The sequence below is a fragment of the Streptomyces africanus genome (assembly GCF_002150735.1).
In the GTDB taxonomy this organism is placed as follows: Bacteria; Actinomycetota; Actinomycetes; order Streptomycetales; family Streptomycetaceae; genus Streptomyces; species Streptomyces africanus.
The window spans coordinates 1-43,632 of sequence record NZ_MUKA01000199.1; the positions used below are offsets into that span (position 1 = coordinate 1).

Below are 43,632 nucleotides of genomic sequence, written 5' to 3' on the forward strand. Positions count from 1 at the left end.
GCCGGTGACGTCCCCACCGTCCGGGACGCCGTGGCCGCCGCGACCGGCAGCGGATACACCCTCGTCATCGCCCCGGGCGTCTACCGGCAGACCGTCGCCGTCGACCCCGGCCGTACCGAGATGACCTGGATCGGGGCGAGCGAGAACCCCCGTGACGTCGTCGTCGTGTACGACAACGCGGCCGGGACGCCCAAGCCCGGCGGCGGCACCTACGGCACGACCGGGTCCGCCACCACCACCGTGCAGGCCGACGGATTCACCGCCCGCTGGATCACCTTCGCCAACGACTGGCTGCGCGCCGACCACCCCGGCATCACCGGCACCCAGGCCGTCGCCCTCAAGGTCCAGGGCGACCGGTCGGCCTTCCACCACTGCCGGTTCCTCGGCCACCAGGACACCCTGTACGCCGACTCGATGGCGCTGGGCACCTTCGCCCGCCAGTACTTCACCCACTGCTACGCCGAGGGCGACGTCGACTTCGTCTTCGGGCGGGCGACCGCCGTCTTCGAGCAGTGCCGCTTCCGGACCCTGAACCGGACCGACCTGCCGGGTGCCCCGTACGGCTTCGTCTTCGCCCCGTCGACGGCCGCCGCCAACCCGCTCGGGTACCTGGTGACCGGGAGCCGCGTCGACAGCGAGGCCCCCGACGGCTCCTACAAGCTCGCCCGTCCCTGGGTGCCCAGCTCCGACACCACCGCCCGTCCCATGCTCACCGTCCGGGACACCTGGCTCGGCCCGGGCATCGACGCGGTCGCGCCCTACACCAACATGTCGAACGCCTATCCGTGGCAGTCGATGCGGTTCGCCGAGTACCGCAACACCGGACCGGGCGCCGCCGTCTCCGTGCCGGAGAACCGGCCCCAGCTCACCTCCCGGCAGGCCCGGTCGGCGACCCGCGCCGGCTACCTGGGCGACTGGGAGCCGTGGAAGGAGGCCTGCTGAATGCACCGGCGCACCCTGCTCACCGGAATAGCCGGCGGCCTCGTCGCCACCGGCGCAGCACCCGCCTTCGCCGCGGCCGGCCAGCCCCGCGTCCACCATGTCCGCCCCGGTGACTCCGTGCAGGCCGCCGTGGACGCCGTGGACGGTCCTGGCTGGACCGTCGTCGTGCACCCGGGGACGTACCGCGAGGTCGTCAGCGTCCCGGCTGACAAGACCGGGCTGACCCTCAGGGGCGCCACCCGGGACCCGCGTGACGTCGTCATCGTGTACGACAACGCCAACGGCACGCCCAAGCCGGACGGCTCGGGCACCTACGGCACGGCCGGCTCGGCCACCTTCACCTCGGCGGCCCCCGGGCTGACCGTCCGCGACCTGACGCTGGCCAACGACTGGCTGCGCGCCGACCACCCCGACATCACCGGCACACAGGCGGTCGCGGCGTACACGTACGGCGACCGCACCCGCTTCGAGAACGTCCGGCTCCTGGCCCACCAGGACACCCTCTTCGTCGACACGACCGCGCTCGGCGCCTTCGACCGGCAGTACTTCCGGCACTGCTACATCGAGGGCGACGTGGATTTCGTCTTCGGGCGGGCGACCGCCGTGTTCGAGCAGTGCCATTTCCGCACGCTGGCACGGGACGTGGACTTCACCCCCAAAGGCATGGTCTTCGCGCCCTCCACGGCCCGGGCGAACCCGTACGGCATCCTCGCCGTCCGCTGCCGCATCACCTCCGGCGCCGAGGACGGTGCCTACAAGCTGGCCCGCCCGTGGGTGCCGTCGTACGAGACCACGGCCTGGCCGTCGCTGGTGGTGCGGGAGACCCGGATCGGGCCGGGCATCGACGCGGTGGCCCCGTACACCAACATGCGGGAGGCCTATCCGTGGCAGTCGATGCGGTTCGCCGAGTACCGCAACACCGGGCCGGGCGCCGCCGTCTCCGTGCCGGAGAACCGGCCCCGGCTCAGTCGCGCGCAGGTCGGGCTGCACACCAAGGAGACGTACCTCGGCGACTGGCGGCCCGGTGCGTAGGGCCGCGGCGCTCCTCCTCGGTGTGTGCCTGCTCTGGCCGGCCCCTGCGGCCTCCGCCGCCGAACGCGCCCCCGTCGGCTGGGCCTCGGCCGGCTCCGGCACCACCGGCGGGGCGGGCGGCACGACCTGGACGGTGCACACCCGCGCGGAACTCAAGGAGGCGCTGGCCAATGACGGCGAGCCCACCGCGCCCAAGGTGATCCGGGTCGTCGGCGACGTCAACGGGCACGAGAGCGACGACGGTTCCCCGCTCGGCGAGCAGGACTACGCGCCCGGATACGACCTCGGCAGGTACATGTCCTGCTTCGGCGAGGACGGCGCCGTCTGGTCCGACACCCGCTTCGACTACTGCAAGCAGCAGCGGCAACTGCGCCAGACCGGCTCGAACAAGGAGAAGGCGCAGATCCAGCTCACCGTGCCGAGCAACACGACCCTCGTCGGCGTGGGCAGGGACGCCCGGCTGCTCGGGGTGTTCCTGACGGTCAACACCGGCAGCAACATCGTCGTGCGCAACCTGCGCCTGGAGGCGCCCGTCGACCACTTCACCAGCTGGTCCCCGGACGACGGCACGCGGGGCAGCTGGAACGCCCGCTTCGACGCGCTCACCGTCATCACGGGCAGAAACATCTGGATCGACCACTGCACCTTCACCGACGGCCGGTTCCCCGACCGCGAGGCACCCCTCGGATTCCACGGCGAGCGCGTGCAGCGGCACGACGGGCTGCTGGACATCGAGGACGGCTCCGACTTCGTCACGGTCTCCGACAGCCGGTTCGAGGACCACGACAAGGCGATCCTGATCGGCTCGGGCGACGGCCGCGGCGACCGGGACCGGGGGCACCTGAAAGCGACCTTCGTCCGCAACCTCTTCAGCGGCATCGTGCAGCGCGCCCCACGGGTCCGCTTCGGGCAGGTGCACGTCCTCAACAACGTCTACCGCGGCCGGGCTCCCCTGTACGCCCTGGGCGTGGGCGTGGAGTCCGCGATCTTCTCCGAGCGCAATGTGTTCCGCTTCCCGCAGCGGTCCCAGGCCGTCGCCGCCTACGGGGGCGAGCACTTCCACGACACCGGCTCCTGGTTCGACGGCCGGCCCGCCGGCCTCGACGCGGTGGCGAGCCGGCTGGGACTCACCGACGACGTCGGCTGGGACCCCGCCGACGTCTACCACTACCGCCCCCTGACGTCCCCGTCGGCCGTCGAGGGGTACGTCCTGAGCCACGCTGGAACCGGGAGGTCGTATGGGCACCCATGAGCCGCTCGGGCGGCGGACGTTCGTGGTCGGGGCCGGCACGGCGCTGCTGGCCGGGGGAGCGGTGAGCGGGGCGGAGGCAGCGGTCGTGGAGGGCCCGCTGCCCGACTTCCACCCGGCGCTGAAGGACGCCCTGACCTTCCCGCAAGCCTGGGGGAGATCCCCGGTCCGCGACTTCCGCGCCTGGCGGCGCGCCGCCCGGGCCACGGTCGAGGAGCACCTGCTCGTCGACCGGCAGGACGGGACGCCGTACGCGCCGCAGGTCAGTGGCCGTGCCCAGGGGGACGGATACACAAGGGAGTTGGTCACCGTCTCCCTCACCCGCCACGAACGCGTGCGCGGCGCCCTGCTCACCCCGCACGGCAAGGGACCCTTCCCCGCCGTGCTGCTCCTGCACGACCACGGCGCCAGGTTCGACATCGGGAAGGAGAAACTGGTCCGGCCCTGGTACGACGACACGCGTCTCGCCTCCGCCCGGGCCTGGGCGGACAAGTACTTCAGCGGGCGGTTCGTCGGCGACGAACTGGCCCGGCGCGGCTATGTGGTGCTGTGCCTGGACGCGCTCGGCTGGGGCGACCGCGGGCCGCTCGCCTACGAGCAGCAGCAGGCCCTCGCCGCCAACTTCTACAACCTCGGCTCCTCGCTCGCCGGGCTCATGGCCCGGGAGGACCAGCGGGCCGCCGCCTTCCTGGCGGGACTCGACCGGGTGGACGCCCGGCGGGTCGCGGCCGTCGGCTTCTCCATGGGCGCCTACCGCGCCTGGCAGACCGCCGCCCTCAGCGACCACATCGCGGCCGCCGCGAGTGTGTGCTGGATGACCGGCCTGAAGGAGATGATGGTGCCCGGCAACAACACGCTGCGCGGGCAGTCGGCGTACTACATGCTCCACCCGGGGCTCGCCCGGCACCTCGACATCCCCGACGTGGCGAGCATCGCCGCGCCCCGGCCGATGCTGTTCTTCAACGGCGGGCTCGACACGCTGTTCCCGGCCGAGGGCGTGCGGGTCGCGTACGACAAGCTGCGGGCCGTGTGGCGGTCGCGCCACGCCGAGGACCGGATACGGACGAAGACGTGGCCGGAGCTCGGCCACGTCTTCACCCAGGACATGCAGGACGAGGTCTTCAGCTGGCTCGACGACGTCCTGTGAGGCTCATCGCCGTACCGGCTTGACGCCCTCCAGGGTCGGCACCACCGGCTTGATGCTGCCGTCGGCCGCGAACTCCATGCGGTCGATGGTGGTCTCGCGGTGCATGCCGTCGCCGCCCGGCCTGCCGGGGCCGTTGAGGGCGAAGCGGTGGTAGACGATGTACCAGTCGTCGGTGCCGGGGGTGTTCACCACCGAGTGGTGGCCGGTGCCGAGGATGCCGTACTCGGGCCGCTTCTGGAGGATCGTCCCGCGCTTGGTCCACGGGCCGAGCGGGGACGGTCCCGTCGCGTACGCCACGTGGTAGTTCTCGCTGCGGGTGTCGTCCTCCGACCACATGAAGTAGTACGTGCCCTTCCGCTTGATCACGAAGGAGCCCTCGCGGAAGTTGTCCGGGGTGATGTCCTGCACCTTCGACGCGTCGAACGACACCATGTCGTCGTTCAGCGGCACGACGTATCCGTGGCCATTGCCCCAGTACAGGTACGCCTGGCCGTCGTCGTCCGTGAAGACCGCCGGGTCGATCATCTGGCCCTTGAGCGCCCCGCCCTTGGCGACCAGCGGCTTGCCGAGCGCGTCCTTGAAGGGGCCGGCGGGGGAGTCGGCCACTGCCACGCCGATCTGCTGCTCCGCGCAGAAGTAGAAGTAGTACTTGCCGTTCCGCTCGGCGATCGCGGGCGCCCAGGCGTTCTTGTCGGCCCAGGTCACATCGGGCCCGAGGTCGACGATGACGCCGTGGTCCTTCCAGTGGACCAGGTCCTTCGACGAGTACGCCTTGAACTTGGTGCCGCTCCAGCCCTGGAAGCCGTCCGTCGTCGGGTAGATCCAGTATCTGCCGTCGAGGTAGTGGACGTCCGGGTCGGCGTTCAGGCCGGGCAGCAGGGGGCTGCGGGTGCGGACCGCCTCGACCGTCCAGGTGCGTTTGGTGCCGTCGGCCGCCGTCACGGTGTACTTCTGCGGTGTGCGGAAGTCGCGCCGGGTCCCGGACTTCGGGCTCAGCGTGGCGCCCTCGCCGACCCACAGCTTCGGGGCGAGGCCCCGCAGTTCGGCGTTCGGCTCCATGGGGAGGACGACCTTCGAGGCGCTGTCCGTGACGATCGAGTACCCCTTCTGGTGCTGGGCCGTCGCGTCCATCACGGAGGTGGAGGTGGACGGGTAGGCCGCCAGCAGCCGGTCGTACTCCTTCTGCGTCACCGGCAGCACCGTGCCGTGCCTCGGGCTCGCCGGGAGCTGGTAGTTCGTGGACGGGGTCCACTTGCCGGAGGCGAGGTCGGTGGTCTCGAACGGGACGTAGCCGCGGCCGCCGTACTCGTCGATGAACAGGTACCACTTCTTCTCGGTGTTCGACTTGAACACCGTCGGGCCCTCACCGCGGTCCATCGCGCCCTTGCCGATGCAGTCGGCCACGAAGTCGTACTTCGTCGAGGTCAGGGACGTCGACTTCTCACCGGTGATGAACTTGGAGCAGGGGCTGGAGGAGCTGGGGTCCCGCTCGTCCTTGGTGTAGCGGTAGTACTCGTCCTTGTACTTGACGACCGTGGAGTCGATCACCGAGTAGCCCGGGTCGTTCCAGATCTTCGGCGCGCTGAAGGTGCGGAAGTCCTTGGTGGTCGCGTACATCATCTTGTTGTACGTGTTGCCCTTGTGGTCCGGGTCGTCGTCGGCGTAGAGCTTCGACGCCCAGAAGACGACGTACTCACCGAGCTCGTCGTCCCAGTAGGCCTCCGGCGCCCAGGTGTTGCCCGCGTTGTCCGGGGAGACCTTCACCAGGCGCTGGTCGGTCCAGTGGACCAGGTCGGTGGACTCCCAGACCATGATCGACTTGCTGCCGTGCCGCTGCACCTGGTCCCAGCTGCCGCTGGAGTTCTGGTACATCCGCAGGTCGGTGGCGATCAGATAGAACTTGTCGCCCTTGGGGGAGCGGATCACGAACGGGTCGCGCAGGCCCTTCTCGCCGATCGTCGACGTCAGGACCGGCTTCCCGGCGTTCAGTTCACGCCAGTGCAGCGCGTCGTTGCCCCGGCTGAGGGCGTAACGGATCTGCTCGCCGTCGGCGGTGCCCTCGCCCGTGAAGTAGGCGAAGAGATAGCCGGCGTACTGGGAGTGCTTCACGGGTGGTGCTCCGGAGTCTGCGGTGCTGGGCGGCGCCGTGAGGAGGGTCAGGAGGAGGCCGGTCAGGGCCAGGAACGGAAGCAGGAGCGTGCGGGGGCGCATGACACTTCCTGTCGGAGTCTGGGGGATTCTGTTGGATAGCGGCCTTCGGAGTTTCACCGGCCGGGAACAGTGCGTCAACGGGTGTGCGTGAGGCCGGTGGTTCCGAAACTTTCGGAGACTCGGGCCCGCCCGTGCACGTGACAGCGGCAACGGCGGCAACCCTTTGGCGGCGCGGCGGCGACTGCTGGTCGGAAACGGGTCGGAGCGGGCCCCTCCGGACCGTTTCCGTCCCCATCGCCTAGGAAAGGAACGCTCCGTGCTGCTCAGCACCGGACGCCACCGCAGGACCCGTACGCTCACCATCGCCGCCGCGGTGGTCTGTGCCTCTGGGGCGGGCGGCGTCTATCTCGGGCTCTCCGGCGGCGGCGCGCAGGCCGCCTCGTCGACGGTCACCGTCTCCAGCACGGCCCAGCTCGAAGCGGCCGTGAAGAACGCCACAGCCGGTACGGTCATCCAGGTCCGCGGCGGCACCTACTACCCGTCCGCGACCCTCAAGTCAACGGCGAACGGCACGAGTTCGGCACGCATCACCCTGCGCGCGTACGGCGCCGAGAAGGTCCGGATCGACGGCTCCGAACTGCCCGACGGCTCCTGGCTGGCCGGCATCTACGGCGACCACTGGACCGTCGAGAACCTCGCCTTCGTCAACTCCCCGGCCCAGGGCTTCGTCGCCACGTCCTCCGCCGGCGGCGTCTTCAGGAACCTCGTCACCGCGGACAACGGCGACTCCGGCTTCACTCTGCGCGGCGACGGCACCACCGGCAACCTCGTGCAGAACCTGGACAGCCACGGCAACTACGACCCGGCCGGCCACGGCCAGAACGCCGACGGCATCGCCGTCAAGTTCGGCTCGGGGACGGGCAACAGGATCACCGGCGCCCGGCTGTTCGACAACTCCGACGACGGCCTCGACCTGTGGCAGTTCTCCTCGCCGGTCACCATCGAGCACTCCTGGGCCTTCGGCAACGGCGAGAACCGCTGGAGCGACCCGGCCTTCGAGGGCAACGGCAACGGCTTCAAACTGGGCGGCGGGGGAGCGTCCGTCGCCCACGTCGTCAACAACAACGCCGCCTGGGACAACACGCTGCACGGCTTCACCGAGAACTCCAACACCGGCGCCATCACCCTGAACCGCAACACCGCCTACGCCAACGCCCAGAACGGCTTCTACTTCGCCACCGGCAAGGCCCGCCTCGGCAAGAACCTCGCCGCGAGCGACAAGGGCGGCCCCGCGAAGCTGGGCTCCGCGGCCGTCTCCGCCGGCAACAACTGGGACAGCGGCGTCGCCACCCCGCCCTTCAGGTCGACGGACGCGAACAGCGCGTACGCCGCGCGCGGGGCGGACGGCTCCCTCCCCGCGACGACGTTCCTGACGACCGGTTCCACGACCATCGGCTCGACGATGGACTAGGGCGTGTCCCTCCGACGGGTCACCGGCAGGTGTCCATCCAGCGGGTGACCAGGGCGGTGTCGTTCTTGTCGGCGTCACGAGCCGGACCGCACAGGAACGGGCCGAAGCGGGTGTCGGCACGCAGCCAGAGGCTGAAGAACGACACGATCCACTTGCCCTGCTTGGCCTTGTCGCCGTAGCCCGTCATCGGGCACAGATGGTCGCCGGGTACCTCGATGTAGAGCTTCTCGGCCCGGGACATGGAGGTGTACCAGGGCACCGCGAAGGTGTCGCCGTGGGCGACGGGGTCGCTCTGACAGGTCAGGAAGAAGGTGGGCTCGGTGACCGAGGAGAAGTTCCCGTTCGGGTGGTACGGGGCGGTCGGCACACCCGCCCGGAAGCGCGGGTCGTCCCGCAGGGCCGCCATGACGCCCCCGCCGCCCATCGAGTGACCGGCAGCGCCCAGGGTGCCGTTGAGCTTCCCCGACAGCGGGTTGCGGGGGGCCTTGCCGAGCGCGAGCAACTGGGTGCCGGCGGCGCTGATCTGGCGGCCGCGCGATTCGGGATCGTCGGTGAGTGTCTTCGTCCCGACGTTGATGACGACGAAGCCCCAGGAAGCGAGGCGGGGTGCCAGCCACTTCAGGTTCTCCTGGGTGCCCTGATAGCCCGGCATCAGCACCACGCCCGGGTAGGAGCCCCTGGCGGTCGGATACGTGACCGTGCCCGAGCCGTATCCGCTCGGGCGGGGAACGGTGTAGGTGGCGGTGGTCAGCGGCCCGGCGGCGGCCTCCAGGGAGGCGGTCGTCGGGCCCGGGATGCCGGCGGCGGTTGCCGGCGCGGCGGTGGCCGTCAGCAGGGTCAGTGCCAAGCCGATGCTGGTCGCCAGTGCGATCAGCGCCGTCAGGGGACGGGACCGGGTCGATAACGGCGCGCTGGTGCGGGTGGAACGACTGCGCGGACGCATGCTCTACCTCCAAAAGGCGCTAGCGGGACTGTGCGAAGAGCCAGTCGATGACCACGTCGTTCTCGTACGTCTGGGCCCATGACAGATGGGGGCTCACCGGTGTCGTTCCGGCCGTGTAGCTCGTGAACAGGACGTGGCTGCGCGTGGCCCGGGCCTGCCGCAGGAGGGCCCGTGACCGGGCCTCGAACTGTTCCTTCGGCAGGTCGTTGGCCCACTCCCCACGAGTGACCCGTGCACCGGCGGTCTCCAGCGCGTTCATCAGGGTCCAGGTGCCGGGGTTGCCGAACCGGCCCTCCCGGTAGGGGACGACCGGGTCGTCGACCGAGTGGTCGGCCCAGATCGGGATGTGCGTGATCCTGTCCATGGTGGCCGCGTCGCCCCAGCCGGCCGTGGGCAGGGCAGCCGCGAACATGTCGGGTCGCTCGGCCAGCAGGCTGTAGATGCCGCGACCGCCCGAGGACAGGCCGACCAGATAGAGCCGGTCGGTGTCCACGTGGCCCGCGTGCTCGCGCACGAAGGTGTCGATGAGTTCGATCAGCGCGGCCTGGACCTTCGCGTCGGTCCAGTCCGTGCCGTCGGGCCCGTCCATGGGACGGGGCAGGGGGATCTGCGGCGAGAGGACGAACGCGGGGTCGCGGTGCTGTCGTTCGGGTTTGGCGAACGTGACCGCGACCCGGTTGGACGTCAGCTGGGTCATGTTGTTGTCCGCGACTTCGCCACCGCCGTGCAGGGTGACGACGAGCGGGTACCGGGTGCGGCTCCGCGGGTTCCGCAGGAATCCCGCAGGCCGGTACAGCCGGAAGTCCAGTTCGAATCCCGCGGAGTCGGTGAAGGAACCGGCGGCGAAGTCGTCGACCACGGGAGTGATGACGTCGTCGTTCCGGTGCGCGAACGGACCGGCCTCGAGGACCGGTTCACCCGCCGGGGTGCGCACGTCCGCCACCTGTCTGACGGAATAGGCACGGTCGAGCGGAAGGGGATCGGTGGTGCCGACCGCCCGTGCGTTGGAGTCGTTCGGATCGAGCTCGATGATCAGACGGTCGGAGGTGTGGGTGTAGACCCGGGTCACCGTACGAGCCGCTGTCTGTCCGCCCACCGTGGCCCGCACCTGGAAGGCGGTGGGCGGGACCGTGGCGCCGCGTAAGTCGATGCGGTGCGCGTACTGGAGGGCGACGGCTGTCACCAGCCAGTTGTTCCTGGGCGTCACCTGCGTGAGGAGGTCCGTCCGCAGGACCGGGTTGGGTCCTGAGGCGGCTTGCTGCACTTCGGGCGGCGCTGCCGTGGCCGGTGTGCTCACGGCCGGCGCCGCGACCGCGCCCGCGGTGACGGCGAGCACCGTACGTCTGGGGATCGCTCTCATGAGTCCTCGTCTCGGTCATCGAGCTGGGGGGCGGGCCGAGGTGTTACGCGAGAGTTTCGGAGCACCACGGGATCCGTGTCCAGCATCAAACCGAGATCTGTCCATGCGATAGGCGCATCAATTCAAGAGGGTGCCCGGGCAGGTACGACGACGCCCCCGCCGATTCGCGCCGGCGGGGGCGACTGTCGGCCGTCCGGAGGGGGGCTCCGGAGGGCCGGGGCGCCGGGACGTCCGGCTGGGGGCCCGGACACCCGGCAGCCGGCCGGCCCAAGGGGGGATTCGGGCCGGCCGGAGTTCACACGTGCCGTGGCGTCACTGGTAGCTGATGTCCGAGGCCGTGAACTTGCAGGTCTTGCCGTCCGGGCCGGGCGGGGTCAGCTCCTTGGGCTCCTTGCCCGTGTTGTTGCCCTCGAAGCGCACACACGTCTTGATCTTCTTCTTGCTGTCGCCGTGGATGCGGATCTTCGACAGCGTCGCCGTGTCGCCGTAGTTGGCGTTCACGCCGACGATCGCCGTCATCGGCGCCGTCACGTCGATGTCGTTCAGCACGACCGTGCGCTTGTACTGCGTCTTGCAGTTGCCGCAGGAGCGCACCAGCTTCCCGGCGTTCTGCACCTGGAAGCCCGACACGTTCAGCGTCCCGGCGCCGTTGAACTGGAGCACCTTGTCGTCGGCGTTCTTCGCGCCGCCGCCGATCACCTTGTACACGGCCGACGACGACTTGCCCTTGAAGCTGGCCGCGTCCTCACCGACGTCCGTCCACCACACGTTCTGCAGCGTGCAGCTGCCCTTGCAGTGCACGCCGTCCGCGGCCGGGGTGCCGATGATGACGTTCTTGAGGACAGCGCCGTCGGCCAGCTCGAAGATGGGGTCCTGGCCCTCGTCCTGGCTGTCGCCGCCGAGCGCGCCGGTGCCGTAGAACATCTTCATGCCGCCGTCGCGGACACCGGAGACCGCGATGGTCTCCGACACGGGCGTCTTGCCCTTGTCCGTGGGCCAGGGGGTCGCGGCGCCCGCGGTGGACAGCATCGACGTGGTGACGATCGCCGCTCCCGTGATGCCGAACGCGGCTAACCCGGTGATCACGGCACGCCGCCTGGTGACCCGGCGGCGGTGGCGGACGCGCTGTTCTGCTGGTGCAGTCATGTACCGATTCCTCAATGGGGGGTGACTCTTGCGCCTGGTGGTCGCCACCCGCGAGGGAAGGGTTGCCGCGTCTTCAGAAATTTTTCACGAGTCGTCGTCGGTGTCGTCCACGGCCGCGAAACCGCCGCCCACGGACAGTCGCTCCGAGCCGGCGGCGGCCGTCACCGCGTAGCGGTCGGCGCCGGCGTCACGGCCGCCGCGCTCGTGGTCGAACTGGCCCGCGAACACCCACTCGCCCGCCGGGACCTCACGGCCCTCCTTCAGCGTCCAGGTGTAGACGAGGAAGCCGTCCCGCTCCGCGACCGTGAGCGTGAAGTCCTGCTCGGGCAGCGACCGCCAGGCGCCCGCGTCGGAGACCCCGCCGGTCTGGGCGACGCTCAACCGCACGGTCAGCGCGGTCAGTTCCGTGCGCGTCTTGATCGTGACGTTGCTCTGCGCCCAGAAGTCGTTGCTGTGCGGGTCGACCGAGCCGTCCGACCACAGCGGCCCGTCCTCGGTGGCGGCCGGCGGGCGCCCGGTGACGGAGGTGCTCGGCGTCCGCGAGGGCGGCGGAGCGGACTCGCGGCGCTCCGGCGTAGCGGACGGCGTGGGATCCACCGGCGGCGCGGGGGCCCGGCTCGTCGCCTCCGGCGACGGCGTGGACGTGGGCGTCGGCGAGGTCACCACGTCCCGCTGCTGCGGGGTGGCGGTCTCCTCCTTCACCGCGGACGCGACCGCGTAACCGCCCACCGCCAGCACACCCGCCACCGCGGCCGTCGCACCGGCCACCCGCATCCACCCGAACACCGGCGGACGCGTCGCCCGGTGGCCGGAGCCGGCCGGACCGGCCATACCGCGCTCGACCCGGGCCAGGATGTGCTCCCGGTCGGGCTCGTGCGTCCCGGCCGCCTCGTGCAGCCGGGCGCGCAGCTCCTCGTGCACGTCCCGCCGCATGGTCATCGGTCCCTTCCTCCGCCCTCACCGGTGCGCGCCCGCAAGCTTTCCACGGCCGGCGAGCAACGGGGAACGCCCACCGCCGCGTGCATCCGCTGCGGCACTCCCTGTGTGCCCAGCAACCGCTGGAGTTCGGCCATTCCCTTGGAGGTCTGGCTCTTCACCGTACCCACCGAGACGCCGAGGGCCAGCGCGGTGTCCTTCTCCGACAGGTCGAAGGCGTGCCGCAGCACCACACAGGCCCGCTTGCGGAACGGCAGCCTGCGCAACGCCTCCTGGACGTCGACGACGCCCGCGACGTCCGGGTTCTCGGTGTTCTCCTCGCGCTGCGACCAGAACAGGGCGATGCGCCGCCGCTCCCGCACGGCGCTGCGGATCCGGGTGCGGGCCAGGTTGGCGACCACACCGCGCGCGTACGCCGCCGGATGGTCGGCCGCGCGCACCCGGTCCCAGCGGTGCCACAGCGCCAGCAACGCGTCCGCCGCCAGATCGTCGGCGGTGTCCGACTCGCCCGTCAGCAGATAGGCCAGGCGGGACAGTTCGGCGTAGTGACGCTCGAAGAAGGCGTGGAACTCCACGGAGGCGGCGTCGTCGACGACTGTGCCCACGGGCGACCTCTCCTCGCAGCGGCTTCGGGCACCCCCGGGCTGGGGCGCCTGTGCGTGTCATGTAGATGACATGTGATCATCCGGGGGAGGCCCGGACGAGATCGGGAAGCGTAGCAGCGTTCTCAGGACGGTTCGTACGGAGCTTCGAACGGCGTATGGCGGGCCGGACTCTGATTCCGTAACACGAAGAAAACCTGAATGTGGTTCAACGCGGGAACAATCCAGCCAGCATCCGCACACCGATCACCCAGGCACCGAGGAGCACTCGCCATGTCCGAATCGCAGAAGGTGGCCGACCGGTCCGACGCCGCACCACCGGCGGTGAACAGCGTCGACCGGTTCTTCAAGATCTCCGAGCGGGGGTCCACCTTCGGCCGTGAGATACGCGGCGGCTTCGCCACGTTCTTCACGATGGCCTACATCCTTGTCCTGAATCCCATCATCCTGGGCAGCGCCAAGGACAAGTTCGGGCACCAGCTGGACGCCGTCCAGCTCACCACCGCCACCGCCCTGGTGGCCGCGGTCATGACGATCATCATGGGCGTGGGCGGCAATCTGCCCCTCGCCCTCGCCGCCGGACTCGGCCTGAACGCCGTGGTCGCCTTCCAGATCGCCCCGCTGATGAGCTGGGACGACGCGATGGGCCTCATCGTCCTCGAAGGCCTGCTGATCTGCGTGCTGGTGGTGACCGGTCTGCGCGAGGCCGTCATGCACGCCATACCCCAGCCGCTCAAGCAGGCGATCAGCGTCGGCATCGGCCTGTTCATCGCCTTCATCGGCTTCGTCGACGCCGGGTTCGTCAGCCGCATCCCGGACGCCGCCAACACCACCGTGCCGGTTCAGCTGGGCGGCACGGGAACCCTCACCGGCTGGCCGATTCTCGTCTTCTGCCTCGGCGTCCTGCTGACGATCGGCCTGCTCGCCCGCAAGGTCAAGGGCGCCATCCTGATCAGCATCGTCACCATGACGGCACTGGCGATAGTGATCAACTCCATAGCCGACATCAAGTCCTGGGGCCTGACCACACCGTCCTGGCCCGACAAGCTCGTCGACGCCCCCGACTTCGGACTCATCGGCCACTTCGACCTGTTCGGGGCCTTCAGCGCCCCCGGTGTCGGGGTCATCACCGTCGTCCTGCTGGTCTTCACCCTGATCCTGTCCGACTTCTTCGACACCATGGGCACGGTCGTCGGCATCAGCGCCGAGGCGGGCCTGCTCGACGAGGAGGGCAAGGTCCCGAACCTCGGCCGGGTGCTGCTGATCGACGGTGCCGCGGCGGTCGCGGGCGGCGCGGCCTCGGCCTCCTCGGCGACCTCCTACATCGAGTCGGCGGCCGGCGTCGGCGAGGGCTCGCGCACCGGCTTCTCGAACCTCGTCACCGGCGGCCTGTTCGGCCTCGCGCTGTTCCTGACCCCGCTGCTGACCATCGTCCCGCTCCAGGCCGCCGCCCCGGCCCTGGTCGCCGTCGGCTTCCTGATGATGACCCAGGTCAAGCACATCGACTGGGACCGCTACGACATCGCCATCCCGGCGTTCCTCACCATCGCGGTGATGCCGTTCACCTACTCCATCACCAACGGCATCGGCGCCGGATTCCTCGCCTACGTCGTGATCAAGACCGTGCTCGGCAAGGCCAGGGAGATCCACTGGCTGCTGTGGGGGACCTCGGTGCTGTTCCTCGTGTACTTCGCGATCGACCCGGTCGAGCAGCTCCTGGGAGCCAAGTAGCGCGAAGGGCCGCCCCCGGGGGGAAGGGGGCGGCCCGTCTGTCTGTAGAGACGGCTTTCACGCGGCCGGGGTTCAGTCCTTCAGCGCCGCTTCCATCATCGCCCTGGCGACCGGCGCCGCCAGGCCGTTGCCGCTGACCTCCGAGCGGGCCGCGTTCGACTGCTCGACGACGACCGCCACGGCGACCTCCTTGCCCGACGAGCCGGACTTCCCGTACGAGGTGAACCAGGCGTACGGCACCTGGCTGTTGTTCTCGCCGTGCTGCGCCGTACCCGTCTTGCCGCCCACCGTCGCGCCCGGGACCTGGGCGTTCGTGCCCGTGCCCTTCTCCACGACCGTCTGCATCGCCGACTGCAACTGCTCGGCCGTCGAGGAGGAGACGATCTCCTCCGAGCCCGCCTCGTCGTCGTAGTCCTGCAACACATCACCACCGCTGTTGGTGATCTGCGACACCATATGCGGCGATACCAGCTTGCCGCCGTTGGCTATGGTCGCCGACACCATGGCCATCTGCAGCGGCGTCGCGGTGACGTCGAACTGGCCGATGCCCGTCAGGGCCGTCTGCGACGGGTACATGTCCGAGGGGTACACGCTCGGGTAGGCCCGGACCGGCACGTCCAGCTTGTCGTCGTTGAAGCCGAACTTCTCGGCCATCGCCTTCACCTTGTCCTGGCCCAGCTGGACGGCCATCTTCGCGAAGACGTTGTTGCACGAGTACTCCAGCGCCGTACGGATCGTGGCGTTCGTACAGGGCGCGTTCGGGTTCTCGTTCGACAGGTCCCGGGTCGTGTCCGGCAGCCGGTACGGGTCGGGGCTGGCGGTCTTCTCGTCCACCGACGAGTACAGCCCGTCCTCCAGTGCGGCCGCCGCCACGACCAGCTTGAACGTCGAACCCGGCGGCAGCGGCTGCCGCAACGCACGGTTGACCAGCGGCTTCTCCGGGTCGGCCGTGAGTTTCTTCCAGGCCGCCCCCGCGGTGTTGGCGTCGGTCAGCGACGAGGGGTCGTACGACGGGGTCGACACGACCGCGAGGATCTTCCCGGTCTTCGGGTCGATGGCGACGGCCCCGCCCTTCTTGTCGCCGAGCGCGTCGTACGCCGCCTGCTGCACGTCCGGGTCGATCGTCGTCACCACGTTGCCCGGGTCGGCCCGTTGATTGGTGATGGTGTCCATCACGGACTTCAGACGGCTGTCCGTGCCGTTGAGGAGGTCGGTGTAGATGCCCTCCAGCTGGGTCGGGGCGTACGCCTGCGAGGCGAAGCCCGTCACCGCCGCGTACAGCTCGCCGTCCCTGTACGTGCGCTTGTACTTGAGGTCGCTGCCCTTCGTCGAGGCCGAGCCGGTGACCGACCGGCCGCCCACGATGATGTTCCCGAGCGGCGCCGAGTACGTCGCGATCGCGGTCCGCCGGTTGTCCTTGTCGTCTGCGAGCGCCCGGCCCTCGTAGAACTGCACCCAGGTCGCCCTGACCAGCAGAGCGAACACCAGCAGCAGCGTGAAGACCGAGGCGCGCCTGATCGTCTTGTTCATCCCGAACATGAGGACGAGCCAGGCGGGGTGGATCGTTCCCACCCGTCCGGTTTTCTCATCCGGCGTTCAGAAATGCCGCCTCGTACGCGGCGATGACCGCCTGCGTACGGTCCCGGGTGCCCGTCTTGGCCAGGACCGCCGCCACGTGCGACTTCACCGTGGCGGGGCCGACCTCCATCCGCCGGGCGATCTCCGCGTTGGTCAGCCCCTCCGCCATGTGCCGCAGCACCTCCCGCTCGCGTCCCGTGAGCTTCGCCGCCCACTCCGGCGGCGCCGGGTGCGCGCGTGCGTGCTCGGTCGCGAGGGTGCGGACGGCCGCCGGGAACAGCAGGCTGTCGCTGCGCGCCACCAGCCGGACCGCCTGCACGAGCGCGTCGGCGTCCGCCCGCTTCAGCAGGAACCCGGCGGCTCCCGCGCGCAGCGCGTCGTACACGTAGGAGTCGTTCTCGAACGTCGTCACGACGACGATCCGGGGCGGCTCGTCCACAGTGGCCAGGATCTGCTCGGTGGCGCGGATGCCGTCGACCTCCGGCATGCGGACGTCCATGAGGACGACGTCCGGCCGCAGGTCCCGGACGACCGACACGGCCTCGGCACCGGTGGCCGCCTCACCCACCACCTCCAGGTCCGGCTCGGCGGAGAGGATGGCGCGCAGCGCGGTGCGCACCATGCGCTCGTCGTCGGCGAGGACGACACGGATGGGGGCGGGGCGGGTCATGCGGGTCCTTTCATCGGCAGACGTACGTGCAACCGCCAGCTCTCACCGGCCGGTCCGGACGAACCGGCGACCGGTCCGGCCGTCATGGTCCCGCCCAGCAGCCTGACCCGGTCAGCGATGCCGCGCAGCCCGTGGCCGCCGCCGGGGCGGGAGGACGCGGGAGCGGTGACCGTGGCGGGGCCGGTCACCGGATTCTCCACGGTGATCTCCAGCTCCCCGCCCGCCCCCTCGATCCGCACGTCCACGGCGACCCGCTCGCCGGCGTGCCTGAGGGCGTTGCTCAGCCCCTCCTGCACGATCCGGTAGCCCTCCCGGGACAGCAGCGCAGGCAGCACCTCCAGATCGGTGCCGACCGTGGCGGTCACGCGCTGCCCGCCCGCCCGGGTGCGGCGCAGCAGCCCGTCGAGGTCGGCCCCGAGGGTCGGCGCCGGAGCCGTGCCCGGGGCATCGCCCTCGCGCAACACGCCCAGCACGGCGTCGAGTTCGCCGACGGTGCGCCGGGTGGTGTCCTCGATCGCGGCGAGGGCCTCGCGGACGAACTGCGGGTCGGAGTCGAGGACGCGGCGCGCCGCGCTCGCCTGGAGACCGACCGCGCTCAGCGCGTGGCCGACGGAGTCGTGCAGCTCCCGCGCCAGCCGGTTGCGTACGGCCAGGTCGGCGGCGCGTGCCTCGGCGGCCGCGAGCCGGCCCTCGGGAGACGGGCCGAGCAGCGCGGGCGCCCAGCGGGCCAGCAGCGCGCCGCCGCCGGCCGCGCAACCCGCCAGGGCGACGAGCATCGCCGCGCCCGCGACCGGCGCGAGCGCCAACACCCAGGCGTGGTCGAGGACTTCGGGCAGCCCGAGCCGGGTGCCGCCCAGTCCCGCGACGACCGGCAGCGCGATCAGCACGGCGGCGAACGGCGGCACGGCCAGCGACATCCCGGCGATGATCCCGCCGAACCCGAGATGCAGGGTGAACCAGCCCGCCGTACGGCCCTTCTCGCCCCGCGTCCGCGCCGGCCCGAAGGCGAGCCGGTCCGTGTCGACACCGCACAGCCAGCGCACGGCGGCGGCCTCCAGCGGCCGGGTCAGCGGGAACAGGGACGTGACGGCGGCGAGCGGCAACCCCACGCCGAAGGAGGCGAGCTGGAGGGGAAAGGACCCGAAGACGTCCGTGCCGCCGGTGGCCGGAGCGATGATCACCGAACCGACCAGGACGTACGGCATGGCGAGCGCGCCGCCGAGGATCAGATGCACCCAGCGCAGCCGGGCCCGCCGGCCGAACAGGGCCCGGGCGGCCTGTCTCACGCTGTCCGCCGCGCGGCCCTGGCCGAGCGCTCGGCGAAGGAGTAGACGCCGATGGCGGCGACGAGGAAGCCGACGAGCATCTGCCCAGCGTAGGCGAGGCTCATCAGCGGCGTCGGACGGTCGGCGATGTCCTCGACGCCACCGAGGGAGGCGAGCGACAGCCAGCCGCCCCAGCAGGCCACGGCGCCCGAACCGGCCCAGGCCAGGCCGAGCGGCACGGCCACGGGCAGCACCCGGCCCCGCCGGAAGGCCAGCAGGAAGCCGCCGGCGACGGCCGCGAGGAGGAACACCACGAACACCGCTTCCAGGACGTGGAAGTCACCGCCCCGGTCCGCCGCCCGGCCCTCGCTCAGCCCCGCCGTGCCGCCGCAGGCCCACAGCACGTGCAGGGCGAGCGGCAGCAGGGCGAGCACGCCGGCCGCGACGGCGAGGGCACGGTGGGCCGGCCCCACGAGACCCACGGGCAGCTCCCACACCCGCCCGCGCCACAGGTGCCCCCAGCGATCGCGGGCGTAGAGCGCGAACAGGGCGCCCAGGGCGAGCCCTTGGAGGATGAACCCCGCGTACACGACGGTGAACACCCACTCGTCCAGGAAGGCGTCCCGCCCCGCAGACTCCGCGCCCCCTCCGCCGAACGCCCTCACGACCAGCTGCGCCGGGAACCCGGCCATGATCGGCGCGAGCAGCCCGGTGGCGACCCACACGGGGAACGCGAGCAGCCACGCGGGCACCCGCAGCCCCCACGGCCGGGTCAGCACCAGCGCCAGCACGATCACCGCGCTGTCCAGCAGCACGGAGACGCCGTTGACCACGGCCATGCCCACCCGGTCGTCGAGCAGCCCGCTCCCCTCCGGGATACCGACGTGGCTCCCGGCGATCCAGGCGGCCTTGAGCCCGAGGTACGGCAGGCAGGAGAGGACGGCGACGGCACGCAGGACGCGCCGGGGGCGGCTGAGAGGGACGGCGGGGCCGTCGACGGCGGCGGGAGCGAGGGACCGCGCCATACGAGGTGACTGCGTCATGCGCTCAGGCTCCCGCGCGGCGTGCCGGCGGCACCTCCTGCACGACGACGATCCGCCTCCGCCGGACGGGGGAGGACGGCTCAGCCCTCCAGGATCAGTACCGTCTCCTCGATCTCCGCACCCCGCGCGCTCGCGTACCCGCTGGCCGTGGCGACGGCACGGAAGCCGCACTTGTCCAGGACGCGCAGCGAGCCCGCGTTGTCCGACGCCGCCCGTGCGTACAGGGGACGCTCGGGCACTTCCGTCAGCAGCGCCCGCAGGGCCGCCGTGGCGATGCCCTTCCCCCAGTACGCGCGGTCGACCCAGTACGTCACCTCGCGTTCGCCCACCACGCCGTACACCGCCGCACTGCCGACCACGTCACCGTCGGCCAGGACGGTCCGCACCACGTCGGACGAGGAGCGGATCCTGGCCCAGTGGGCGTCGAAGGCGTCCCGGTCGGCCGGGTCCTTGGGGACGAAGGCCGCCATGTGCAGAGCCTCGGGGTCGTTCATCTGCCGGAAGAAGACCGGCAGATCGCTGTCGTGGACCTCGCGCAGCTCGACGTTCATGCCTAGAGCCTACGGGTGGCCAGGGTCAGCCGGTCCCGCGCGTCGAACAGCGCGTCCTTCACCAGCTGTTCGTGCGCCGGCGTGAGCCGCGCCACCGGCACCGAGCAGCTGATCGCGTCCCGCGCCGGCGTGCGGTACGGGATGGCCACGCCGAAGCAGCGCAGCCCCAGCGTGTTCTCCTCGCGGTCCACGGCGAAGCCCTGCTCCCGGACCTGGGCCAGCTCCTCGATCAGCTTCTCGCGGTCGGTGATCGTGTTCTCGGTCAGCGCGGGCAGGGTCTCCGGGAGCATCTTGCGGACCTGCTCGTCCGAGTAGGTGCTCAGCAGCGCCTTGCCGAGGGACGTGGAGTGCGCGGGCAGGCGGCGGCCGACCCGAGTGAAGGGACGCAGGTAGTGCTGCGACTGGCGGGTCGCGAGGTAGACGACGTTCGTGCCGTCGAGGCGGGCCAGGTGGATCGTCTCGGTCGTGTCGTCCGAGAGCCGGTCCAGGGTCGGGCGGGCCGCCGCCACGACCTCGTCGCCGTCGATGTAGGAGGTGCCGACCAGCAGGGCCCGCACCCCGATGCCGTACCGCGTGCCCGTCGCGTCCGTCTCCACCCAGCCCAGCTCGACGAGCGTGCGCAGCAGCATGTAGAGACTGGACTTGGGGTATCCGACGGCCTCCTGGACCGCCGCGAGGGAGTGCATACCGGGACGCCCGGCGAAGTATTCGAGCAGTTCAACCGTTCGTACCGCGGACTTGACCTGCGCCCCGCCGCCCGTCTCGCCAGCCGACATCGCCCTTGACCCCTTCGTTCGACGGGAAATAGTCTCCACAGCATATTCATCATCGGAGACAGCGTTCAGTATATCGAACGTCCCTGGTGAATGACCCAGTACTGCGGCATTACATGTGTGGAGGGACCCGCGGTGGCAGCAGCACCAGTCTGGAGTGTCGACCCCCGAACCGGGAAGCAGCGTGAACAGGTTGCGGTGGAGGCCACAGCCCAGGAGGTGGACGCCGCCGTCCGTGCCGCGCACGAGGCGCGTGACGCGCTCGCGGACCGCACCGTCCGCGCGGCCTTCCTGCGCAGCGCCGCCGAGGAGCTCCAGGCGGCCAAGGACGGTCTCGTCGAGACCGCCGACGCCGAGACCGCGCTCGGCCCGGTCCGGCTGACCGGCGAGCTCGCCCGCACCTGCTACCAGCTGCGGGCCTTCGCCGACATCGTCGACGAGGGCGCCTTCCTCGACGTCGTCATCAACCACCCCGACGACACCGCGACCCCGCCGATCCCGGACCTGCGCCGCTACAAGGTGCCCCTCGGCGTCGTCGCCGTCTACTCGGCCTCCAACTTCCCCTTCGCGTTCTCCGTCGCCGGCGGCGACACCGCGAGCGCCCTCGCGGCCGGCTGCCCGGTCGTGGTCAAGGCGCACCCGGACCACCCGGCTCTGTCCGAGTACGTCGCGAAGGTGCTGCGCCGCGCCGCCGCCCGGCACGACATCCCCGAGGGTGTCGTCGGGCTGGTGCACGGCTTCGAGGCGGGCATCGAGCTGATCAAGCACCCGCTGGTCGCGGCGGCCGGCTTCACCGGTTCCGTGCGGGGTGGGCGTGCGCTGTTCGACGCGGCCGCCGCGCGTCCCGTGCCGATCCCCTTCCACGGCGAGCTGGGCTCGCTGAACCCGGTCGTCGTCACCGAGGCCGCCGCCGCCGAGCGGGCCGAGGCGATCGGTGCGGGCCTCGCCGGCTCGATGACGCTCGGCGTCGGGCAGTTCTGTGTGAAGCCGGGCCTCGTCCTCGCGCCGTCCGGCGCCGCCGGTGACGCCCTGCTGAAGTCGCTGACCGACGCCGTCAGCGACACCGACGCCGGGGTCCTGCTCGACCACCGGATGCGCGACAACTTCGTGGCCGGTGTCGCCGAGCGGGCCGAACTGCCCGACGTCGACTCCCCGGTCACGCCCGGCGCGGGCGGCGAGCACACCGTCAGCGCGGGTTTCCTCACGGTGCCGGCGAGCAGGCTGGCGGCGGAGGGCGAGCACGACCTGCTCCTGGAGGAGTGCTTCGGGCCGGTCACCGTGGTGGCCCGCTACGAGGACGAGGCCGAGGTGAAGGCCGTGCTGTCGCGGCTGCCGGGCAACCTCACGGCGACGGTGCAGCTGTCCGAGGAGGAGACCGCGGGCGAGGGCCGGGGCGCGGAGCTTCTGCAGGAGCTGACGCCGCTGGCCGGGCGCGTGCTGGTGAACGGGTGGCCGACGGGGGTCGCCGTCGCGCCGGCTCAGCATCACGGTGGGCCTTACCCGGCGACGACGTCTACGTCCACGTCGGTGGGCGGTACGGCGATCGAGCGGTGGTTGCGGCCGGTTGTCTATCAGAACGCTCCTGAGGCGCTGCTTCCGGCGGAGCTGCGGGACGAGAACCCCCTGGGGCTGCCTCGTAGGTTCAACGGGCGTTTGGAGCGGTAGCGCCGTTGGGGTGCGGTGAGCTTCGGGGTGCCGGTTGAGTGTGGTTGATCGCGCAGTTCCCCGCGCCCCTTGAGGTCGGACCTGGAAGACTGCGTTGGATGGATCTGGAACTTCCCGAACTTCCTTTCGCCCTGCGCACATATGGGCCCGAGGCCCACTGGTCCTATGAGGACGGGGTGCTGAGCGGGTGGGCCGGGGCTCGGCAGGATCGGTTTGTGCCGCCCACCGGGGAGGGGCTGGACCCCGCCTCCGACGCGCCGCGGCTGCTGGGGGCGCCCGAAGGGGACTTCCAGCTGCTCGCCCGGGTCACGGTCGGGTTCGGTGCGGCCTTCGACGCCGGGGTGCTCTACGTCCATGTCGGCGAGCGCGCCTGGGCCAAGCTCTGTCTGGAGTACTCCCCGGACGTGCCCACCGTCTGCACGGTGGTCACCCGGGGGCACTCCGACGACGCCAACTCCTTCGCCGTCGACGGCAGTTCCGTCTGGCTCCGGGTGAGCCGCACCGGCCGCGCCTTCGCCTTCCACGCCTCCCGCGACGGCGAACGGTGGACCTTCGTCCGCCTCTTCACCCTCGGCGACGAGAAGGAGACGGGCGCGGCCCTGATCGGCTTCATGACCCAGTCGCCGATGGGGGAGGGCTGCGTGGTGACGTACGACCACATCGAGTTCAGGCCGCACTGGCCGAACGACCTGCGCGACGGCAGCTGAGGCATGGCCGTGATCCGTGCCGTCCTGCCCGACGAGGTGGCGGACGCCGTCGCCCTGCACGCGCGGGCCCGGGCGACGTACTACCCCGACGGGCTGCCGCAGGACGGCACGAACTGGCTCGCCGCCTGGCGCAGCGCCCTCGTGCGACCGGACGGCCAGGTGCTGTGCGTCGTCGAGGAGGGCCGCATGATCGGCCTGGCTTCCTTCCGCACCCCCGAGGGCGCCCCGGCGGACACGGTGAAGCTGTTCCAGTTCCACGTCGACCCCGGCCACTGGCGCCGCGGCGTCGGCAGCGCCCTGCACACGGCCTGCGTCGAGGCATGGACCTCCGACGGCAAGCGCACGGCCGTTCTCGAGGTGCACGTCGGCAACCGGCGGGCGCAGCTTTTCTACCGGCGGCACGGGTGGGTGCCGGAACCGGCCGGGCCGGGGGATCGCCACCTGACGATGCGGCTCCCCCTGACCGCGGAATGAACCCGGCTGCTTGAACGTTCACCAACTCGGCGGAGGGAGTCTCCGCACCCCGTACGAGCTGGAGAGAGCCGAAGACATGCGCGTCGAGATCTGGAGCGACATCGCCTGCCCCTGGTGCTACGTGGGCAAAGCCCGCTTCGAGAAGGCGCTGGCGGACTTCCCGCACCGCGACGACGTCGAGGTGGTGCACCGCTCCTTCGAGCTGGACCCGGGCCGCGCCAAGGACGACATCCAGCCCGTGATCACGATGCTCACCAGGAAGTACGGGATGAGCGAGGCGCAGGCCGAGGCCGGTGAGGACAACCTGGGCGCACAGGCCGCCGCCGAAGGGCTGGACTACCGCACCCGGGGCCGCGACCACGGCAGCACCTTCGACATGCACCGCCTGCTGCACTTCGCCAAGGAGCAGGGGCCCCAGGAGCGGCTGCTCGACCTGCTCTACCGGGCGAACTTCGCCGAGGAGCGTTCCGTCTTCAACGACGACGAGCGGTTGGTGGAGCTCGCCGTGGCCGCCGGTCTGGAGGCGGAGGCCGTCCGCGCGGTGCTCGCCGACCCCGGCGCCTACGCCGACGACGTCCGCGCCGACGAGCGGGAAGCCGCGCAGCTCGGCGCGAGCGGTGTGCCGTTCTTCGTGCTCGACCGCACGTACGGCGTCTCCGGCGCCCAGCCCGCGGAGGTCTTCGCCCGGGCCCTGACCCAGGCGTACGGCGAGCGCTCGCCCCTGACGATCGTCGACAGCGGGGACGCGGACGCGTGCGGGCCGGACGGCTGTGCGGTGCCCCAGCACTGAAGCCGCAGGTCGGGGCGTATGTATAAGCGCCTCTTAGCGACATCACGCAGCAATCGGTAATGGACGGGGAGATCCAGGGGCCGCAGAGTGGTTCCATGGAGACCTTCGAGAACCTCGTCCGTGCCGAGTTCGCCCCGAAGCACACCTACCTCAACACCGCGAGCAACGGGCTCCTGCCCGCCCGGACCGTCACCGCCCTGCACCAGGCGGTGCGCATGCGCGCGGAGGGCGTGCCCCTGGGACCCCTGTACGAGGACGTCGAGGCCGCCCGCGCGTCCTTCGCCCGGCTGGCCGGCGTGCCGGCCGAGCGGGTCGCCACCGGTGCCTCGGTCGCCGAGTACGGCGGGCTGATCGCCGCCTCGCTGCCCGAGGGCGCCGAAGTCCTCACCGCGGAGGCCGACTTCGCCTCCCTGGTGAACCCGTTCCACGCGCGCGGCGACCTCAAGGTGCGCGCGGTGCCCCTGGAGCGGCTCGCCGAGTCCGTCCGGCCCGGCACCGCCCTCGTCGCGGTCAGCACCGTCCAGTCCGCCGACGGCCGGCTCGCCGATCTGCCGGCCGTGCGCGAGGCGGCACGAGCGCACGGGGCCCGCACCTACGTCGACGCCTCCCAGTCGGCCGGCTGGCTGCCGATGGAGGCCGACGAGGACGACTTCCTCGCCGCCGTCGGCTTCAAGTGGCTCCTGGGACCGCACGGGGCCGCGTTCTTCGTCGCCCCGCGGGACTTCGGCGGGCTCACACCGCTGCTCGCCGGCTGGGTCGCCGGTGAGGTCCCCTGGGAGAGCTGCTACGGCCCGGTCGAGGAACTCGCCCACTCCGCACGGCGGTTCGACATCAGCCCCTCGCTCTTCAGCTACGCCGGGCTGCGCGCCTCCCTGGAGCTGCTGGAGGAGATCGGCGTCGACGTCGTGCACGCCCACGACGTCTCCCTCGCGGACCGGTTCCGCGCCGGGCTCGCCGAGCTGGGCCACGCGCCGGTGCCCGCGCCGGGCTCGGCGATCGTGTCCGTGCCGGGGCTCGGCCACCGGCAGGGCGAGCTGAACCGGGCGGGCATCGAGGTGTCCGACCGGGCGGGGAACCTGCGGGCGGCGTTCCACCTGTACAACACCACGGCGGACGTCGACCGGCTCCTGGACGTCCTCACGGCATGAAGGCATGAAAAAACCGGGTGGGGCCTCCCGTCCCACACGAGGAGGCCCCACCCGGCAGCTTCGTCACACGGTCACTTCACCGGCGTGAAGTCCCGCGCTCCGATGAATTCCGGACGCCGCACCGGCGCCGCGAACGGCTCCACCGCCGTGTTCTCCACGCTGTTGAACACGATGAACACGTTGCTGCGCGGGAACGGCGTGATGTTGTCGCCGGAACCGTGCATGCAGTTGCAGTCGAACCACGTCGCCGAACCGGCCTTGCCCGTGAACAACTTGATGCCGTGCTGCGAGGCCAGCAGGGTCAGCGCCTCGTCCGACGGCGTGCCCGCGTCCTGCATCTGCAGCGACTTCTTGTAGTTGTCCTTCGGCGTGGCCCCCGCGCACCCGAGGAAGGTCTTGTGCGACCCCGGCATGATCATGAGCCCGCCGTTGGTGTCGTAGTTCTCGGTCAGCGCGATCGAGACCGACACCGTGCGCATCCGCGGCAGACCGTCCTCGGCGTGCCACGTCTCGAAGTCCGAGTGCCAGTAGAAGCCACTGGCCCCGAAGCCCGGCTTGACGTTGATCCGCGACTGGTGGACGTAGACGTCCGAGCCGAGGATCTGTCGCGCACGGCCGACGACCCGCTCGTCCCGCACCAGCCTGGCGAACACCTCGCTGATCTTGTGCACCTCGAAGACCGAGCGGATCTCCTTGGACAGCGGCTCGACGATCGACCGCTCGTCGGCACGGATGTCCGGGTCGTTCACCAGCCGGTTGAGCTCGTTCCGGTAGACGGCGACCTCGTCGTCGGTGATCAGCTCGTCGATCGCGAGGAAGCCGTCACGCTCGAAGGAGAGCAGGTCGGCCGGCGCGACCGGACCGGGCGCGTCGGGGGCGCCCCAGACGACCGGGTCCTGGCGCGGGGTGAGCACCTCGGTGGCGCCCCGACTGGGATAGAGGTCGGGGATACCGGTGGTGGTGTCGGTGGTGGCGGTCATGAAAGGTCACACCTCCTCGGTGAGCAGCGGGTAAACGCCGTTCTCGTCGTGGTCCTCCCGTCCGGTCACGGGCGGATTGAAGACGCAGAGGCAGCGGAAGTCCTTCTTGATCCGCAGCGTGTGCTTCTCGTGCCCGTCCAGGAGGTACATCGTGCCGGGCGTGATGGTGTACGACTTCCCGGTCTCGCGGTCGGTCAGCTCGGCCTCGCCCTCCACGCAGACGACGGCCTCGATGTGGTTCGCATACCACATCGACGTCTCCGTACCCGCGTACAGGACCGTCTCATGCAGGGAGAAGCCGACCTTCTCCTTGGCGAGGACGATGCGTTTGCTCTCCCACGTGCCGGACGCCGACTTCACGTGCCGGTCGGTACCTTCGATCTCCTTGAACGAACGGACAATCACGGTGCTGCGATGCCTCCTTGATGGGGTGGTGCCGGTTGTTCGGTCAGGCGGTCTCGCGGACGGCGCGGGCCAGCGTCGACAGGCCCTCGTCCAGCTCCTCGGGCGTGATGGTGAGGGCGGGAAGCAGTTTCACGACCTCGCTCTCCGGCCCGGACGTCTCGATGAGCAGCCCGAGCTCGAAGGCGCGCTTGGCGACCTTGCCCGCGCGGTCCTTGTCGTGGAACTCCATGCCCCACACCAGGCCGCGGCCCCGGTACTCCTTCACGTCGGCCAGGTTCTCCTCGGTGATGGAGATCAGCGCCTGCTCGACCTGTTCGCCGCGCTTGCGGGTCTGCTTCTCCATCGCGGAGCCGTCGGCCCAGTACGCCTCCAGGGCCGCGGTGGCGGTGACGAAGGCGGGGTTGTTGCCGCGGAAGGTGCCGTTGTGCTCGCCCGGCTCCCACACGTCGAGCTCGGGCTTGAACAGGCACAGCGACATGGGCAGGCCGTAGCCGCTGATCGACTTCGAGACGGTGACGATGTCCGGCACGATGCCCGCCTCCTCGAAGGAGAAGAAGGCGCCGGTACGGCCGCAGCCCATCTGGATGTCGTCGACGATCAGCAGCATGTCCTGCCGCTCGCACAGCTCGGACAGGGCGCGCAGCCACTCGGGCCGGGCCACGTTGATGCCGCCCTCGCCCTGCACGGTCTCGACGATCACGGCGGCCGGCTTGTTCAGGCCGGAGCCCTGGTCCTCCAGCAGCCGCTCGAACCACAGGAAGTCCTCGACGGTGCCGTCGAAGTAGTTGTCGAACGGCATGGGCGTGCCGTGCACCAGCGGGATACCGGCGCCGGCCCGCTTGAAGGCGTTGCCGGTCACGGCCAGCGAGCCCAGCGACATGCCGTGGAAGGCGTTGGTGAACGACACGATCGACTCGCGCCCCTTCACCTTCCGCGCCAGCTTCAGCGCGGCCTCCACGGCGTTGGTGCCGGTCGGGCCCGGGAACATGACCTTGTACGGCAGGTCGCGCGGCCGCAGCAGCAGGTTCTGGAAGGCCTCCAGGAACGTGCGCTTGGCGGTGGTCGACATGTCGAGCCCGTGCGTGACGCCGTCCCGCTCCAGGTAGTCGATCACGGCGCGTTTCAGGACGGGGTTGTTGTGCCCGTAGTTCAGTGACCCGGCTCCGGCGAAGAAGTCGAGGTACTCATGGCCGTCCTCGTCGTACATGCGGCTGCCCACCGCACGGTCGAAGACGGTGGGCCAGCCGCGGCAGTAGCTGCGTACCTCGGACTCGACGGTCTCGAAGACGCTCAGGTCGGGCTGGGTGATGGTCACGACGAATCGCTCCTCGGTGCGTGGGGGAAGTCTGCGGGAGTCGGGGGGAAAGTCAGGGGGCCAGCGGGCCGATGCGGTACAGGACCTCGGGGTCGTGCGGCCCGTCGGGGAACACGGCCGTGTCGAACAGCACCTCGCGCTCCAGCCGGGCGCCGTGCCGCTCGGCGAACGATGTGAACAGGCGCTCCGAGGCGGTGTTGCCCGGGGTGATGGTGGTCTCCACCGTCGTCACCCCGCGCTCGGTGGCGGTCCGGGCGACCAGACCGTCGAGCAGCGTGGCGGCCAGCCCGCGCCCGCGGTGCGCCTCGTCCACCGCCACCTGCCAGACCAGCAGGGTGCGCGGGCTGTCCGGCCGCACGTACCCGGTGATGAAACCCATCGGCTCGCCGTGCTCGTCACGCGCTACGGCCGACGTGGCCGCGAAGTCGCGGCACCACAGCAGATAGCTGTAGGACGAGTTCAGGTCGAGAACCTTCGAGTCCTTCGCCATCCGCCAGAGTGCGGCTCCGTCAGCCACCGTGGGGCGGTCGATTTGCGGATCTGCTTGTACGGCAGTCATGCGAATTGAACTTACCCAGCGAAAATCGAAATTGCATCGCCGAGAGGGGTTACGGATGGGCCGGGTCTGTGTTATCGCGCGAGCGCGAGGCTTCACAGCTCATGGCGGCAATATGCCCGGTATTGTACGGGTAATACCGGGCATAATGGTCACGATGTGTAACGCGTCACAGCCATGTAATCCCCACGAGATCTGCCCGAATTCCCTCTCCGGGTGTTCTCAAAATCTTCTGGTTTAGGATCGGAGAAAGCGGGCAGAAGAATACGGGAAGCTGTTCTTGAAAGAATTCCTAATTGTGTGCCAGCTTACATATGGGTCGCTTCGGAATCACGTGCAATTCAAGCCCCGGTCACTCCGTCGATGCGTTCTCGCAGGAGATCGGCGTGACCGTTGTGCCGTGCGTACTCCTCGATCATGTGGATCAGCACCCAGCGCATGCTGACCTCCATCCCGGGCACCGGCCCCTCGGCGACCCGCCCGATGTGGTCCAGCGGCAGCCCCGCGCACAGCTCCCTGCCCCGCGCGATCTCCCGCCGCCAGACCCCTAGCGCCTCGTCGAGCCCCCGCCCGGGGTCCAGCGTGTAGCCAGTGCCGTCCTCGTACACCGGTGGCACGTCGAGGCCGGCGGCGACCCGCTGGAACCAGTTCCGCTCGACCTCGGCGAGGTGCTGCACCAGCCCGAGCAGCGTCAGCGCGGACGGCTCGGTCGACGCCGTCCGCACCTGCGCGTCGTCCAGCCCGGCGCACTTCAGCTCCAGCGTGGCCCGGTGGAAGTCCAGCCAGCTCTCGAGCATGGCCCGCTCGTCACCGGTGAGATGCGGGATGGGACGGCCGTCGGGAAGGGTGTGGGGGGCACCGGCGGCGGCGCCGGCGGGAGTGTCGGTGGTCATGCGGGGAGCATGGCACGGACCACTGACAACGCCGCCGCCCGGCTACCGCCTGGCGGCGGGTGCCGACCGCTGCCTGGTGGTGGGCCCGGGGTGCCGCCTGGTGGTGGGTGTCGGCCTGCTGCCTGGTGGTGGGTGCTGGTTGCTGCCTGGTGGCGGGCCCGGGCTGTCGCCTGGTGGTGGGTGCCGCCCGGTGGTGGCTGTCGGCTGCCGCCCGGTGGTGGGTGCCGGTTGCTGCCTGGCGTCGGTGCCGGCTGCCGCCTGGCGGCGGGTCCCAGCTACTGCCTGGTGGCGGGTGCCGGTTGCCGCCCGGTGGTGGGTGTCGGCTGCTGCCTGGTGGCGGGGCCGGTTGCCGCCTGGCGGCGGTTCCCAGCTGCTGCCTGGTGGCGGGTGCCGGTTGCCGCCCGGTGGTGGGTGTCGGTTGCTGCCTGGCGTCGGTGCCGGTTGCCGCCTGGCGGCGGTTCCCAGCTGCTGCCTGGTGGCGGTTGCCGCCCGGTGGTGGGTGTCGGCTGCTGCCTGGCGTCGGGGCCGGTTGCCGCCTGGCGGCGGGTCCCAGCTACTGCCTGGCGGCGGGTGCCTGTTGCCGCCTGGTGGCGGGGCCGGCTGCCGCCTGGTGGTGGGTGCCGGTTGCCGCCGGGCGATGGGTGTCGGCTGCTGCCCGGCGGCGGACCCCTGTTGCCGCCCGGCGGCGGACCCCCGCTACCGCCCGGTGGCGGGCGCGGGCTGGCGCCATGCCTCCTCGGTCGCCCGTAGCGCCCCCGTCACGTCCACCGACAGTCCCGCCTCCGAGAGCGCGGTCCCCAAGGCCGCCAGGCTCGCCCGCACGGCCCCCGGCGTCGCATCCGCCCCGTAGTGGTTGACCCGGATCATCTCCTTGGCCAGCGCACCCCCGCCCGCCGCGAGCGGCACCGCCGGATCCGCCTGGAGCGCCCTGGCCACCAGCTGCGACGCCACCACCCCGGACGGCGCCCTCAGCGTCGTGGCGACCGGCGCCGCGTCCCGGGCCTCGTACACATACGGCTCCAGCCCGCCACCGAGCGCGACCGCCCCGGCCCGCGTGGCCGCCGCGGCACAGGCGTGCCGGGCCATCACGGCGTCCGGCCCCACCGCCTCGATCCGCTCCACGCACGCCTCAAGCGCCAGCATCTCCAGCTGCGCCGGAGCGTGCGGCAGCGCCTTGCGGCCACCGTCGAGCCACCGCTCCTTCCAGTCGAGCAGCGACAGGTACGACCGCCGCGGCGCCCGCGGGTTCGCCGCCATCCGCGCCCAGGCCCGCTCGCTCACCGACACGGCCGACACACCGGCCGGCCCGCCCATCGCCTTCTGCGCCCCGATCACGCACAGGTCCACGCCCCACGCGTCCGGCAGCACCGGCTCGGCACCGATCGACGCCACCGCGTCCAGATAGAACAGAGCCCCGTGCTCCCGCACCACCGCGCCGATCTCCGCGACCGGGTTGGTGTTGCCGGTCGCTGCCTCCGCGTGCACCAGCGACACGAAGTCGATCTCCGGGTGCTCGGCGAAGGCCTGCCGGATCTGCTCGGCCGTGACCGCCGTGTGGAAGGGCACCGCCAGGTCGACCACCGTCGCCCCGCAGTCCCGCAGCCAGTCGCCGAAGGTCTGCCCGTAGGGGCCCGTGATCACGTTCAGGGCCGTCGTGCCCGGGCCGGCCGCGGCACGGATCGCGCCCTCCAGCGGCAGCAGTGCCTCGCCCTGCATGATCACGACGTCGTGCTCGGTGCTCAGCAGCCGGGCCACACGGTCCTCGATCGCGGCGAAACGGTCCGCACCGAGCGGGGTCAGGTCCAGAAACGGATGCGTCACGGTGGCACTCTCTTCACGTGCGGGGACTACTCGCGGGAACAACGGGAACGAGCGTAACCGCCGCGCCCCAGCCCCCTACGACCGGTGACTTCCCAGGCCCGGCGTCCCCGCAGCCATCGGATTGTTTTCAGCAACTCAAACTTCTCCTTATGATCAGAACCCGCAGTTCACTCACAGGAGGCTCGCCGTGAACACGCACCCCGGGCACCGGGCCCGCATCCTGGCCGCCACCACCGCGACGGCCGGGCTGCTGCTCGTGGCCGGCTGCACCTCCACCGACGACGGCGGCAGCGGCAAGAAGACGGCCGCGGGCGGCGTCGAACTCGTCAGGGCGGGCCAGCTCACCACCTGCACCCACCTGCCGTATCCGCCGTTCCAGTCGGAGATCGACGGCAAGGTGCAGGGCTTCGACGTGTCGCTGATCGACCTGGTCGCCAAGGACCTGGGCGTGAAGCAGGACATCGTCGACCAGCCCTTCGAGAACTTCAAGACCGGCGGGTCCCTCAACGCCGGCCAGTGCGACCTCGCCGCCGCCGGCATGACCATCACCGAGGAGCGCAAGAAGAACGTCGACTTCTCCGACCCGTACTTCAACGCCACCCAGGCCGTACTGGTCGACAAGCAGAGCGGCATCTCCTCCTTCGCCGGACTCAAGGGCAAGAAGCTCGGCGCCCAGGCGCAGACGACCGGTGAGGACTACGCCAAGAGCAAGGGCCTCGACCCGGTCTCCTTCGAGTCCTCCGACGCCGTCCTCAACGGCCTGCGCACCGGCCAGGTCCAGGCCGTCGTCATCGACTACCCGGTCGTCCAGGGCTGGCTGAAGGACAAGGCCAACGCGGACGCCTTCAAGGTCGTCGACAACATCGAGACCGGCGAGCAGTACGGCTTCACGGTGAAAAAGGGCAACACCAAGCTCCTCGCCGCGATCAACAAGGCGATTGAGGACGCCAAGGCCGACGGTACGTACAAGAAGCTGTACGAACAGTGGATCGGCCCGTACGACGAGTCCGCCGCGTCGCCGGCCGCCTCATGACGGACACGGCCACGCCCGAAGTCCAGCCGAAGAAGAAGGGCCTCACCCGGCGGCAGAAGCGCAGCCTCTCGCGCGGCGTCCAGTACGCCGTCTTCGTCGCGGCCGTGATCGCCTTCGCGGTCTCCGCCGACTGGGACCGGCTCCAGAACCAGTTCGCGCAGGCGGACATCGCCGAGCGCATGTTCCCGGACGTCATCGAGCTGGCGCTGAAGAACACCGTGCTCTACACGGTGACCGGCTTCGCCGTGGGACTGGCCCTCGGCATGGTGATCGCGCTGATGCGGCTGTCCTCCGTGGGGCCGTACCGCTGGCTCGCCGGGATCTACATCGAGATCTTCCGCGGCCTGCCCGCCCTGCTGATCTTCATCTTCATCGGCGTCGCCGTACCGCTGGCCTTCCCGGGCACCGAGATCATCGGCGGCACGTACGGCAAGGTCGCTCTCGCGCTCGGCCTGGTGGCCGCCGCGTACATGGCCGAGACGATCCGCGCCGGCATCCAGGCCGTGCCCAAGGGACAGATGGAGGCGGCCCGTTCGCTCGGCTTCTCGCCCCCGCGGGCCATGATCTCCATCATCATCCCGCAGGCGTTCCGCGTCATCCTCCCGCCGCTCACCAACGAACTGGTGCTGCTGTTCAAGGACTCCTCGCTGGTGCTGTTCCTCGGCGTCACCCTGGAGGAGCGCGAACTGTCCAAGTACGGCCGCGACCTGGCCAGCCAGACCGCCAACTCCACGCCGATCCTGGTCGCCGGACTGTGCTACCTGCTGGTCACGATCCCGCTCGGCTTCGTCGTACGCCGCATGGAGGCGAAGGCCCAGGAGGCCGTGAAATGAGCCGACCCGAGATCGAGGTACGCGCGCTGCACAAGTCGTTCGGCGCCAACGAGGTGCTGCGCGGCATCGACCTGGAGATCGGCCGGGGCGAGGTGGTCTGTGTCATCGGCCCGTCCGGCTCCGGCAAGTCGACGCTGCTGCGCTGCGTGAACCTGCTGGAGGAACCGACCAAGGGGCAGGTGTTCGTCGGCGGTACCGAACTGACCGACCCGGACGTCGACATCGACGCCGCACGCCGCCGCATCGGCATGGTCTTCCAGCAGTTCAACCTCTTCCCGCACCTGACGGTGACCGAGAACCTCACGCTGCCGCAGCGCCGGGTGCTCCGCCGCGACAAGGCGGCGGCCGCGAAGGTGGCCGCCGAGAACCTGGCGCGGGTGGGGCTGTCCGAGAAGGCGGCGGCCTACCCCTCCTCCCTCTCCGGCGGCCAGCAGCAGCGTGTCGCCATCGCACGGGCCCTGGCCATGGGCCCCGAGGTGATGCTGTTCGACGAGCCGACCTCGGCGCTGGACCCCGAACTGGTCGGGGACGTCCTCGCGGTGATGCGCATGCTCGCCGACGAGGGCATGACGATGATGGTCGTCACCCACGAGATGACCTTCGCCCGCGAGGTCGCCGACCGGGTCGTCTTCATGGACGGCGGCGTGATCGTCGAGGACGGCACCCCCGAGCAGGTCATCGGCGACCCGCGCCACGACCGCACCCGCCACTTCCTCTCCCGCCTCCTCGACCCGGCGATGGCCGAGGTGGAGGAGGATTCGCAGGAAAGGGCGAGCGGCGCCGACTAGTTGCTCTACCCTGATCAGACCGGGCAGGTTCCGTCCCGGCTGGTGCTGATCGCGTAAGACTCGATCGTTCGCTGAACAGCTGAGCGGCGTGAGCCAGGAAGCCCCCTCATCCCGCAGGGGGCGGGTTCAATAAGGTGCCGTACATGAACCAAGCGGTGCTGCACGTGAAGGGACGGGTGCTCGTCGGGCCCGACGAGGTCCGCGACGAGCTGTGGGTCGTCGACGGCCGGATCTCCTACGACCGTCCCGCCGGCGCCCGCGACATCCGTACCGTCCGCGGCTGGGCCCTGCCCGGCCTCGTCGACGCGCACTGCCACGTGGGACTCGACCGGCACGGCGCGGTCCCCAGGGACGTCGCCGAGAAGCAGGCACTGACCGACCGGGACGCGGGCACGCTGCTGATCCGCGACGCGGGCTCGCCCTCCGACACCCGCTGGATCGACGACCGCGCCGACCTGCCGAAGATCATCCGCGCCGGGCGGCACATCGCCCGCACCCGCCGCTACATCCGCAACTACGCCTGGGAGATCGAGCCGGACGACCTGGTCGCCTACGTCGCCCAGGAGGCCCGGCGCGGCGACGGCTGGGTGAAGCTGGTCGGCGACTGGATCGACCGCGACCTCGGCGACCTGTCGGCCTGCTGGCCGCGCGGGGCGGTCGAGGCGGCGATCGCCGAGGCACACCGCCTGGGCGCCCGGGTCACCGCGCACTGCTTCGCGGAGGACTCCCTCCAGGACCTCGTCGAGGCGGGCATCGACTGCGTCGAACACGCCACGGGACTGACCGAGGACCTCATCCCGCTGTTCGCCGAACGGGGCGTCGCCATCGTCCCGACCCTGGTCAACATCGCGACGTTCCCGCAGCTCGCCGACGGCGGCGAGGCCAGGTTCCCGCGCTGGTCGGCCCATATGCGCCGGCTCCACGAGCGCCGCTACGACACCGTACGCAGCGCCTACGACGCCGGGATCCCGGTCTTCGTCGGCACCGACGCCGGCGGCGGACTCGCCCACGGCCTCGCGGCGGCGGAGGTCGCCGAACTGGTCACGGCCGGCATCCCGCCCGTCGAGGCCCTGGCGGCGGGGACCTGGACGGCCCGGGCCTGGCTCGGCCGCCCCGGCCTGGACGAGGGCGCCCCGGCCGACCTCGTCGTCTACGACGAGGACCCGCGCAAGAACGTGGGCGTGCTGACCGCGCCGCGCCGGGTCGTGTTGAACGGGCGCGTGGTCGGGTAGGCCACAGGGGGCCGGCCGAGGCGGCCTCCAGGCCCCTGGATGGCGGGGCACGTGGACCCCTGCGAGCGTGGAAGGCGAGGACGAATCCTGCCGGAGCGGGAGGTTCCGATGCGCGTCGCACCTCTGAGCGGACTGCTGGCCGTCATCCTGACCATCACCGGTTTCGCGCTGCTCGGCGACACACCCGCCTTCGACGCCACCGGCCGTGAGGTCAGGGCGTTCTACGAGGATCACCAGGGCCAGACGTGGGCGAGCCTGTACCTGCTGGTGCTGGCGGCGGTGTTCATCGTCTTCTTCGCCGCCCACCTGGCCGGTGTCGTACGGGACGTCCCGGCGGGCGGCGGCTGGCTGCACCGGGTGGTCATCGGCGGCGGGCTGCTGCTCGCCATCGGCTTCCTGACCGGGGCCACGCTGACCCTGGCCCTGGTGGACCTCGCCGGCGAACCGACGGCCTCCGGCCCCGCGCTCCAGGCCCTCAACACCTTCAACGAGGACTTCTTCATCCCCTTCGTCGGCGGCATGGGCCTGTTGCTGCTGGGCGCGGGCCTGGCCACCTTCCGCGCCGCCGTCAGCCCGCTGCCCCACTGGCTGGCCTGGGCGGCCGTCGTCATCGGCGTGCTGGTCTTCATCCCCTGGGTCGGCTACATCGCCTTCGCGGCCGGCGGGCTCTGGGTCGCCGTCACCAGCGTCCTGCTGACCCGCCGCCCCGCGAACGGCACACCCATCGCGCGGGAGACGGCCGGAACCGCCCGGCGGTGAGCCGTCAGCCCGCCACCGCACGCTCCAGCGCCCGCAGGAACCCGTCCACCGTCGCCCGGTCCCGCACCGCCAGCCGCAGCCACTCCCCGTCCAGGCCGGGGAAGGTGTCCCCGCGCCGCACGGCGTAGCCGAGGCCGCGCAGACGGCCGCGGACGGCAGCCGCGTGCGGAAGCCGGATCAGGACGAACGGGCCCTGCGCGGGCTCGACCACCCGCAGCCCGGCCGGGGCGAAGCGGGCCAGGCCCGCCAGCAGATGGGCCCGGTCCGCGGCGATGCGGTACGCCGCGTGAGCCGCCTCCGCCACCGCCCGTGGCCCCACGCACGCCCGTGCCGCGGCCAGCGCCGGTGTCGACACCGGCCACAGCGGCTGCGCCCGATCCAGGTCCTCGACGGTCTCCGGCGCCGCCAGCACGTACCCGATCCGCAGGCCCGCCAGCCCCCACGTCTTGGTCAGGCTGCGCAGCACCACGAGGCCGGGCACGTCGACACGGTCCGCGAGGGACTCCCGCTCGCCCGGCACCGCGTCCATGAACGCCTCGTCCACCACCAGCAGCCGCCCCGGCCGGGTGAGGGAGGCGATCACGTCCGCCGGGTGCAGCACCGACGTCGGGTTCGTGGGATTGCCGATCACCACCAGGTCCGCGGCCTCGGGGACGGCCGCCGGGTCCAGCCGGAAGCCGTCCTCCTCCCGCAGCAGCACCCGGTCGACCGTGTGCCCGGCGTCCCGAAGCGCGGCCTCCGGCTCCGTGAATTGAGGGTGGACCACGACCGGCCGGCGCACCTTCAGCGCCCGCGCCAGCAGCACGAACGCCTCCGCCGCCCCCGCCGTGAGCAGCACCCGCTCCACCGGCAGGCCGTGCCGCGCCGCCACCGCCGCGCGGGCGGCCCGCCCGTCCGGGTAGGCCGCCAAGCCGCCCAGCGACGCGGCGATGTGCTCCCGCAGCCACGCCGGCGGGGTGTCCGCGCGGACGTTGACGGCGAGGTCGACGAGCGAGCCGCCGTCGTCGCGGACCTCCGCGTCCCCGTGGTGCCGCAGATCGTGCCCGCCGTCAGTGGGCATGGGAGTGCGCCCCGTGGTGGTGCCCGTGCCCGTGGTGGTGGCCGTCGTCGTCCGGGTGGAAGTGCGGCTGCTGCGGCAGCCCCACCTTGTCCTCGAAGCCCGGCAGCGCGATCCGGTACACGCACGAGTCGCAGTTCATCCGCAGATCGCCCTCGACGGCCTCCGTGTACCGCTCCCACACCAGGTCCAGCAGCTCCGGCTCCGGCCCGATCACGTCGGCCGAGCGCACCTCGACCTCCGGGTGCGCCGCCGCCCAGCCCTCCGTCTGGAGGCGCACCCGGTCCGGCAGGATGCCCGTGAACAGGAAGTAGGGGAGCACCACGATCCGGCGGGCGCCCAGCCGCGCGCACCGGTCCAGGCCGCTGGGCACGTCCGGAGCCGCCAGCGACACGAACGCCGTCTCGACCCCGGCGTACCCGCGCCCCTCCCACAGCAGCCGCGCCGCCTTGTGCACCTCGGCGTTGGCGTCCGGGTCCGTCGACCCGCGCCCCACCAGCAGCACCGTCACATCGGCCCGGTCACCCGGCCTGCGCCCCGCGGCGCCGCCCAGCGCCTCGTCCAGCCGCCGCTCCAGCACGTTCAGCAGCGCCGGGTGCGGACCGAGCGGACGCCCGTACGTGTACGAGATCCCGGGGTGCCGCTCCTGCTCGCGGGCCAGCGCCGCCGGGATGTCGCCCTTGGCGTGCCCGGCGGACACCAGCATCAGCGGCACGGCGGCGAACCGCCGCACGCCCCGCTCCACCAGCTCGGTGACGGCCTCGCCCAGCGGCGGCGGGGACAGTTCGATGAAGCCGCCCGCGACGGGCAGTTCCGGGTGGCGGGCCGCCAGCTCCCGCACGAAGTCGCGGAACGCCTCGGCTCCGGCGTCGTCACGGGTGCCGTGGCCGGCGATGAGCAAGGCGGGCGGCGGGGTGGTCACAGGTTCTCCTCGGCGGACGTGGGGTGGGGGACGGCGCGGTTCACTCGGGCTCCTCCTGCCAGCGGTAGCCCCGCGGCGTCACCATGCGCCCCGCGATCTCGCGGGTCGCGGTGTTGCCCACGGTGACGACCGTCATCATGTCGACCGTCGCCGGATCGAGCGCGGCCAGCGTCGTGAGCCGGGCGGACTCGTCCGGCCGCGAGGCGTTGCGCACGACTCCGACCGGCGTCGTCGGCGCCCGGTGCTCGGCGAGGATGCCCAGCGCCTTGGGCAGCTGCCAGTCACGGCCGCGCGAACGCGGATTGTAGAACGTCACCACGATGTCGGCCTCGGCCGCCGCCCGTACCCGCCGCTCGATGACCTCCCACGGCGTGTGCAGGTCGGACAGGCTGATCGACACGTGGTCGTGGCCCAGCGGCGCGCCCAGGATCGCCCCGGCCGCCAGCGCCGCCGTCACACCCGGCACACCGACCACGTCGATGTCGTCGGAGGCCTCGGCGAGTGCGGGGGAGGCCATGGCGTACACGCCCGCGTCCCCGCTGCCGATCAGCGCCACGGCCCGCCCCGCGCGGGCCTCCTCGACGGCCGTGCGCGCCCGCTCCTCCTCGGCCCCCAGCCCCGACTCCAGGATCCGGGTGCCGGGCCGCAGCAGATCGCGGATCTGGTGGACGTACTGGTCGAGCCCGACGAGCACGGAGGCGCGCCGGAGCTCCGCCTTCGCGCGCGGCGTGAGCAGGTCCCGGGCCCCCGGCCCGAGCCCGACCACCGCGAGCCGCCCGCGCCCCGGGCGCCGTACGACGGCACAGGTCGCCATGGCGGGGCTCGCGGCCGACTTCCGCTTGGGGACGAGGAGTTCGCCCCCGCGCACCAGGGCGGCGGCCTCCGCGACCGAGGGAGTGCCGACGGCGGCGAGCGGCGCGTCGGAGGGGTTGGGCACCTCGACCCCGGCCAACTCCCCGGCCGGGTACGTCACCAGGGGCACACCGAGCCGCCGGGCGGCCTCGACGATGCCGGGCTCTTCGGCCTTGGCGTCGACGGTGGCGAGCTCGGCGACCGACGCGGCGGACAGCCCGGCCTCCCGCAGGACGCCCTCGACCAGCCCGAGCACCTCCTCGGCGGGGGCACCCTTCGACGCCCCGACCCCCACGACCAGCGACGGCGGGCGCAGCACCACCTCGCGCTCGGCCGCCCGGACGAGCCGGTCGGTCAGCCGGATCGCGTACGACCCCTCGGCGGCCACCGGGAGCGGCGGCAGCGGCCAGGCCACGTCGGCCCGCAGCGCCACCGCCTCACCGTCCAGCAACGCCCGGGAGACCCCGGCGACATCGCCCTCCACGGGCAGGCCGAGGGTGTCCAGGCCGGGCAGGTCCGCCGCGTCCGTCGCCGTGGTCACGACCGGCTCGGCGCCCAGCACCTCCCCGACCTCCCGGGCGAGTTCGTTGGCCCCGCCGGCGTGCCCGCCCAGCAGGGACACCGCGAACCGGCCGCCCTCGTCGACGCACACCACGCCCGGGTCCGCCGTCTTGCCGGACAGCAGCGGCGCCACCAGCCGCACCACCGCGCCCGTCGCCAGGAAGCACACGAGCTGCTCGCACTGCGCGAACGCGGCCCGTACGGCGTCCCCGACGGGGCCCTCGTACACGCGCGTGCGGTCCGGCCACGCGGCGGCCAGCCGGTCCCGCGCAGCCGCGCCCGCCGCCGTGGCGGAAATGAGGCCGATCACTGAGCGACTCCTTCTGCGATGTCTTCCATGCGCTCGACAGGTACGGGAGGCCGGACGATCATGTACGGGCACCCCGTTCGCGCAGGGCCTTGCGGGCCTCCGGGTCGGCCTTGCGGTAGCCGTGGAAGTGGCCCGGGTGGTAGAGATGCGAGCGCGTGCCGTGCGCGTCGAGCGCCGGGCCGACCAGGAACAGGGTGTGCTTCCAGAGCTTGTGTTCCTTGACCGTCTCCTCCAGCGTGCCGATCGTGCACTTCACGACCAGCTCCTCCGGCCAGGTCGCCTGGTACGCCACCACGACCGGGGTCGTCGTCGGATAACCGCCCTCCAGCAGCTCCCGCACGAGCTGCCCGCTGCGGGCGGCGGAGAGGAAGATCGCCATGGTGGTGCCGTGCCGGGCGAACTCGCGGACCTCCTCCCCGGGCGGCATGGGCGTCTTGCCGCCGCCGAGCCGGGTCAGGACGACGGACTGCGCGACCTCGGGGATGGTCAGCTCGCGCTGCGCGAGCGCGGCGATGGCGGAGAAGGCGGACACCCCGGGCACGACCTCGGTCGCCAGGCCGAGTTCGGCACACCGGTCGAGCTGCTCCTGGGTGCCGCCCCACAGGGCGGGGTCACCGGAGTGGATCCTGGCGACGCGCAGGCCCTCCTGACGGGCCCGCCGGTACACGGCCACGACGTCCTCCAGGGACAGGGCCGCCGAGTCGAGGATCTCCGCGTCCTCGCGCGCGTGCTGGAGAACCTCCGCCTGGACCAGGCTCGCCGCCCAGATCACCACGTCGGCCTCGGCGATGGCGCGCGCGGCACGGAACGTCAGCAGGTCGGCGGCGCCGGGGCCGTCCTGCGCGACACCCTGACCGGCGAAAGCCTCGCGGTCCACGCCGCGGCCGTGGTCAACGCGGCCGGCGTCTGGGCGGACCAGGTCGATCCGAGTATCGAGTTGCGACCCAGCCGCGGCACCCATCTGGTGTTCGACGCCGCCGCCTTCGGCGGGCTCACCGCGGCGCTGACCGTGCCGGTGCCCGGCACCGTCGGCCGGTTCATCTTCGCCCTGCCCGCCCCGCACGGACGGGTCTATCTGGGCTTGACCGACGAGGACGCGCCCGGACCCGTCCCCGACGAACCGCGACCCACCGAAACCGAGATCGACTTCCTGCTCGACACGGTCAATACAGTGCTGCGCATCCCGCTGACCCACACCGATATCCGCGGCAGTTACGCCGGCCTGCGGCCGCTCCTGCGCACGGCCGGCGACAGCACGGCCGATATCTCCCGGGAGCACGCGGTCCTCACCGCGCCGAGCGGGCTGGTAACGGTGGTCGGCGGCAAACTCACCACCTACCGCAAGATGGCGCAGGACGCCGTCGACGCCGCCGTGGCCCGAGCGCACCTGGGCGCCGGACCGTGCCGGACCAGGAATCTGCCGCTGGCCGGCGCGGTCGCCGGCGCGGCACGGGACCGGTTGGCCGCACCACAGCTCCTGATCGAACGCTACGGCGCCGACGCCCCCGCGGTCGTCGCGCTGACCGCCGCCAACCCCGATCTGGCGGTCCCGGTCGCGCCCGGCGCGGATGTGCTCGCGGCGGAGTTCCGCTGGTCACTGGAGCAGGAGGGCGCCCTCGACGCCGGTGACCTCCTGGATCGCCGCACCCGGATCGGACTGGTCCCGGCCGACCGGGCCGCCGCCCTGGCCGCCGCCGAGGCCGCGGTGGCCGCCGCGGTGTGAAATCAGACGTATTCCCAGTTCTCGACCGCGGCCCACATACACGACCGGGGCCAGCGGTCGAGACCGTGCGCGATCTCGGCGGCCCGCAAGGCGTGCAGTTGCGGGGTCTCCGCGGCCGGATCGAGATAGCGGAAACCCAGCCGCCGGTAATACGGTCCGTTCCACGGCACCTCGGTGAACGTGGTGAGCGTTATCGCGGGCAACCGGTGGTCGGCGGCCCAGCGCACCGCGCAGTCGATCAGGCGCCGGCCGATTCCCGCCCCACGATATTCGGGCAGGACCGACACCTGGTCGATATGGGCGTTCCCGTCGATGATGCTCGCGATGAGATATCCCACCGGGCCACGATCCGTGCCCTCCCAGACCCAGGCGCGATCGTCCAGGACGAATTCGCCCAGCACCTCGGCCGACAGCGGTTCGTCACCGGCGACCGCGTCCATCCCCACCGCGGCGAACGGCTGCCCCGCCCGCACCTCGATCTCCTGCAGCACCGGGATATCCGCGGCGCTCGCCGCCCGGATCACGCCGCACCTGCCCGCCGGACGTACGACAGTGCCGGCTGCCCGGCCGATAGCCCGGCAGCGGCCACCGCGGTGCGTTCTTCCGGTGCGCTGAGCGGCATGACGGTCCCTACTCTCTGTTCCGTGCGGCGAGGTGGTCCCCCCGCTCACCCCGGCGATCCGTCGTCACCATCTCATAAGCCGGGTAACGGATTCGCATCTATGCTGGATCCGGTGGTGCGCCAGGAAGGAGCCGCGGGTGCGCGTTGATACGTCCACTATCGGGATCGCACCGGGCGAGGGCCTGGTCGCGCGGTTCGGTGATGTCGTGATCTATCTCGTGGGCGCCAATGCGTCCACCGAGCGGATACTCGGCGCGGTCGAAGCCGTGGCGGACGCCGAGCATCCCGGGGCAGCCATCGCACAGCGGCTCGCCGCGGTCGTCTTCGGGACCGGTTCGGAGCCGCCCCCGTTCGGGCTCGTCGCGCCCACCGCCGACGGCACCCTCGTTCTGCTGCGCGGCCCGGTATCGGCGATGATCTCCGGCGCCGAGGGCTCCCGGCGGCTCGTCGGCGCCCGCGCCTTCACCTGGGTGGACGAGATCGTGCGCGACCCGGTGCGCACCCTGACCGTGGGCCCCGGAGCCGACGGCCGGATCACCCCGTATCCGCGCACCGATCTCCGCGCGGGGGTGGTGCCCGGCGGGGGGTTCGTCATCAAGGCCGCGGTGCGCCGCAGTACCGGGAACCGGGCCGCCACCCCGGCGAAGAAAGCGGCGGCCGCCTACGAACCCGTCGCGACGGCACCGGCCGGGCTGGCCGCGAGCGAGCCGGTATCCGAATCGCACTCCGGGCCCCGCACCGGGCTCGCCGAAGCCCCCGCCGCGGAACCACTGCCCGGCACCCGCGCGTGGTCGGCCGCGCCGGCGCCCGGGCGCGCGGATCCCGAACCGATCCGCCTGCGGAAGGAACCGGCCCGGCCCCAACCGCACACCCGCGCCGCGCCCAGCGCCGAACAAACCCATCCGGCCCCGCCGACCCTGGTGGCCGAGGACGGTACCGCCTACCCGCTGGACCGCGCCTACGTCATCGGCCGCGGCCCCTCGGTCGACGAATCGGTACGCCGCAAAACCGCCGCTCCCCTGGTCCTGCAGCGCGATCGCCACATCTCCCGGGTCCACGCCTACCTCTCGGTCGACTCGGGCAAGGTCTTCCTCCGCGACGCCGGAACCGCCGCCGGAACCTTCGTCTCCACGCCCGGCGAACCGCGCTGGACCCGGATCAGCCAGTCCCCGACCGAGCTCCCGCCCGGCGGCCGGATCCGCATCAGCGAGCAGGTCCTGACCTACCATGGCGGATCCGCCTGACTACGGCGCCTCGGTCGAGCCCTTGTGACCCCCCGCGCGGCGACTCCGGAACCAGGGCGGGCCCCGCCCACGAAGGTGGATCACAATGGTCGGTATGCACCGCAACGCCCCGGCCGACGATATCGACGAGTCCGAACTGACCGTGACTCCGCCGAAGGAGCAGGCGGCCGGGGTCCGGGCGGTGGCCGTCGCTCTGCAGCGGGCGGTATCCGATATGGGCGTCGTGCGCACCGCGCGGACCCTGGCCCGGGTCAATCAGGTGCACGGATTCGACTGCCCGGGCTGCGCCTGGCCGGAGCCGAGCGGTCACCGCCGGCCCGCCGAGTTCTGTGAGAACGGCGCGAAGGCCGTC

General features: G+C 71.5%; 41 protein-coding genes and 1 pseudogene. 19 read left to right on the forward strand and 23 right to left on the reverse strand.

The genetic code is table 11. The features are described 5' to 3' along the window. From CCL05_RS23205 to CCL05_RS23220, 4 genes are all read left to right on the forward strand, one after another. A partial coding sequence (locus tag CCL05_RS23205; RefSeq protein WP_086562445.1) for a pectinesterase family protein occupies positions 1 to 942 on the forward strand: 942 nt, incomplete at its 5' end. Next, positions 943 to 1,974, forward strand: coding sequence for a pectinesterase family protein (locus tag CCL05_RS23210; protein WP_086562411.1), 1,032 nt, complete (start codon positions 943 to 945; stop codon positions 1,972 to 1,974). It abuts the gene before it with no gap. Then, the gene (locus CCL05_RS23215) at positions 1,967 to 3,226 is read left to right on the forward strand and encodes a pectate lyase family protein (RefSeq protein ID WP_086562412.1); all 1,260 of its coding nucleotides are present in this window, start codon (positions 1,967 to 1,969) and stop codon (positions 3,224 to 3,226) included. Before CCL05_RS23210 ends, CCL05_RS23215 begins: the two co-directional genes overlap by 8 nt. Continuing rightward, the gene (locus CCL05_RS23220; protein WP_086562413.1) at positions 3,213 to 4,370 is read left to right on the forward strand and encodes a dienelactone hydrolase family protein; all 1,158 of its coding nucleotides are present in this window, start codon (positions 3,213 to 3,215) and stop codon (positions 4,368 to 4,370) included. The genes CCL05_RS23215 and CCL05_RS23220 overlap by 14 nt, the downstream gene beginning before the upstream one ends. Positions 4,371 to 4,373: 3 nt before the next feature. Here the strand turns inward: CCL05_RS23220 and CCL05_RS23225 are convergent, their stop codons facing one another. Next, entirely contained in the window at positions 4,374 to 6,581 is a 2,208-nt protein-coding gene (locus CCL05_RS23225) for a glycoside hydrolase family 43 protein (RefSeq protein ID WP_086562414.1), read from the reverse strand. Between the two features lie 256 nt (positions 6,582 to 6,837). Here CCL05_RS23225 and CCL05_RS23230 point away from each other — a divergent pair, with 256 nt between their 5' ends. Then, positions 6,838 to 7,992, forward strand: a complete 1,155-nt coding sequence (locus CCL05_RS23230; RefSeq protein WP_086562415.1) for a right-handed parallel beta-helix repeat-containing protein — start codon at positions 6,838 to 6,840, stop codon at positions 7,990 to 7,992. A gap of 19 nt (positions 7,993 to 8,011) precedes the next feature. On the opposite strand, the gene CCL05_RS23235 is transcribed toward CCL05_RS23230, so the two are convergent. The 5 genes from CCL05_RS23235 to CCL05_RS23255 all read right to left on the reverse strand — a co-directional run bounded on the left by CCL05_RS23235 (position 8,012) and on the right by CCL05_RS23255 (position 12,982). Next, positions 8,012 to 8,935, reverse strand: a complete 924-nt coding sequence (locus CCL05_RS23235) for a poly(ethylene terephthalate) hydrolase family protein (RefSeq protein WP_086562416.1) — start codon at positions 8,933 to 8,935, stop codon at positions 8,012 to 8,014. A 19-nt stretch (positions 8,936 to 8,954) separates the two neighbouring features. Then, entirely contained in the window at positions 8,955 to 10,295 is a 1,341-nt protein-coding gene (locus tag CCL05_RS23240; RefSeq protein ID WP_086562417.1) for a prolyl oligopeptidase family serine peptidase, read from the reverse strand. A gap of 312 nt (positions 10,296 to 10,607) precedes the next feature. Continuing rightward, positions 10,608 to 11,441 (reverse strand): pectate lyase, encoded by an 834-nt coding sequence (locus CCL05_RS23245; protein WP_086562418.1) that lies wholly within the window; start codon positions 11,439 to 11,441, stop codon positions 10,608 to 10,610. Between the two features lie 84 nt (positions 11,442 to 11,525). Then, entirely contained in the window at positions 11,526 to 12,380 is an 855-nt protein-coding gene (locus tag CCL05_RS23250) for a hypothetical protein (RefSeq protein WP_086562419.1), read from the reverse strand. Next, positions 12,377 to 12,982: a SigE family RNA polymerase sigma factor gene (locus CCL05_RS23255; protein ID WP_086562420.1), complete on the reverse strand. Its 606-nt coding sequence runs from the start codon at positions 12,980 to 12,982 to the stop codon at positions 12,377 to 12,379. The genes CCL05_RS23250 and CCL05_RS23255 overlap by 4 nt, the downstream gene beginning before the upstream one ends. 270 nt (positions 12,983 to 13,252) lie before the next feature. Here CCL05_RS23255 and CCL05_RS23260 point away from each other — a divergent pair, with 270 nt between their 5' ends. Continuing rightward, a complete protein-coding gene (locus CCL05_RS23260; RefSeq protein WP_086562421.1) occupies positions 13,253 to 14,710 on the forward strand; it encodes an NCS2 family permease in 1,458 nt (485 codons plus the stop codon). 72 nt (positions 14,711 to 14,782) lie between these two features. Here the strand turns inward: CCL05_RS23260 and CCL05_RS23265 are convergent, their stop codons facing one another. The 6 genes from CCL05_RS23265 to CCL05_RS23290 form a co-directional block, all read right to left on the reverse strand. Continuing rightward, a complete protein-coding gene (locus CCL05_RS23265) occupies positions 14,783 to 16,240 on the reverse strand; it encodes a peptidoglycan D,D-transpeptidase FtsI family protein (RefSeq protein WP_086562446.1) in 1,458 nt (485 codons plus the stop codon). 55 nt (positions 16,241 to 16,295) lie between these two features. Then, positions 16,296 to 16,958, reverse strand: a complete 663-nt coding sequence (locus CCL05_RS23270) for a response regulator transcription factor (protein WP_086562422.1) — start codon at positions 16,956 to 16,958, stop codon at positions 16,296 to 16,298. After that, complete coding sequence (locus CCL05_RS23275) at positions 16,955 to 18,244, reverse strand: sensor histidine kinase (protein ID WP_086562423.1); 1,290 nt, start codon at positions 18,242 to 18,244, stop codon at positions 16,955 to 16,957. The genes CCL05_RS23270 and CCL05_RS23275 overlap by 4 nt, the downstream gene beginning before the upstream one ends. Then, positions 18,241 to 19,248, reverse strand: a complete 1,008-nt coding sequence (locus CCL05_RS23280; protein WP_086562424.1) for a hypothetical protein — start codon at positions 19,246 to 19,248, stop codon at positions 18,241 to 18,243. Before CCL05_RS23280 ends, CCL05_RS23275 begins: the two co-directional genes overlap by 4 nt. Positions 19,249 to 19,346: 98 nt before the next feature. Further along, positions 19,347 to 19,817: a GNAT family N-acetyltransferase gene (locus tag CCL05_RS23285; protein ID WP_086562425.1), complete on the reverse strand. Its 471-nt coding sequence runs from the start codon at positions 19,815 to 19,817 to the stop codon at positions 19,347 to 19,349. Positions 19,818 to 19,819: 2 nt separating this feature from the next. Beyond that, positions 19,820 to 20,593, reverse strand: a complete 774-nt coding sequence (locus CCL05_RS23290; RefSeq protein WP_020277261.1) for an IclR family transcriptional regulator — start codon at positions 20,591 to 20,593, stop codon at positions 19,820 to 19,822. A gap of 132 nt (positions 20,594 to 20,725) precedes the next feature. Here CCL05_RS23290 and CCL05_RS23295 point away from each other — a divergent pair, with 132 nt between their 5' ends. The 5 genes from CCL05_RS23295 to CCL05_RS23315 all read left to right on the forward strand — a co-directional run bounded on the left by CCL05_RS23295 (position 20,726) and on the right by CCL05_RS23315 (position 25,374). Continuing rightward, positions 20,726 to 22,255: an aldehyde dehydrogenase (NADP(+)) gene (locus CCL05_RS23295; RefSeq protein ID WP_086562426.1), complete on the forward strand. Its 1,530-nt coding sequence runs from the start codon at positions 20,726 to 20,728 to the stop codon at positions 22,253 to 22,255. Positions 22,256 to 22,353: 98 nt separating this feature from the next. Next, complete coding sequence (locus CCL05_RS23300; RefSeq protein ID WP_086562427.1) at positions 22,354 to 22,962, forward strand: DUF1349 domain-containing protein; 609 nt, start codon at positions 22,354 to 22,356, stop codon at positions 22,960 to 22,962. A 3-nt stretch (positions 22,963 to 22,965) separates the two neighbouring features. Further along, positions 22,966 to 23,436: a GNAT family N-acetyltransferase gene (locus tag CCL05_RS23305; protein ID WP_086562428.1), complete on the forward strand. Its 471-nt coding sequence runs from the start codon at positions 22,966 to 22,968 to the stop codon at positions 23,434 to 23,436. 76 nt (positions 23,437 to 23,512) lie between these two features. After that, positions 23,513 to 24,226, forward strand: coding sequence for a DsbA family oxidoreductase (locus tag CCL05_RS23310; RefSeq protein WP_086562429.1), 714 nt, complete (start codon positions 23,513 to 23,515; stop codon positions 24,224 to 24,226). Between the two features lie 95 nt (positions 24,227 to 24,321). Continuing rightward, positions 24,322 to 25,374: an aminotransferase class V-fold PLP-dependent enzyme gene (locus tag CCL05_RS23315; RefSeq protein WP_208641601.1), complete on the forward strand. Its 1,053-nt coding sequence runs from the start codon at positions 24,322 to 24,324 to the stop codon at positions 25,372 to 25,374. 71 nt (positions 25,375 to 25,445) lie between these two features. On the opposite strand, the gene thpD is transcribed toward CCL05_RS23315, so the two are convergent. The 6 genes from thpD to CCL05_RS23345 form a co-directional block, all read right to left on the reverse strand. Next, on the reverse strand, positions 25,446 to 26,354 hold the full coding sequence (gene thpD, locus CCL05_RS23320) for an ectoine hydroxylase (RefSeq protein ID WP_086562431.1): 909 nt from the start codon (positions 26,352 to 26,354) through the stop codon (positions 25,446 to 25,448). A gap of 6 nt (positions 26,355 to 26,360) precedes the next feature. Further along, complete coding sequence (locus tag CCL05_RS23325; RefSeq protein ID WP_020277268.1) at positions 26,361 to 26,759, reverse strand: ectoine synthase; 399 nt, start codon at positions 26,757 to 26,759, stop codon at positions 26,361 to 26,363. A gap of 43 nt (positions 26,760 to 26,802) precedes the next feature. Then, positions 26,803 to 28,074, reverse strand: coding sequence for a diaminobutyrate--2-oxoglutarate transaminase (gene ectB / locus CCL05_RS23330; protein WP_086562432.1), 1,272 nt, complete (start codon positions 28,072 to 28,074; stop codon positions 26,803 to 26,805). A gap of 52 nt (positions 28,075 to 28,126) precedes the next feature. Then, the gene (gene ectA, locus CCL05_RS23335; RefSeq protein WP_086562433.1) at positions 28,127 to 28,633 is read right to left on the reverse strand and encodes a diaminobutyrate acetyltransferase; all 507 of its coding nucleotides are present in this window, start codon (positions 28,631 to 28,633) and stop codon (positions 28,127 to 28,129) included. 338 nt (positions 28,634 to 28,971) lie between these two features. Further along, complete coding sequence (locus CCL05_RS23340; protein ID WP_086562434.1) at positions 28,972 to 29,523, reverse strand: DinB family protein; 552 nt, start codon at positions 29,521 to 29,523, stop codon at positions 28,972 to 28,974. Positions 29,524 to 30,219: 696 nt separating this feature from the next. Then, the gene (locus tag CCL05_RS23345; protein WP_086562435.1) at positions 30,220 to 31,344 is read right to left on the reverse strand and encodes a pyridoxal-phosphate-dependent aminotransferase family protein; all 1,125 of its coding nucleotides are present in this window, start codon (positions 31,342 to 31,344) and stop codon (positions 30,220 to 30,222) included. 187 nt (positions 31,345 to 31,531) lie between these two features. Here CCL05_RS23345 and CCL05_RS23350 point away from each other — a divergent pair, with 187 nt between their 5' ends. The 5 genes from CCL05_RS23350 (at position 31,532) to CCL05_RS23370 (ending at position 35,989) form a co-directional block, all read left to right on the forward strand. Continuing rightward, positions 31,532 to 32,377, forward strand: coding sequence for a basic amino acid ABC transporter substrate-binding protein (locus tag CCL05_RS23350; RefSeq protein ID WP_086562436.1), 846 nt, complete (start codon positions 31,532 to 31,534; stop codon positions 32,375 to 32,377). Beyond that, complete coding sequence (locus CCL05_RS23355; RefSeq protein WP_086562437.1) at positions 32,374 to 33,210, forward strand: amino acid ABC transporter permease; 837 nt, start codon at positions 32,374 to 32,376, stop codon at positions 33,208 to 33,210. Before CCL05_RS23350 ends, CCL05_RS23355 begins: the two co-directional genes overlap by 4 nt. Further along, positions 33,207 to 33,998 carry an amino acid ABC transporter ATP-binding protein gene (locus tag CCL05_RS23360; protein ID WP_086562438.1) on the forward strand — a complete coding sequence of 264 codons (792 nt, stop codon included), beginning with the start codon at positions 33,207 to 33,209 and terminating at the stop codon, positions 33,996 to 33,998. Before CCL05_RS23355 ends, CCL05_RS23360 begins: the two co-directional genes overlap by 4 nt. 143 nt (positions 33,999 to 34,141) lie before the next feature. Then, on the forward strand, positions 34,142 to 35,230 hold the full coding sequence (locus CCL05_RS23365) for an amidohydrolase family protein (RefSeq protein ID WP_086562439.1): 1,089 nt from the start codon (positions 34,142 to 34,144) through the stop codon (positions 35,228 to 35,230). 108 nt (positions 35,231 to 35,338) lie between these two features. Further along, the gene (locus CCL05_RS23370) at positions 35,339 to 35,989 is read left to right on the forward strand and encodes a hypothetical protein (RefSeq protein WP_086562440.1); all 651 of its coding nucleotides are present in this window, start codon (positions 35,339 to 35,341) and stop codon (positions 35,987 to 35,989) included. A 4-nt stretch (positions 35,990 to 35,993) separates the two neighbouring features. Here the strand turns inward: CCL05_RS23370 and cobC are convergent, their stop codons facing one another. From cobC to cobM, 4 genes are read right to left on the reverse strand one after another with little or no spacing between them, the layout of a single operon-like run. Further along, on the reverse strand, positions 35,994 to 37,049 hold the full coding sequence (cobC, locus tag CCL05_RS23375) for an Rv2231c family histidinol phosphate aminotransferase CobC (protein ID WP_086562441.1): 1,056 nt from the start codon (positions 37,047 to 37,049) through the stop codon (positions 35,994 to 35,996). Next, positions 37,039 to 37,968 carry a sirohydrochlorin chelatase gene (locus CCL05_RS23380; protein WP_086562442.1) on the reverse strand — a complete coding sequence of 310 codons (930 nt, stop codon included), beginning with the start codon at positions 37,966 to 37,968 and terminating at the stop codon, positions 37,039 to 37,041. Before CCL05_RS23380 ends, cobC begins: the two co-directional genes overlap by 11 nt. 40 nt (positions 37,969 to 38,008) lie before the next feature. Then, positions 38,009 to 39,691 carry a precorrin-3B C(17)-methyltransferase gene (gene cobJ, locus CCL05_RS23385; RefSeq protein WP_086562443.1) on the reverse strand — a complete coding sequence of 561 codons (1,683 nt, stop codon included), beginning with the start codon at positions 39,689 to 39,691 and terminating at the stop codon, positions 38,009 to 38,011. A gap of 58 nt (positions 39,692 to 39,749) precedes the next feature. Beyond that, entirely contained in the window at positions 39,750 to 40,568 is an 819-nt protein-coding gene (gene cobM / locus CCL05_RS23390) for a precorrin-4 C(11)-methyltransferase (RefSeq protein WP_086562444.1), read from the reverse strand. A gap of 9 nt (positions 40,569 to 40,577) precedes the next feature. Here cobM and CCL05_RS23395 point away from each other — a divergent pair, with 9 nt between their 5' ends. Beyond that, positions 40,578 to 41,414 (forward strand): glycerol-3-phosphate dehydrogenase C-terminal domain-containing protein, encoded by an 837-nt coding sequence (locus tag CCL05_RS23395; protein WP_244204373.1) that lies wholly within the window; start codon positions 40,578 to 40,580, stop codon positions 41,412 to 41,414. Positions 41,415 to 41,416: 2 nt separating this feature from the next. Here the strand turns inward: CCL05_RS23395 and CCL05_RS23400 are convergent, their stop codons facing one another. Then, positions 41,417 to 41,938, reverse strand: a complete 522-nt coding sequence (locus CCL05_RS23400) for a GNAT family N-acetyltransferase (protein ID WP_244204374.1) — start codon at positions 41,936 to 41,938, stop codon at positions 41,417 to 41,419. 235 nt (positions 41,939 to 42,173) lie between these two features. On the opposite strand from CCL05_RS23400, the gene CCL05_RS23405 reads away from it, so the two are divergent. Then, entirely contained in the window at positions 42,174 to 43,280 is a 1,107-nt protein-coding gene (locus tag CCL05_RS23405) for an FHA domain-containing protein (RefSeq protein ID WP_030523245.1), read from the forward strand. Positions 43,281 to 43,374: 94 nt separating this feature from the next. Then, positions 43,375 to 43,632 (forward strand): annotated as a pseudogene (locus CCL05_RS23410) (hypothetical protein); the annotation flags it as partial.

Bases quoted from the DNA above. Each gene is read 5' to 3' on its own strand.
- CCL05_RS23210 (WP_086562411.1), top strand. From the start codon at position 943: ATGCACCGGCGCACCCTGCTCACCGGAATAGCCGGCGGCCTCGTCGCC.
- CCL05_RS23220 (WP_086562413.1), top strand. From the start codon at position 3,213: ATGGGCACCCATGAGCCGCTCGGGCGGCGGACGTTCGTGGTCGGGGCC.
- CCL05_RS23225 (WP_086562414.1), bottom strand. From the start codon at position 6,581: ATGCGCCCCCGCACGCTCCTGCTTCCGTTCCTGGCCCTGACCGGCCTC.
- CCL05_RS23235 (WP_086562416.1), bottom strand. From the start codon at position 8,935: ATGCGTCCGCGCAGTCGTTCCACCCGCACCAGCGCGCCGTTATCGACC.
- CCL05_RS23240 (WP_086562417.1), bottom strand. From the start codon at position 10,295: ATGAGAGCGATCCCCAGACGTACGGTGCTCGCCGTCACCGCGGGCGCG.
- CCL05_RS23245 (WP_086562418.1), bottom strand. From the start codon at position 11,441: ATGACTGCACCAGCAGAACAGCGCGTCCGCCACCGCCGCCGGGTCACC.
- CCL05_RS23250 (WP_086562419.1), bottom strand. From the start codon at position 12,380: ATGACCATGCGGCGGGACGTGCACGAGGAGCTGCGCGCCCGGCTGCAC.
- CCL05_RS23260 (WP_086562421.1), top strand. From the start codon at position 13,253: ATGTCCGAATCGCAGAAGGTGGCCGACCGGTCCGACGCCGCACCACCG.
- CCL05_RS23265 (WP_086562446.1), bottom strand. From the start codon at position 16,240: ATGAACAAGACGATCAGGCGCGCCTCGGTCTTCACGCTGCTGCTGGTG.
- CCL05_RS23270 (WP_086562422.1), bottom strand. From the start codon at position 16,958: ATGACCCGCCCCGCCCCCATCCGTGTCGTCCTCGCCGACGACGAGCGC.
- CCL05_RS23280 (WP_086562424.1), bottom strand. From the start codon at position 19,248: ATGGCGCGGTCCCTCGCTCCCGCCGCCGTCGACGGCCCCGCCGTCCCT.
- CCL05_RS23285 (WP_086562425.1), bottom strand. From the start codon at position 19,817: ATGAACGTCGAGCTGCGCGAGGTCCACGACAGCGATCTGCCGGTCTTC.
- CCL05_RS23290 (WP_020277261.1), bottom strand. From the start codon at position 20,593: ATGTCGGCTGGCGAGACGGGCGGCGGGGCGCAGGTCAAGTCCGCGGTA.
- CCL05_RS23300 (WP_086562427.1), top strand. From the start codon at position 22,354: ATGGATCTGGAACTTCCCGAACTTCCTTTCGCCCTGCGCACATATGGG.
- CCL05_RS23305 (WP_086562428.1), top strand. From the start codon at position 22,966: ATGGCCGTGATCCGTGCCGTCCTGCCCGACGAGGTGGCGGACGCCGTC.
- CCL05_RS23310 (WP_086562429.1), top strand. From the start codon at position 23,513: ATGCGCGTCGAGATCTGGAGCGACATCGCCTGCCCCTGGTGCTACGTG.
- CCL05_RS23315 (WP_208641601.1), top strand. From the start codon at position 24,322: ATGGAGACCTTCGAGAACCTCGTCCGTGCCGAGTTCGCCCCGAAGCAC.
- thpD (WP_086562431.1), bottom strand. From the start codon at position 26,354: ATGACCGCCACCACCGACACCACCACCGGTATCCCCGACCTCTATCCC.
- ectA (WP_086562433.1), bottom strand. From the start codon at position 28,633: ATGACTGCCGTACAAGCAGATCCGCAAATCGACCGCCCCACGGTGGCT.
- CCL05_RS23340 (WP_086562434.1), bottom strand. From the start codon at position 29,523: ATGACCACCGACACTCCCGCCGGCGCCGCCGCCGGTGCCCCCCACACC.
- CCL05_RS23355 (WP_086562437.1), top strand. From the start codon at position 32,374: ATGACGGACACGGCCACGCCCGAAGTCCAGCCGAAGAAGAAGGGCCTC.
- CCL05_RS23360 (WP_086562438.1), top strand. From the start codon at position 33,207: ATGAGCCGACCCGAGATCGAGGTACGCGCGCTGCACAAGTCGTTCGGC.
- CCL05_RS23365 (WP_086562439.1), top strand. From the start codon at position 34,142: ATGAACCAAGCGGTGCTGCACGTGAAGGGACGGGTGCTCGTCGGGCCC.
- CCL05_RS23370 (WP_086562440.1), top strand. From the start codon at position 35,339: ATGCGCGTCGCACCTCTGAGCGGACTGCTGGCCGTCATCCTGACCATC.
- cobC (WP_086562441.1), bottom strand. From the start codon at position 37,049: ATGCCCACTGACGGCGGGCACGATCTGCGGCACCACGGGGACGCGGAG.